The organism is Rahnella sp. GSA61A (assembly GCF_019969905.1).
GTDB lineage: Bacteria > Pseudomonadota > Gammaproteobacteria > Enterobacterales > Enterobacteriaceae > Rahnella > Rahnella aceris.
This window is the reverse complement of the sequence record NZ_JAHXYO010000010.1, coordinates 114666-170957: the sequence shown is the minus strand read 5'-3', so window position 1 is coordinate 170957 and position 56292 is coordinate 114666. Positions and strand designations below refer to the sequence as shown.

At 52.1% G+C, this 56292-nt stretch carries 61 protein-coding genes and 1 pseudogene (2 of these 62 running past the window's edge); 40 read left to right on the top strand and 22 right to left on the bottom strand.

The window, feature by feature from the left end; all coding sequences use genetic code 11:
• The 4 genes from LC431_RS14715 to LC431_RS14700 all read left to right on the top strand — a co-directional run.
• Nucleotides 1-717: the 3' portion of an MFS transporter gene (locus LC431_RS14715; protein WP_223510027.1), read on the top strand. 522 nt of this gene lie to the left of the window's left edge; 717 of the gene's 1239 nt are visible here — the last part of the coding sequence; its start codon lies off the left edge, out of view; the stop codon is at nt 715-717.
• A gap of 533 nt (nt 718-1250) precedes the next feature.
• Nucleotides 1251-2684: a cytochrome ubiquinol oxidase subunit I gene (locus LC431_RS14710; protein ID WP_112151520.1), complete on the top strand. Its 1434-nt coding sequence runs from the start codon at nt 1251-1253 to the stop codon at nt 2682-2684.
• Nucleotides 2677-3681 carry a cytochrome d ubiquinol oxidase subunit II gene (gene cydB / locus LC431_RS14705; RefSeq protein WP_112151519.1) on the top strand — a complete coding sequence of 335 codons (1005 nt, stop codon included), beginning with the start codon at nt 2677-2679 and terminating at the stop codon, nt 3679-3681. Before LC431_RS14710 ends, cydB begins: the two co-directional genes overlap by 8 nt.
• 58 nt (nt 3682-3739) lie before the next feature.
• Nucleotides 3740-3889, top strand: coding sequence for a DUF2474 domain-containing protein (locus LC431_RS14700; RefSeq protein ID WP_072012255.1), 150 nt, complete (start codon nt 3740-3742; stop codon nt 3887-3889).
• Nucleotides 3890-3918: 29 nt separating this feature from the next.
• Here LC431_RS14700 and LC431_RS14695 read toward each other — a convergent pair whose 3' ends face one another.
• Complete coding sequence (locus tag LC431_RS14695) at nt 3919-4680, bottom strand: FadR/GntR family transcriptional regulator (RefSeq protein ID WP_112151518.1); 762 nt, start codon at nt 4678-4680, stop codon at nt 3919-3921.
• 222 nt (nt 4681-4902) lie between these two features.
• On the opposite strand from LC431_RS14695, the gene LC431_RS14690 reads away from it, so the two are divergent.
• From LC431_RS14690 to LC431_RS14655, 8 genes are all read left to right on the top strand, one after another.
• On the top strand, nt 4903-5643 hold the full coding sequence (locus LC431_RS14690; RefSeq protein ID WP_013577873.1) for an SDR family oxidoreductase: 741 nt from the start codon (nt 4903-4905) through the stop codon (nt 5641-5643).
• Between the two features lie 63 nt (nt 5644-5706).
• Nucleotides 5707-6549, top strand: a complete 843-nt coding sequence (locus LC431_RS14685) for a fumarylacetoacetate hydrolase family protein (RefSeq protein ID WP_217244505.1) — start codon at nt 5707-5709, stop codon at nt 6547-6549.
• Between the two features lie 26 nt (nt 6550-6575).
• Nucleotides 6576-7853 (top strand): L-fuconate dehydratase, encoded by a 1278-nt coding sequence (locus tag LC431_RS14680; RefSeq protein WP_013577875.1) that lies wholly within the window; start codon nt 6576-6578, stop codon nt 7851-7853.
• A 34-nt stretch (nt 7854-7887) separates the two neighbouring features.
• The gene (locus LC431_RS14675) at nt 7888-8742 is read left to right on the top strand and encodes an amidohydrolase (protein ID WP_121019825.1); all 855 of its coding nucleotides are present in this window, start codon (nt 7888-7890) and stop codon (nt 8740-8742) included.
• Nucleotides 8742-9518, top strand: coding sequence for an SDR family oxidoreductase (locus tag LC431_RS14670; RefSeq protein WP_013577877.1), 777 nt, complete (start codon nt 8742-8744; stop codon nt 9516-9518). Before LC431_RS14675 ends, LC431_RS14670 begins: the two co-directional genes overlap by 1 nt.
• Complete coding sequence (locus LC431_RS14665; protein WP_013577878.1) at nt 9515-9859, top strand: L-rhamnose mutarotase; 345 nt, start codon at nt 9515-9517, stop codon at nt 9857-9859. Before LC431_RS14670 ends, LC431_RS14665 begins: the two co-directional genes overlap by 4 nt.
• Before the next feature lie 113 nt (nt 9860-9972).
• Entirely contained in the window at nt 9973-11211 is a 1239-nt protein-coding gene (fucP, locus tag LC431_RS14660; protein ID WP_013577879.1) for an L-fucose:H+ symporter permease, read from the top strand.
• A 197-nt stretch (nt 11212-11408) separates the two neighbouring features.
• Complete coding sequence (locus LC431_RS14655; RefSeq protein WP_223510026.1) at nt 11409-12614, top strand: MFS transporter; 1206 nt, start codon at nt 11409-11411, stop codon at nt 12612-12614.
• 47 nt (nt 12615-12661) lie between these two features.
• Here the strand turns inward: LC431_RS14655 and LC431_RS14650 are convergent, their stop codons facing one another.
• The 3 genes from LC431_RS14650 to LC431_RS14640 are packed head-to-tail and all read right to left on the bottom strand — an operon-like array spanning nt 12662 to nt 14089.
• On the bottom strand, nt 12662-13372 hold the full coding sequence (locus LC431_RS14650) for a helix-turn-helix transcriptional regulator (RefSeq protein ID WP_013577881.1): 711 nt from the start codon (nt 13370-13372) through the stop codon (nt 12662-12664).
• Nucleotides 13369-13761 (bottom strand): amino acid-binding protein, encoded by a 393-nt coding sequence (locus LC431_RS14645; protein ID WP_013577882.1) that lies wholly within the window; start codon nt 13759-13761, stop codon nt 13369-13371. Before LC431_RS14645 ends, LC431_RS14650 begins: the two co-directional genes overlap by 4 nt.
• Nucleotides 13754-14089 (bottom strand): antibiotic biosynthesis monooxygenase, encoded by a 336-nt coding sequence (locus tag LC431_RS14640; RefSeq protein WP_013577883.1) that lies wholly within the window; start codon nt 14087-14089, stop codon nt 13754-13756. The genes LC431_RS14645 and LC431_RS14640 overlap by 8 nt, the downstream gene beginning before the upstream one ends.
• 264 nt (nt 14090-14353) lie before the next feature.
• Between LC431_RS14640 and LC431_RS14635 the strand changes: the two genes are divergently transcribed.
• The gene (locus LC431_RS14635) at nt 14354-15337 is read left to right on the top strand and encodes a DUF1852 domain-containing protein (protein ID WP_223510025.1); all 984 of its coding nucleotides are present in this window, start codon (nt 14354-14356) and stop codon (nt 15335-15337) included.
• 31 nt (nt 15338-15368) lie between these two features.
• Complete coding sequence (locus LC431_RS14630) at nt 15369-16400, top strand: methionine synthase (RefSeq protein ID WP_013577885.1); 1032 nt, start codon at nt 15369-15371, stop codon at nt 16398-16400.
• A 185-nt stretch (nt 16401-16585) separates the two neighbouring features.
• On the opposite strand, the gene LC431_RS14625 is transcribed toward LC431_RS14630, so the two are convergent.
• Nucleotides 16586-17146: a YceI family protein gene (locus LC431_RS14625; protein WP_121019827.1), complete on the bottom strand. Its 561-nt coding sequence runs from the start codon at nt 17144-17146 to the stop codon at nt 16586-16588.
• 69 nt (nt 17147-17215) lie between these two features.
• On the bottom strand, nt 17216-18346 hold the full coding sequence (locus LC431_RS14620) for an HD-GYP domain-containing protein (RefSeq protein WP_013577887.1): 1131 nt from the start codon (nt 18344-18346) through the stop codon (nt 17216-17218).
• A 275-nt stretch (nt 18347-18621) separates the two neighbouring features.
• Here LC431_RS14620 and LC431_RS14615 point away from each other — a divergent pair, with 275 nt between their 5' ends.
• The 3 genes from LC431_RS14615 to LC431_RS14605 all read left to right on the top strand — a co-directional run bounded on the left by LC431_RS14615 (nt 18622) and on the right by LC431_RS14605 (nt 20658).
• Nucleotides 18622-19404 carry a helix-turn-helix domain-containing protein gene (locus LC431_RS14615; RefSeq protein WP_112151512.1) on the top strand — a complete coding sequence of 261 codons (783 nt, stop codon included), beginning with the start codon at nt 18622-18624 and terminating at the stop codon, nt 19402-19404.
• Nucleotides 19401-19892 (top strand): FidL-like protein, encoded by a 492-nt coding sequence (locus LC431_RS14610; RefSeq protein ID WP_013577889.1) that lies wholly within the window; start codon nt 19401-19403, stop codon nt 19890-19892. Before LC431_RS14615 ends, LC431_RS14610 begins: the two co-directional genes overlap by 4 nt.
• A gap of 199 nt (nt 19893-20091) precedes the next feature.
• Nucleotides 20092-20658 carry a YfaZ family outer membrane protein gene (locus tag LC431_RS14605; protein WP_013577890.1) on the top strand — a complete coding sequence of 189 codons (567 nt, stop codon included), beginning with the start codon at nt 20092-20094 and terminating at the stop codon, nt 20656-20658.
• A gap of 92 nt (nt 20659-20750) precedes the next feature.
• On the opposite strand, the gene msrA is transcribed toward LC431_RS14605, so the two are convergent.
• From msrA to LC431_RS14580, 5 genes and pseudogenes are all read right to left on the bottom strand, one after another.
• Nucleotides 20751-21479, bottom strand: a complete 729-nt coding sequence (gene msrA / locus LC431_RS14600) for a peptide-methionine (S)-S-oxide reductase MsrA (protein ID WP_013577891.1) — start codon at nt 21477-21479, stop codon at nt 20751-20753.
• An 18-nt stretch (nt 21480-21497) separates the two neighbouring features.
• Complete coding sequence (gene msrB / locus LC431_RS14595) at nt 21498-22004, bottom strand: peptide-methionine (R)-S-oxide reductase MsrB (RefSeq protein WP_037033124.1); 507 nt, start codon at nt 22002-22004, stop codon at nt 21498-21500.
• A 736-nt stretch (nt 22005-22740) separates the two neighbouring features.
• The gene (locus LC431_RS14590; protein ID WP_223510024.1) at nt 22741-24780 is read right to left on the bottom strand and encodes a TIM-barrel domain-containing protein; all 2040 of its coding nucleotides are present in this window, start codon (nt 24778-24780) and stop codon (nt 22741-22743) included.
• Nucleotides 24777-26156, bottom strand: a complete 1380-nt coding sequence (locus LC431_RS14585; protein WP_014416564.1) for a glycoside-pentoside-hexuronide (GPH):cation symporter — start codon at nt 26154-26156, stop codon at nt 24777-24779. Before LC431_RS14585 ends, LC431_RS14590 begins: the two co-directional genes overlap by 4 nt.
• A gap of 726 nt (nt 26157-26882) precedes the next feature.
• Nucleotides 26883-26980, bottom strand: a pseudogene (locus tag LC431_RS14580) (hypothetical protein); the annotation flags it as partial.
• Nucleotides 26981-27031: 51 nt separating this feature from the next.
• On the opposite strand from LC431_RS14580, the gene LC431_RS14575 reads away from it, so the two are divergent.
• The 4 genes from LC431_RS14575 to idi all read left to right on the top strand — a co-directional run bounded on the left by LC431_RS14575 (nt 27032) and on the right by idi (nt 29728).
• Entirely contained in the window at nt 27032-27451 is a 420-nt protein-coding gene (locus tag LC431_RS14575) for a MarR family winged helix-turn-helix transcriptional regulator (RefSeq protein ID WP_013577895.1), read from the top strand.
• A 206-nt stretch (nt 27452-27657) separates the two neighbouring features.
• Nucleotides 27658-28140, top strand: a complete 483-nt coding sequence (locus LC431_RS14570; protein WP_013577896.1) for an Hcp family type VI secretion system effector — start codon at nt 27658-27660, stop codon at nt 28138-28140.
• Nucleotides 28137-28613: a DUF2778 domain-containing protein gene (locus LC431_RS14565; RefSeq protein WP_013577897.1), complete on the top strand. Its 477-nt coding sequence runs from the start codon at nt 28137-28139 to the stop codon at nt 28611-28613. Before LC431_RS14570 ends, LC431_RS14565 begins: the two co-directional genes overlap by 4 nt.
• Before the next feature lie 581 nt (nt 28614-29194).
• Nucleotides 29195-29728 (top strand): isopentenyl-diphosphate Delta-isomerase, encoded by a 534-nt coding sequence (gene idi, locus LC431_RS14560; protein WP_013577899.1) that lies wholly within the window; start codon nt 29195-29197, stop codon nt 29726-29728.
• Here idi and LC431_RS14555 read toward each other — a convergent pair.
• A complete protein-coding gene (locus LC431_RS14555) occupies nt 29681-30217 on the bottom strand; it encodes an adenylate kinase (protein WP_121019975.1) in 537 nt (178 codons plus the stop codon). The genes idi and LC431_RS14555 overlap by 48 nt on opposite strands.
• A gap of 502 nt (nt 30218-30719) precedes the next feature.
• On the opposite strand from LC431_RS14555, the gene LC431_RS14550 reads away from it, so the two are divergent.
• On the top strand, nt 30720-30977 hold the full coding sequence (locus tag LC431_RS14550; protein ID WP_014416568.1) for a biofilm/acid-resistance regulator YmgB/AriR: 258 nt from the start codon (nt 30720-30722) through the stop codon (nt 30975-30977).
• Between the two features lie 59 nt (nt 30978-31036).
• On the opposite strand, the gene LC431_RS14545 is transcribed toward LC431_RS14550, so the two are convergent.
• A complete protein-coding gene (locus tag LC431_RS14545; protein WP_013577902.1) occupies nt 31037-31894 on the bottom strand; it encodes an SDR family oxidoreductase in 858 nt (285 codons plus the stop codon).
• Between the two features lie 120 nt (nt 31895-32014).
• On the opposite strand from LC431_RS14545, the gene LC431_RS14540 reads away from it, so the two are divergent.
• The 6 genes from LC431_RS14540 (at nt 32015) to LC431_RS14515 (ending at nt 37852) form a co-directional block, all read left to right on the top strand.
• Nucleotides 32015-32431, top strand: coding sequence for a helix-turn-helix domain-containing protein (locus tag LC431_RS14540; protein ID WP_013577903.1), 417 nt, complete (start codon nt 32015-32017; stop codon nt 32429-32431).
• A gap of 118 nt (nt 32432-32549) precedes the next feature.
• Nucleotides 32550-33116, top strand: coding sequence for an antibiotic biosynthesis monooxygenase (locus LC431_RS14535; RefSeq protein WP_037033130.1), 567 nt, complete (start codon nt 32550-32552; stop codon nt 33114-33116).
• 14 nt (nt 33117-33130) lie between these two features.
• A complete protein-coding gene (locus LC431_RS14530; protein WP_119262397.1) occupies nt 33131-35011 on the top strand; it encodes an amidohydrolase in 1881 nt (626 codons plus the stop codon).
• 121 nt (nt 35012-35132) lie between these two features.
• A complete protein-coding gene (gcvA, locus tag LC431_RS14525) occupies nt 35133-36038 on the top strand; it encodes a transcriptional regulator GcvA (protein WP_013577906.1) in 906 nt (301 codons plus the stop codon).
• 75 nt (nt 36039-36113) lie between these two features.
• Complete coding sequence (locus tag LC431_RS14520; RefSeq protein WP_013577907.1) at nt 36114-36941, top strand: DMT family transporter; 828 nt, start codon at nt 36114-36116, stop codon at nt 36939-36941.
• Between the two features lie 20 nt (nt 36942-36961).
• On the top strand, nt 36962-37852 hold the full coding sequence (locus LC431_RS14515; RefSeq protein ID WP_014416573.1) for an oxidoreductase: 891 nt from the start codon (nt 36962-36964) through the stop codon (nt 37850-37852).
• A gap of 58 nt (nt 37853-37910) precedes the next feature.
• On the opposite strand, the gene chbG is transcribed toward LC431_RS14515, so the two are convergent.
• The 6 genes from chbG to LC431_RS14485 form a co-directional block, all read right to left on the bottom strand.
• Nucleotides 37911-38669 carry a chitin disaccharide deacetylase gene (chbG, locus tag LC431_RS14510; RefSeq protein WP_014416574.1) on the bottom strand — a complete coding sequence of 253 codons (759 nt, stop codon included), beginning with the start codon at nt 38667-38669 and terminating at the stop codon, nt 37911-37913.
• 46 nt (nt 38670-38715) lie between these two features.
• Nucleotides 38716-40059: a 6-phospho-beta-glucosidase gene (locus tag LC431_RS14505; protein ID WP_014416575.1), complete on the bottom strand. Its 1344-nt coding sequence runs from the start codon at nt 40057-40059 to the stop codon at nt 38716-38718.
• A 60-nt stretch (nt 40060-40119) separates the two neighbouring features.
• Entirely contained in the window at nt 40120-40956 is an 837-nt protein-coding gene (gene chbR / locus LC431_RS14500) for a transcriptional regulator ChbR (RefSeq protein ID WP_013577911.1), read from the bottom strand.
• 14 nt (nt 40957-40970) lie between these two features.
• Nucleotides 40971-41318 (bottom strand): PTS N,N'-diacetylchitobiose transporter subunit IIA, encoded by a 348-nt coding sequence (gene chbA / locus LC431_RS14495; RefSeq protein WP_037033137.1) that lies wholly within the window; start codon nt 41316-41318, stop codon nt 40971-40973.
• 65 nt (nt 41319-41383) lie between these two features.
• Complete coding sequence (gene chbC, locus LC431_RS14490; protein ID WP_223510023.1) at nt 41384-42742, bottom strand: PTS N,N'-diacetylchitobiose transporter subunit IIC; 1359 nt, start codon at nt 42740-42742, stop codon at nt 41384-41386.
• 127 nt (nt 42743-42869) lie between these two features.
• Complete coding sequence (locus LC431_RS14485; protein WP_013577914.1) at nt 42870-43190, bottom strand: PTS sugar transporter subunit IIB; 321 nt, start codon at nt 43188-43190, stop codon at nt 42870-42872.
• A gap of 359 nt (nt 43191-43549) precedes the next feature.
• Here LC431_RS14485 and LC431_RS14480 point away from each other — a divergent pair, with 359 nt between their 5' ends.
• The 4 genes from LC431_RS14480 to LC431_RS14465 all read left to right on the top strand — a co-directional run bounded on the left by LC431_RS14480 (nt 43550) and on the right by LC431_RS14465 (nt 48890).
• Entirely contained in the window at nt 43550-44572 is a 1023-nt protein-coding gene (locus tag LC431_RS14480) for a LacI family DNA-binding transcriptional regulator (protein WP_049804370.1), read from the top strand.
• Between the two features lie 490 nt (nt 44573-45062).
• Complete coding sequence (locus LC431_RS14475) at nt 45063-45788, top strand: gluconate 2-dehydrogenase subunit 3 family protein (protein WP_013577916.1); 726 nt, start codon at nt 45063-45065, stop codon at nt 45786-45788.
• A gap of 45 nt (nt 45789-45833) precedes the next feature.
• Nucleotides 45834-47603 carry a GMC family oxidoreductase gene (locus LC431_RS14470; RefSeq protein ID WP_013577917.1) on the top strand — a complete coding sequence of 590 codons (1770 nt, stop codon included), beginning with the start codon at nt 45834-45836 and terminating at the stop codon, nt 47601-47603.
• Nucleotides 47604-47618: 15 nt separating this feature from the next.
• On the top strand, nt 47619-48890 hold the full coding sequence (locus tag LC431_RS14465) for a cytochrome c (RefSeq protein ID WP_370633847.1): 1272 nt from the start codon (nt 47619-47621) through the stop codon (nt 48888-48890).
• Between the two features lie 56 nt (nt 48891-48946).
• Here LC431_RS14465 and LC431_RS14460 read toward each other — a convergent pair whose 3' ends face one another.
• The gene (locus LC431_RS14460; RefSeq protein ID WP_013577919.1) at nt 48947-49336 is read right to left on the bottom strand and encodes a hypothetical protein; all 390 of its coding nucleotides are present in this window, start codon (nt 49334-49336) and stop codon (nt 48947-48949) included.
• Nucleotides 49333-50721, bottom strand: a complete 1389-nt coding sequence (locus LC431_RS14455) for an MFS transporter (protein ID WP_121019834.1) — start codon at nt 50719-50721, stop codon at nt 49333-49335. The genes LC431_RS14460 and LC431_RS14455 overlap by 4 nt, the downstream gene beginning before the upstream one ends.
• A 114-nt stretch (nt 50722-50835) precedes the next feature.
• Here LC431_RS14455 and LC431_RS14450 point away from each other — a divergent pair, with 114 nt between their 5' ends.
• The 6 genes from LC431_RS14450 to LC431_RS14425 all read left to right on the top strand — a co-directional run bounded on the left by LC431_RS14450 (nt 50836) and on the right by LC431_RS14425 (nt 53882).
• Nucleotides 50836-51750: a LysR family transcriptional regulator gene (locus tag LC431_RS14450; protein WP_013577921.1), complete on the top strand. Its 915-nt coding sequence runs from the start codon at nt 50836-50838 to the stop codon at nt 51748-51750.
• A gap of 27 nt (nt 51751-51777) precedes the next feature.
• Nucleotides 51778-52320 carry a GNAT family N-acetyltransferase gene (locus LC431_RS14445; RefSeq protein WP_013577922.1) on the top strand — a complete coding sequence of 181 codons (543 nt, stop codon included), beginning with the start codon at nt 51778-51780 and terminating at the stop codon, nt 52318-52320.
• Nucleotides 52321-52492: 172 nt separating this feature from the next.
• Nucleotides 52493-52732 (top strand): regulatory protein YcgZ, encoded by a 240-nt coding sequence (gene ycgZ / locus LC431_RS14440; protein ID WP_013577923.1) that lies wholly within the window; start codon nt 52493-52495, stop codon nt 52730-52732.
• 183 nt (nt 52733-52915) lie between these two features.
• A complete protein-coding gene (locus LC431_RS14435) occupies nt 52916-53209 on the top strand; it encodes a hypothetical protein (protein WP_013577924.1) in 294 nt (97 codons plus the stop codon).
• On the top strand, nt 53190-53525 hold the full coding sequence (locus LC431_RS14430) for a biofilm/acid-resistance regulator YmgB/AriR (protein WP_223510022.1): 336 nt from the start codon (nt 53190-53192) through the stop codon (nt 53523-53525). The genes LC431_RS14435 and LC431_RS14430 overlap by 20 nt, the downstream gene beginning before the upstream one ends.
• Nucleotides 53526-53624: 99 nt before the next feature.
• A complete protein-coding gene (locus tag LC431_RS14425) occupies nt 53625-53882 on the top strand; it encodes a biofilm development regulator YmgB/AriR family protein (RefSeq protein WP_014416580.1) in 258 nt (85 codons plus the stop codon).
• Between the two features lie 110 nt (nt 53883-53992).
• Here the strand turns inward: LC431_RS14425 and LC431_RS14420 are convergent, their stop codons facing one another.
• The gene (locus LC431_RS14420) at nt 53993-55234 is read right to left on the bottom strand and encodes a diguanylate phosphodiesterase (RefSeq protein ID WP_153376345.1); all 1242 of its coding nucleotides are present in this window, start codon (nt 55232-55234) and stop codon (nt 53993-53995) included.
• A 205-nt stretch (nt 55235-55439) separates the two neighbouring features.
• Between LC431_RS14420 and tehB the strand changes: the two genes are divergently transcribed.
• Together tehB and LC431_RS14410 are read left to right on the top strand one after the other, a co-directional pair.
• Nucleotides 55440-56039, top strand: coding sequence for a tellurite resistance methyltransferase TehB (gene tehB, locus LC431_RS14415; RefSeq protein ID WP_223510021.1), 600 nt, complete (start codon nt 55440-55442; stop codon nt 56037-56039).
• Nucleotides 56040-56121: 82 nt separating this feature from the next.
• Nucleotides 56122-56292: the 5' portion of a YqjD family protein gene (locus LC431_RS14410; RefSeq protein WP_013577929.1), read on the top strand. The gene runs 102 nt beyond the window's last position; the window shows 171 of its 273 coding nt (coding positions 1-171); its start codon is at nt 56122-56124; its stop codon lies beyond the right edge, outside the window.

Genomic DNA, 56292 nt, shown 5'->3' with positions numbered 1-56292 from the left:
TATGGCTGGCGCAGCGCGTTCATTGCCGCGGCTCTGGTGGGAGGAGTCACTCTTGCTTTTCAGTGGTTCACATTACCGCGCATGGCGCCCCGTCAGGTTACACATATAGCATCAGTCTTAACATTGCTGCGCCGTCCCGGCATTGCCACGGGGATGTCCGGCTGCGTGCTGGCACATACCGGCCAGTATGCCCTGTTTACGTATATTCGCCCTTCTCTGGAAAGCGTGAGTCATGTAGATGCGGGCGGACTGGCCCTGCTATTGCTCGGATTCGGAGTGGCAAATTTTGCGGGTACATTGCTGGCCGGATGGATAATGACTTACAGCCTTCGCCTGACGCTGATTGTGATGCCTTGTTTAGTCGGTATCGCAGCGCTGGGGATGATATTACTGCCCGTTCAGATCACCGGACTCACGCTGCTGGTTTTGCTGTGGGGGCTGGCATTCGGCGGTGTCCCCGTCGCCTGGTCAAACTGGGTAACCCGCTCGGTGCCCGATCAGGCTGAGAGCGCAGGAGGCATGGTGGTGGCTGCCGTGCAATCTTCTATCGCGGCCGGTGCGGCACTGGGAGGCGTCATGTTCGGACTGGGTGGGATCTCCGGGGTATTTATCACGGCAGGTATTGTGATGTTAAGTGCTGCGCTGATCATTGCCTTGTGCGTCAGGGTTGGCCTGTCCGGTGACGGCGCAGAAACCCCGTCCCTCCAGCACGAATAGCGTCAGGGAAATACGCTGATGAACATTCAGTAAATTCCTAAAAACAGCTAAAATTAATTCCACATAAACATTGTTACCATCATATCCGAATACTCAATTTATCATCATGTTAAAACTATTTCCGGTTCATTTCCCTGAACCGGATTGAGCTATAACAGTTTTATTAAAATTGAATATACGTTTTAGGGATAAAATTTACTCCCGGCGGAGTAAAAAATACAGATTAAATATAAATCCTTAAAAATCAATGAACTACACCATGCTGGCGACAATGTTTTTAATTTCTATCATGCGCAGGCGGGAAATAAAATCAATTTCGCTTCACGAAAAAAACAACAATTAACCCATTGAATTTTAATGATAAAAATGAAAATAACCTGAACTGTTATAGTGTATTTTCACCAAACTGTATCTACCCCGCAAAATAATATCAGTGCACAATCCTTTCATCTTAATCACGTATAAATCACAAGTGTACTCTGTATGTTAATTTTAATTAACGTGTCCCACTTTCTCCACAGGGGATGTCAGCAATGTTTGGATTAGATGCTTTTCACCTGGCAAGAATACAATTCGCATTCACCGTGTCTTTTCACATCATATTTCCTGCCATTACGATCGGGCTGGCCAGTTTTCTTGCGGTGCTTGAAGGGATGTGGCTGAAAACCGGCAACCGCAGTTACCGGGATCTGTATCATTTCTGGTCCAAAATTTTTGCTGTTAACTTTGGCATGGGGGTCGTGTCAGGTCTGGTGATGGCCTATCAGTTCGGCACCAACTGGAGCGGATTCTCGCAATTTGCCGGTAGCATTACCGGCCCTTTACTGACCTATGAAGTGCTGACCGCATTTTTCCTCGAAGCCGGTTTTCTGGGCGTGATGTTGTTCGGCTGGAACCGGGTGGGGCCTGGCCTGCATTTCTTTGCGACCTGTATGGTGGCGCTGGGCACGCTTATCTCCACCTTTTGGATCCTGGCATCGAACAGCTGGATGCATACTCCGCAGGGCTATGAAATTGTCAATGGCGTCGTGGTGCCGACGGACTGGTTTAAGGTCATTTTTAACCCGTCATTTCCTTATCGTCTGTTCCATATGTCCATCGCGGCTTTCCTCGCCAGTGCGTTCTTTGTGGGGGCTTCCGGTGCCTGGCACCTGCTTCGCGGCAATGATACGCCAGCGGTTCGGAAAATGTTTTCCATGGCATTGTGGATGGCGCTGATCGTCGCCCCCATTCAGGCAATGGTCGGTGACGCCCACGGACTGAATACGCTGGAATATCAGCCCGCCAAAATTGCGGCCATTGAAGGGCACTGGGAAAATCCGCCCGGGGAAGCCACACCGTTAATTCTTTTTGGCATCCCGGATATGGAGCAGGAACGCACGAAATATGCCCTGGAGATCCCTTATCTGGGCAGTCTGATCCTGACACATAGCCTGCAAAAACAGGTGCCCGCGCTGAAGGATTTTCCGAAAGAAGATCGTCCCTATTCGCCGGTAGTTTTCTGGTCTTTCCGCATCATGGTCGCGCTCGGTCTGCTGATGATCACGGCAGGCGTGCTGGGTGTGTGGCTGCGTTATAAAAAGCGGCTTTATCAGTCCCGCCCGTTCCTTTGGTTCACGCTGCTGATGGGACCTTCCGGTCTGATTGCCCTGCTTGCGGGCTGGTTTACCACTGAAATTGGCCGTCAGCCGTGGGTGGTTTATGGCGTTCAGCGCACCCGCGATGCCGTCTCCGCACACGGTGAAATGCACATGAGCCTCAGCCTGTTAGCTTTCCTGCTGGTGTACTCGTCCGTTTTTGGTATTGGCTACGTTTACATGATGCGTCTTATCAAAAAAGGGCCGGTGACCGGTGAAGGTGATGAGGTTTCTCACGGTGGACCAGGTAAGCCAAACACACCGGCGCGTCCGCTGTCTGCGGCGCAGGAAGGGCTGAGCAATCCTGAGGGAAGTAAAAAATATGATTGATTACACTATTATATGGTTTGGAATTATCGTATTTGCGAACCTGATGTACATCGTAATGGATGGCTTTGATCTGGGTATCGGTATTTTATTCCCGTTCAATAAAGACAAAACCGAACGCGACATGATGGTCAACACCGTTGCACCGGTGTGGGACGGTAATGAAACCTGGCTGGTACTGGGCGGCGCGGCCTTATACGGCGCTTTCCCGCTGGCTTATTCAGTGATTACCGATGCACTCACCATTCCGTTAACCCTGATGCTTTTCGGTCTGATTTTTCGCGGCGTGGCGTTTGAATTTCGCTTCAAGGCGACCGAAAAGCACCGTCCGTTTTGGGACAAATCGTTCATTACCGGTTCCATCGTGGCCACCTTCAGTCAGGGCGTTGCGGTCGGCGCAGTGCTTAATGGCTTTGAGGTGACAGGCAGAACGTATAGCGGCTCAGCGTTAAGCTGGCTGGCCCCCTTCCCTATTTTTTGTGGTATCGGGCTGGTGGTCGCCTACGCGCTGCTGGGCTGTACATGGTTAATCATGAAAACGGAAAATGCCCTGCATCAGAAGATGTGCCGTCTGGCTAAACCCTTGGTGATAACGCTGCTGGCGATCACCGGTGTGATCAGCATCTGGACGCCGCTGACCCATGCCGATATTGCTCATCGCTGGTTCAGCATGCCGAATCTGATCGCCTTTCTGCCGGTGCCGGTACTGGTCTTAGCCTGTACCTGGGGAATTTTGCGGGCGATAAAAAGTCACGCGCACTATATGCCGTTTCTGCTGACTCTCGCGCTGATTTTCCTCGGATTTTCGGGGCTTGGGATCAGCATCTGGCCGAATATTATTCCGCCGGCCATCTCGATTTGGGATGCGGCATCGTCAGAGAAAAGCCTGGCATTTATGCTGGTTGGCGCGGTGTTCATCATCCCCGTGATCCTGATTTATACCTTCTGGAGCTATTACGTCTTCCGGGGGAAAATCAGGGAAAACGAAGGCTACCATTGATCGCAACAGTATCGGGCGAAATGACCGCATTTCGCCCGGTTATCACCGGAGGTTCCTGATGCAGGATATGACCGTTAATCGTAAGAAGCCCTTCTGGAAACGCGTCGTCTGGCTGATCGTCATTTATTCATTGAGTGTTTTATCACTGGCCGTGGTGGCATTCTTATTCAGAATGATGATGACGGCAGCCGGAATGAAGTCGCATTAAAAATACGGTGTCAGATGCAGCGACCGTTGTCACCCTTGCCCGAAAATCTTAATCACCGCATCCAGATGTTCCTTCATTGCCTTCTTCGCTGCACGACTGTCACGGGCCTCCAGCGCGGTCAGGATCTCGAGGTGCTCAATCTCAGAACGGTGCGGCATGTCCTGCGGCGTGTAGTGTAATTGCAGGCTGCGGAACATGGTGCCATAACGGTGGCCGAGCAGGTGGGCGATGATGAAGGCATAAGCCGGATTTCCGCTGGCCTGCGCAATACGGATATGGAACAACCGGTCGCCGGGATGCGTTGCCGAGCCATTGCGGTTATCGCGACAGTTTTGTTCATATGCCTGCCTGATCGCCGCAAGTTCGGCGTCAGTGGCATTTCTTGCCGCCAGCGCGGCGGTTTCCGGCTCTATCAGACGACGGGTTTGCAACAGCGAAAACGGTGGCAGTTCAGCCGTAAAATCCAGCTCAATATTCAGCTCATCATCCACATCCGCCCACTGATTACGCCCCGCCTGCGACATCACCGGCTCCTGCGAAGGCGTGGCCGGAACGGCAGGTTGCTGACGGACAATGACGCCGTTTCCCACCCGCACATCCACCAGCCCGATCACTTCCAGCGCAATCAGCGCCTCACGCACCGACGCGCGGCTGACCTGTAACTGACTCGCCAGTTCACGCTCGGCCGGAAGACGGCTGCCGGGCGGAAATTCTTTGTTATCAATTAACGTTTTAAGCTGGTCAGCTATCTGCCTGTATATTCTGGGATTTTCTAATTTTTTTATCGGCATCGGACACCTGAGGTCAATTCTCATTAAGTGATTCAGCTAGCATTTTCCGGACAAAAATCTTGCTGATTTGTTTTATGCATGTAAAAAATTGGTTAACCGAAATGGCGTTTTAAGCAGAAGCTTGCCGAACATCTTAACAAAAAGCACTGCGTTTAACGCGTTTTTTTCACCTCCAATGGCCTGACCATTAGGCCTTTAAAGCACCTTTTAGGGAGAATTGTTATGAACCTGGCCGGGAAAAAAGTTCTGATCACCGCCGCCGGACAAGGCATCGGTTTCAACACCGCCACGCTGTTTGCCCGTGAAGGCGCAGAGGTGATTGCCACCGACATCAACATCGACGCATTACACAATATTCCCGGCATCACCCCGCGCCTGCTTGATGTGACCGACCCGCAGGCGATTGCTGCGCTGGCAGAAGAAACCGGCGCGCTCGATGTGCTGTTCAACTGCGCTGGCGTGGTGCACAGCGGCGATATCCTGACCTGCACCGAACGCGAATGGCAGTTTGCGCTCGATCTTAACGTCACCGCGATGTTCCGCATGATCCGCGCTTTTCTGCCCGCCATGCTTGAGCGCAACCACGGTTCAGTGATCAACATGTCTTCCGTCGCCTCCAGCATCAAAGGTGTGCCGAACCGCTTTGCTTACAGCGCTTCAAAAGCGGCCGTGATTGGCCTGACCCGTTCTGTTGCAGCGGATTACGTCACCCGCGGCATTCGCTGTAACGCGATTTGTCCGGGCACGGTGGAATCGCCGTCCCTGCGCCAGCGCATCGCGGCACAGGCAAAGGCCGAAGGCCGCAGCGAAGCCGAGGTGTATGCGGCGTTTGTTTCCCGCCAGCCGATCGGGCGCATCGGTAAAACCGAAGAAATCGCCCAGCTTGCGCTGTATCTGGCTTCCGACGCCAGTTCATACACCACCGGCACGGTTCAAATTATTGACGGCGGCTGGAGCAACTGACACGCCAGCGGCTTTAAACATTTGATTTTCACCGATCTGACTTTCACAGAAGGACACTGACCCATGAAATTATTACGTTACGGCAACGCAGGTTCTGAGCGCCCCGGCCTGCTGGATGACAACGGCACGTTGCGGGATCTCAGCGCACATATTGCCGACATCAGCGGCGAATTTCTGCAGCCTGAAACGCTGGATAAACTGCGCCAGCTCGATCCGCACACGCTGCCACTGGTCGGCGGTGAACCACGTCTGGGTGCCTGTGTCGGCAAGGTGGGGAAATTTATCTGTATCGGCCTCAATTACGCCGACCACGCCGCCGAAACTGGCGCGGAGATCCCGAAAGAACCGGTGGTTTTCAGCAAATGGACCAGCGCGATGGTCGGGCCAAATGACGACGTGGAGATCCCGCGTGATTCTGTCAAAACCGACTGGGAAGTGGAACTCGGTGTGGTGATCGGCACCGGCGGGCGCTATATCAGCGAAGCCGATGCGATGTCGCACGTCGCCGGTTACTGCGTGATCAACGATGTCTCTGAGCGCGAATTCCAGATTGAACGCGGCGGCACCTGGGACAAAGGTAAAGGCTGCGACACATTCGGCCCGACCGGTCCGTGGCTGGTGACAGCGGATGAAATCCCTGACCCGCACCAGTTGAATCTGTGGCTGGAAGTTGACGGCAAGCGCTATCAGAACGGCAATACGCGCACCATGATTTTCCAGATCCCCGAAATCATCAGTTATCTCAGCCGCTTCATGAGCCTGCAACCCGGTGACATCATTTCTACCGGCACACCGCCGGGCGTCGGACTGGGGCAAAAACCGCCGGTGTACCTGAAAGCCGGTCAGGTGATGCGGCTTGGGATTGAAGGTTTGGGTGAGCAGCGCCAGAAGACAGTGCAGGCATAACCCTTTACAGCTAAAGGAATTTTGCGATGACAACGATTACCGCTTTACGTGTTGAAGATGTGCGTTTCCCGACCTCGCTGGCGCTGGACGGCTCGGATGCCATGAACCCGGATCCGGATTATTCCGCTGCGTATGTGATTTTAGACACTGACACTCCGGCGCTGAAAGGCCACGGCCTGACCTTCACCATCGGGCGCGGCAATGAAATCTGCTGTGCGGCGATTAAAGCGCTGGAACATCTGATCGTGGGCCGCGAACTGGCGGACATTACCGCCGATATGGGCCAGTTCTGGCGCGATTTCACCAGCGACAGCCAGTTGCGCTGGATTGGTCCTGACAAAGGCGCAATCCACCTGGCGACCGGCGCGGTGGTTAACGCGGTGTGGGATTTATGGAGCAAAGCCGCCGGTAAACCGCTGTGGAAACTGGTGGCGGATATGTCACCGGAAGAGCTGGTGCGCTGCATCGATTTTCGTTACATCACCGACTGCATCACGCCGCAGGAAGCGCTGGCCTTATTGCAGCAACGTGCCGACAACAAACCCCGGCGCACGGAGAAACTGCTGGCGGAAGGCTACCCGTGCTACACCACGTCAGCGGGCTGGCTCGGCTATCCCGACGATAAACTTCGCCGTTTATGTCAGGAAGCGGTCGACGCCGGTTTCGATTATCTGAAACTAAAAGTCGGGCGCGACCTGGAAGACGACATCCGCCGTGTGCGCATCGCCCGCGAAGTGATCGGCCCGGACCGCAAACTGATGATCGACGCCAATCAGGTATGGGAAACCAACGACGCCATCCCCTGGGTGAACGCCCTCGCCTTTGCCAACCCCTGGTTTATCGAAGAACCGACTAGCCCGGACGACATCGAAGGCCACCGCAAAATCCGTCAGGGCGTTGCACCGGTTAAAGTCGCCACCGGCGAAATGTGCCAGAACCGCATCATGTTCAAGCAGTTCATTATGCGCGAAGCCATCGACGTGGTGCAGATTGATGCCTGCCGCATGGGCGGCGTCAACGAAGTGCTGGCGGTGATGCTGATGGCGGCCAAATACAATCTGCCGGTGTGTCCGCACGCGGGCGGCGTCGGGTTATGCGAATACGTGCAGCATCTGTCGATGATTGATTATCTGTGCATCGCAGGTACGCACGAAGGCCGCGTCATCGAATACGTTGACCATCTTCACGAGCATTTTGTGCATCCGTGCGACGTCCGGGGCGCGGCCTATATGCCGCCGCAGGCACCGGGATTCTCCATTGAGATGCATCAGGCGTCGATCGAAAGATACCGCCATCACGCCTGACCTTAATGATCGAAAAGCAGCAAGGAGAACGCCGATGATGCGAATCGACAGCCACCAGCATTTCTGGCGCTACATCCCGCAGGATTATCGCTGGATAGGCGATGACATGGCGGTGCTGAAACAGGATTTATTGCCGGAGATATTGCGGCCTGCGTTACAACGTCACGATATTCAGGGCACGGTTCTGGTTCAGGCCTGTTCCTCTGTGCAGGAAACCCGCTGGCTGCTGGAGATCGCAGAGCAAACCGACTTTGTGCATGCCGTGACCGGCTGGGTGGATCTGTCATCACCCGCACTGCAACGGGATCTGGAGGCGATTTCACACCCGCTGCTGCGCGGCTTTCGTCATCAGGTTCAGGACGAGTCTTCACCTGCGCAGTGGCTGGAAAATCCGACCATCAATGCGGGTATTCGCCAGATTCAGCGGCAGGACTATGTCTATGAAATTCTGGTGACGCATCGCCATCTGCGCGATGCCGTGCAGTTCGCGGCAAAGCATGACGGGCATTTTCTGGTGCTCGATCACTTCGGCAAGCCGGATCTCAGCCGGGGTGCAGCGTACTGGAAGCAGCAGATTGCACCGCTGGCGGGGTTAAAACACGTCAGTTGCAAGCTCTCGGGGTTGCTGACCGAGCCGCGTCCGGCAGGTATGCCAGCCCGCGATCTGTTGCCGTATTTCGATGCCGCACTGGACGTTTTCGGTGCCGGACGCCTGATGTTTGGTTCCGACTGGCCGGTGTGTTTACTGGCAGACGGGGATGAAAATCCGTGGGATTTATGTGAACAGGCCACGGCCGCACTCAGTTCTGACGAGCAGGCAGCCATTTATGGCGGCAATGCCTGCACGATTTATCGATTACAGCCTTTACCGATTACAGGAAATGACTGATGAATCTGCATCTGCAAAATAAAGTGGTGATGGTCACCGGTGGCGGTTCCGGTATCGGCGCGGCGATTTCGCTGACGCTGGCGGAAGAAGGCGCGGTTCCGGTGATCATCAGCAATACCGAACCGGCCAATGAACTGATGCATAAACTGCAACAGCTTTCGCCACAGGCCAGCTTTGTACTGACTGAACTGCGCGACGAAGCCAGTTGCAAGGCAGCGGTGAATGAGGTGCTTACCCGCTACGGCAGCATCGACGGGCTGGTGAACAATGCCGGTGCCAACGACAGCGTCGGGCTGGATGCCGGTCGCGAAGCCTTTGTGCAATCGCTCGAGCAGAATCTGATCCACTATTACCTGATGGCGCACCTGAGCCTGAACGCCCTGCGCGCCAGCCGGGGAGCTATCGTCAATATCAGCTCAAAAACGGCACTCACCGGACAAGGCAACACCAGCGGTTACGCTTCGGCCAAAGGCGGCATTCTGGCGCTGACCCGCGAATGGGCAGCGGCGCTGCTCGGCGACGGTATCCGCGTGAACGCGGTGATCCCGGCGGAAGTCATGACGCCGCTGTACGAACGCTGGATCAAAAGCTTCGACCATCCCGAAGAAAAGCTGCAACAAATCACTTCGCATATTCCGCTGGGACAGCGTATGACCACGCCGCAGGAAATCGCCAACACCGTGGTGTTCCTGCTCTCTTCCCGCGCCTCGCACACCACCGGCCAGTGGCTGACCGTGGACGGCGGTTATATGCATCTCGACCGGGCCTTAACATGAAACGCCGCTATTGTCAGGCGCTGGATCTGGCGGACGATCCGGTGCTTATCGAAGAATATCAGCGTTATCACCGCGAAATCTGGCCGGAAATTACCGCGCACCTGCGCCGCTATGGCATCGCAGACATGGAAATTTACCGGCTGGGCAACCGCCTGATGATGGTGATGGAAACCACGGAAGATTTTGACAGCGGACTGTTCGAACGCCGCAGTCTGGAGGATCCGAAAGTCTGCGAATGGGAAGCCCTGATGTGGAAGTATCAGCGCCCTACGCCGTGGACGCCCGCCGGTGAAAAGTGGGTGGAAATGGAGAAGATTTTTTCGCTGGCTGATCAGAAATAGCTATACATCTCCCTGCTATGAGGGAGTTAACCGTTTTTCACGTTATCTGACATAAAAAATCAGCCACCTGAGCTGACCCCCTACATGCGTCACCAGATACTGAGGAATACAACATGCTCGCCGATAAAACTGCCGCGCCCGCTTATGCGCAGCGCAAAACGACGTCCGGTTTCCGACTGGCGTTCATACTGGTCACCACGCTGTTTTTCCTGTGGGGTTTATCCTACGGGCTGCTGGATGTCCTGAATAAGCATTTCCAGGACGTGTTGCACGTCAATAAAGCCCAGTCCGGTCTGCTACAGGCCGCCTATTTCGGGGCGTATTTTATCATCGCCCTGCCCGCCGGTTTCTTCATGGACAGGTTCGGTTATAAAGCCGGGATCCTGGTGGGTCTGTGTCTGTATGCCCTGGGCGCACTGTTGTTCGTGCCCGCCGCCTCCGCAGGCAGCTTCGGCATGTTCCTGTTCGCATTGTTCGTGATCGCCCTCGGTCTGGGCTGTCTCGAAACCGCCGCTAACCCGTTCGCTACCGTTCTCGGCGATCCGGCCGGAGCCGAACGCCGCCTGAACCTTTCTCAGTCCTTCAACGGTTTAGGTCAGTTCATCGGCCCGATCATCGGTGGTTCACTGTTCTTCTCCGCCACACAAGGCACCACGACGGACGGATTGTCCTCGGTGAAAACCACTTACGTCGCCATCGCCGTGTTAGTGCTGCTGATTGCCTTCCTGTTCGGACGCACAAAATTGCCGGACATCCGCGAGCAAAGCGCTCCGGAAGATCACGGTATCGAGAAAGGATTGTGGCAGCACGGCCATTTCACCGGCGGCGTCATCGCACAATTCTTCTACGTCGCGGCACAGGTTGGCGTCGGTGCCTTCTTCATTAACTACACCACCGAACACTGGCACACGCTGTCGAACCAGAACGCGTCGTATCTGCTGTCTGTCGGCATGATCAGCTTTATGGTCGGGCGTTTCTTCAGCACCTGGCTGATGGGCTTTGTCCGCCCGGCCACGCTGCTGGTGGTCTACGCCATCATCAATATTGTGCTGTGCGGCGTGGTGGTGGCCGGTATTGATAATGTGTCGGTGATTGCGCTGGTGGCGATTTTCTTCTTCATGTCGATCATGTTCCCGACCATTTTCGCGATGGGCGTCAAGAACATGGGCAAACAAACCAAACGCGCCAGCTCGGTGATGATCATGGCGATTGTCGGTGGCGCGGTGATGCCGTATCTGATGGGCGCGATTGCCGACCACTACAACACCGCCGTTTCTTACGCCCTGCCGATGGTATGTTTCGCTGTGGTGCTGATTTATGCCGTGAAACAACGGGCGAAAGCGGCGATCTGAGAACGTTGTCATACAAAACAATCTGACTGCTCCCCCTCACCACACAGCCCCTCCTTAATACCCTTCGGGTGTCGGGGAGGGGTTGCAACCCTGCAAACCACGTCATGAGTTTTAACATTCCTGTCATCCCTGATAGAAAAATCCTGTTTATACTTCATCGCGTATAAAGCTGGTTAATAACGCTGAAGGGTAAAAAAATGTCGATTCGTTCATTGCAGGCACTGTGTTTAACCAGTTTTTTTATTGCGGATGTTCGTGACGGGCTTGGGCCCTTTCTGGGGATCTTTCTGACACAACGCCACTGGCAGCCCGATGATATCGGCTTGCTGATGACCGCTGGCGGCGTGGCAGGGTTGCTGGCAACACTCCCTGCGGGCTTCATGACTGATGCATCGAAAAACAAGCGGCTGATTCTGGCGCTGCTGTGCGTGCTGATCACCGGCACGACGCTGCTGCTCTGGCTCAGTCAGGCAAATGCCGTAGTGGCGTTTTCGCAGATCGTGAGCGGAATATGTGCTGCGTTTGTCGGTCCGCTGATCACCGGGATCACGCTGGGTCTGACCGGGCAAAAAGGCTTTAGCGGGCAGATGGGTAAAAATGAGGCGTTTAACCATGCCGGGAATTTTATCACCGCGCTGATTGCCGGAGGGATCGCCTGGTACTGGGGCATCGGCGGTATTTTCATTCTCATGACCTGCACGATGTTATTAACGCTCATCGCACTGACGGGCATCCGCCGCAGCGATATAGACGATGATGCCGCGCGAGGGCTGGAGTCTGGCGCATCCGCTCAGGTCCCCGATTTCTCGGTGCTGGCCCAAAATAAACCGCTGCTGATCACCGGTCTGACACTGTTGCTGTTTCATCTGGCCAATGCGGCGCTGTTGCCGATGCTCAGCATGAGAATCGCGGCAGCGCCCGGCTCCGTCAATCCCGGCCTGTACGCTGCCGCAACCGTGATTATTTCTCAGATGGTGATGATCCCGGTAGCAATCTGGACCGCCGGGCGCATCGACAGAGTCGGCTACTGGCGCCTGATTATGCTGGCGCTGCTGATCATGCCCGTCCGGGCGGCGCTGGCGGCGAGTTCTGCCGCCCCTTTAATGATGGTGCCGGTGCAAATACTTGATGGTTTCGCGGCTGGCGTACTGGGCGTGGTAGTGCCGAGCTTTATTGTGGTGCTGCTGCGCGGAAACGGTCATGTCAACGCGGGCCAAAGCGTGGTGATGCTGATGCAGGGCGTCGGCGCGGCCATGAGCCCGGCCCTGACGGGTATGATTGCAGGGCATTATTCGTTCGCTACGGCGTTCAGCGTTCTGAGCGTTATCGCCCTGACGGGGCTGCTGATCTGGTGGCGATATGCCCCGTTACTTTCAACACAGTCTTGTATGGAGACAAGCTAAGTCGTCGGTCACGCGGGGCGAAGCAAGCGTAAACATAGCCTGCAGAATCAGGCCAGATTCAAACCGAACAGGCGGCTCAGGGCAATTCTGCCGCTGTCGGTGACGCTCACTTCACGATAACCCTGCGTGCGGGATATCCACGTTTTTTGCAGAAAAAGCGTCATTAATGCCTGCCCCGCATCGCCTCCCAGATGGAAGCGTCTTTCGCTCCAGTCAAGGCAAGGGCAGCAAGCCTTGCGGCGCGGGCGCGGATTGAGCACCGCGCCCAGACGTTGAAAATGGGCTTTCCCGGCCGGAGTCAGCGCGTTACCGTCCGCTTCAAGCCAGTTTTCCTGCAGCAGAAAATCGTAGATTTTTACCGCCAGCTCTCCGGCCAGATGGTCATAACAAGTTCGTGCATAACGCAGAACGACCGGCGTCCGCGACGCAAAAGTTTTGTGGTTATGCATGGAAACCCCCATCAGGTTTTCCAGCAATCCGGCGATATGGTGGCCAGCCAGGCTGTAATACCGGTGGCGCCCCTGCGTCAGGCAAATCACCAGCCCGTTGCTGAGCAGCCGGGTAAGATGACCGCTGGTTGTGGAGGCGGCGATGCCCGCCACCGCACTGAGTTCAGTCGCGGTCCACGCGCGTCCGTCCATCAGGGCACACAAAATACTGACCCTTGACGGGTCAGATATTGCTGAAGCCACCAGTGACATGGATTTTTCAAGAGACTCATCCGGCTCACTGTCGTATTCGGTTTGAAGAAAATTCATGCAGAAGGTATCGCCCATTGTTGAGTGACTTCAGCCGCGCGGATATCGTCATCCGTCAGCAGAATAAGCCGGTTATCGTGGTCGCTGTACTGTACCAGAATGTTAATGCCATTCCGGGCGAGTGTCTGGGCGATTTCGCCCAGCTCGCCCGGCTGTTTCTGGGGTAGTTTTCTTATCAGCGGGCGTGACAGCTTTCTCACGTCAAAGCCAGCATCAGTCAGAACCTGACGGGCTTTTTCACCGTCTTCTATCAGGAAATGCGCATGCCCCGCTTCTGCCGTGGAAAATACGCCGCCGCCCTCCAGCCCCACACCGTTCATGCCCAGAATACGGCCAAGGGAGGCCAGCGAACCGGGTGAATGGTCGAGGATCACGTGAATGTCATACATGCTGATGCGCTCCTTTACCGGAAGACTTGTCGGAAGAATAGTCACGAAATACACGGGCAACGCGTATTCTGTAGAATGAAAAAATCGACTGTTTACCCTCTTTCTGCGCGGCCAGATGCATCAGATTCTGTTTCCACCCTGCCACCGACTCTTCATCTTCCCACCATGATAATGAAAGGATTTTTCCGGGCGTGGTCAGGCTCTGGAATCTCTCAATGGAAATAAATCCCGGCGTGTCCGATAACAATGGTTTCAGTTCTGCCGCCAGTTCAAGGTACCGCTCACGCGCTTCGGGTACTGCATCTGCCTCAAAAAGTACTGCGATCATCGTTCTGCTCCCTCATGAATTTCGTTCAGCTTATTACCGGCAAAAATCAGATGCTTCGGTCAACACCGAAGTGTGTCTGTTCCCTGCGGGCAGGAACGGCATCCGGGGAGGCATGATCATGAATTTGTCTCATGTTCAGTGAATTTAAATCACTTTTTTTCACTCAATGACTCAGGCATAAAAGAGTCATCGCGATTCACTCTTAAAAATACGAAAACGACTGAAATAACGTAGATTTTTCAGCAGCCGGGACACCTGATAACAATGAATAAAAAACTGACATTTACCCTTAAAAGCATCCGTTTCGACGAGAATTATAACCCCTCGGAAAATACGCGTATTACCACCAATTTTGCCAATCTGGCAAGGGGTGAAAAACGCCAGGAAAACCTGCGCAACACCTTAGTGATGATCGATAATCGCTTCAATTCTCTGGCGCACTGGGATAATCCTAATAAAGACCGGTATTGTGTCGAACTCGATATTATTACTGCTCAGTTGAATATTGATGCTGAAGGCAAGGCCGACAGCTTCCCGGTGATTGAAATACTGAAAACAACTATCGTTGATAAAAAAACCCACCAACGCATTGCAGGCATTTTAGGAAATAACTTTTCCTCCTATGTGCGTGATTATGACTTTAGCGTTTTACTGCCAGAGCATAATAAGGATCAACCTGAATTTAGCCTGCCGGATAATTTTGGCGAATTACATGGGAATATATTCAAACAATTTTTAAAATCAGAGACTTACAAAGATAACTTCACTAAAACACCGGTTATCTGCCTGAGTGTTTCCAGCAAAAACACTTACTATCGCACGGGAAATAAACACCCTGTATTAGGCGTTGAATATCAGCAGGATGAACTCTCCCTGACTGATGAATATTTCGCAAAAATGGGATTACGGGCGCGGTATTTTATGCCTGAAAACAGCGTTGCGCCTCTGGCATTTTATTTTTCTGGCGATTTGCTCAGTGATTACACTAATCTTGAGCTTATCAGCACCATCAGCACGATGGAGACTTTTCAGAAGATTTATCGCCCTGAGATTTACAATGCTAATTCTGCGGCAGGATTACAGTATCAACCCAGCCTGAATTACCAGGATTATTCTTTAACCCGTATTGTTTATGACCGGGAAGAACGTGGCCATCTGGCTATTGAGCAGGGGAAGTTTACTGAAGAATGCTTCATCAAACCTTACCAAACTGTTCTTGAACAATGGTCTGCCCATTCCGCTCTCTGATTAACCATAAAAAATATAAGGTCACCTGTGTATGAAAAAATTATTACCGACATCGACTGCGGGCAGTTTGCCTAAACCTTCGTGGCTGGCACAACCTGAGGTGCTCTGGTCCCCGTGGAAATTGCAAGATCAGGAATTAATTGACGGCAAAAAAGATGCCCTGCGTTTGTGTCTGGAAGATCAACAGCAGGCTGGTATCGATATTGTCAGTGACGGCGAGCAAACGCGTCAGCATTTTGTCACGACCTTTATTGAGCATCTCGAGGGCGTTGATTTCGAGAAACGTGAGACGGTTAAGATCCGTAATCGCTATGAAGCGAGTGTGCCGACAGTTGTTGGCCCGGTGAGTCGCAAAAAGGCCGTTTTTGTTGAAGATGCGAAGTTTTTGCGCCAGCAAACCACACAACCGATCAAATGGGCTCTTCCTGGGCCGATGACGATGATCGATACGCTTTATGACAACCACTATAAAAGTCGCGAGAAACTCGCCTGGGAATTTGCCAAAATTCTCAATGAAGAAGCCAAAGAATTAGAGGCTGCTGGCGTCGATATCATCCAGTTTGACGAACCGGCCTTTAACGTGTTCTTTGATGAAGTGAATGACTGGGGCATTGCCACGTTAGAAAGAGCCATCGAAGGGCTGAAATGTGAAACGGCTGTGCACATTTGCTACGGCTATGGCATCAAAGCCAATACCGACTGGAAAAAAACGCTGGGCACAGAGTGGAGACAATACGAAGAGATTTTCCCCAAACTGCAAAAATCTAATATCGATATCATTTCACTGGAATGTCATCACTCGCATGTTCCGATGGAACTGATGGAGCTTATCCGCGGTAAAAAGGTGATGGTGGGTGCCATAGACGTGGCGACCAATACCATTGAAACCCCGGAAGAAGTCGCCGCAACGCTGCGGAAAGCCCTGCAGTTTGTAGACGCCGATAAACTCTATCCTTGCACCAACTGCGGCATGATTCCTTTACCCCGTGGCGTCGCCAGAGGCAAGCTGGATGCATTAAGTGCAGGCGCAGAAATTGTCCGCAAAGAACTGCTGGCTAAATAACGTCGCCAAATAGCCGATCACTTAAAAAGAATTTTGTCTGGGTTGCGCGATCATTTCGATCGCCAACTATCCGGAAACCCGCCTGAGGTGTAAGCAGCCCCGTTTTACGCCTGTTTGTTGTTTTGCCCGTGCGCTTTTTTACCCCTGTCACGGACGAAACTATTCCGATAAAGCGCGTAGCCGCGTTATGCCTTATAAGGCTGCGCGGCAATATCAATATCGATGTTAATCGTGTCACCGACCAACGACAGCAGACTGTCCATCGCGAAAGCAGAGCGGGAAATCGCCGTGTGTGCGTGCAGAATCAGGGACTTCGCGCTGGCGTCATTCATAACAGCATCCAGCACAACCGGTCTTTGGATATTTTTGATAGTCAGCATGCCAAAAATCTTAAATTGCCCATTTCCCGACTGCGTGACTTTTTGACTGGTGAACGTGACCCAGGGATAACGGTTTTCATCAAAGAACATACTGCTCTTTAACTGATGCGTCAGCAGCAGGTTCGAAGCCTCCAGCGAGGAAACCGGAATTCTGACATCTATATGATTCTGCATGTTTTGCTGATGATCTAAAAAAGCATCGCCGGATACCTGCGATAAATTCGCCTGCGAGGGATGTGTGCTGAGCATGACCCACGACAACGTAATGGTTGTGCGATCTGCGTTGATAACATAATGCTCCGGGGTACCGGAGAAAGATAAAGATGCATAACCCATTGATAAAATAAATAAAAACGCTCGCAGCATGAGGGGTTCTCCAGAGGTTGACTCTGAGTAAACGTTTCAGCTGTTGTTTCTATTCGGTTGAAATCAGTATTAAGGCAAAAGCAGTGATGCACTGAGCATATCCTGCCCCGCCCCCATCAAATCCGAACGGAGCGCTTCCACCACTTCAGGGTCGAGCCCACCGCGCGCTGCGGTCTCCTGCATTATGATGAGGCTTTTTTCCGGCGAATATGCCGGTTTGTAACAACGGGCTTCACGCAGCGCGGCATAGCAGTCGGCGACCGAAATAATGCGCGGCCCGAGATCGAGCTGTGCACCGCGCAGATGGAAGGGATATCCCTTGCCGTCCGGCCGTTCATGATGAAAGCTGGCCATCCGGGCGATGTCCTGCATGCCGGCAATCCGCGAAAGAATTTTCCAGGTGAACTGCGGGTGTATATGGATCTGGCGGCGTTCGAAATCCGTCAGAGGCTGCGCTTTGGTGAGCAAGGCGGCGGGGACAACCAGTTTACCTAAATCATGCAGCAAACCGGCGACGCGGATCCGCGCGACACCTTTTTTAGAAAACCCGTACATTTGCGCAAGCCTGGCGGCGATACCTGCCACCACAACAGAATGTTGTGCGGCTGAACGGCAATGCAGGTCAATGACGACAGCCAGCAGGGCAGACAGTTGCGTCATTTCCTTGTCACTTAACACACGGTCAGCAAAGGGTGAAAAGGACGCGGCTGTACTGATAAGCGTGGCGGAGGCGAATTCCGTCCAGAATTCCTTTTCCAGTCCAAGCTCGCGTAACGCCAGCATGTCGTCGAGCAGGTAACGGGATCCGATGGAATCACACAGGGTTTCGACCGCGCGCACCGGATAATGACCGCGTGGAAATTCATGCAATGCCAGTAAATCCAGATTATCGGCCAGATCCAGCAGGCGGTTTTCTGAATGCTGCCGGCCTCTTGCGACGATCAGACCCGCGCTGTCAGCCAGTAACGGGATATCCGCAAGTTGGCTGGCGCAATCGTGCGGAGCATGTGTCCCCCTGCTGATATCACGTAAAAGTGCAGCAATGAACAACCGCTGTTGTGCCAACAGACTGAACTGGCGCTGACGGGCAATATTCATCACGATATAAGCACGCCGCACACCACGATGTCCGTTTTCAGGGCTTAACAAGTCCAGCGCAGAAGAAAATCCGATAAGAAAATCCGTAAAGGTAACGTCCACGTAACCACTCCCACTCATTCAACAATGCGAGAAGGAAACCGGATTTCGGGATGACAGACAATTTAATTGCCCAAAGTGGGTATATATAGGTTTTTATTCCTTAATGGTATCTTTAACAGATATAATAATTGGCTTTTTTCCCTATGCTGGCTGAAGTTTTTACCTATACCTTTCACAGATTCTGATCGCGGAATGTAGACTGTATAATATTAATCTTAGCGGTGTGTAAATCCGAACGGGTTTGATGTGGCTTTACTTATTACTGTCAGGATCAGATGAAGTATCTCATTGATAAAGAAATAGAATTCAACTCAGACGATGGTACATTGCACTATCCTGCCAGCCAGGACGTGATCAAACTGACACTCCCGGCCGCACGGTTGCTGGAAGAATTTCTTTCATCTGAAGGGCGTGATCTGACGCGGGAATATCTGCTGGAAACAGTCTGGGACAAGCACGGCCTGCATGCTTCCGGCAATAATCTTAACCAGTACGTCAGTATTGTCCGCCGCAATCTGGCGCTGTTTGAATGCCACGAACTCATTATTACCCTCCCCAAAGTCGGTTTTAAACTGAATCCGGCGGTCAGTGTGCAACGCCTTGATGCGCCACCGCCTGCCGGGCAGGCACCGGCCTCCCCGCCTCCGCTCAGGGTGCAAACACCCGATTCAGTTTCTGCTCCGGTTAAACCTGCACGGCGTGCTCTTTTTATTCTGCTCTGCCTGCTGGTTCTGGTTAGCCTGTCTTTCGGCGCGTGGAAATACGACGACGCCACCAACGGAATGACCGAAATAAAACAGCCCGACACCGGCTGCGATATTATTTTCCTTAAAGATATTTCGGACGATGCCAAAACTGCGGTGCTGGAACGGGTCAGTCACACACTAAAAACCAATAATCTGACGTGCAACAAAACCAACGTGCTCATTTATAACAGTGAATTATCCTATTCATCTCAAAACAACGCCCGAACACTGCTGTCCTTATGCACTCTTGGTAATAATAATGAGATTATTTCGTGTGATAACTTCTATCACTATAAGTGGATCAAACCATGATCATGATTAAAAAGAAGTGGTTCTATGCCACCGTCGCAACTGTTTGCGTCATCGCAGCAACCGTTCTTTATTTATGGCCATCCAAAGATATTCCTACCTTAAAATGTAAAGCCTTCGGTAAAGTGAATATGGATATTGAGCAGGGGCAACTGGTTTTTTCTATTGTTGAAAGCCTGCAATTTTACGATAAAGACAAAGGTATTATTCAGTACGAAGGCTATGTAAAGTCGGCCAAAGCCAGTACCTATCTTGAGCGTACCGTCTATCTCAGTCATGGTGTCAAAGTGGATAATAAAACCTATCATTTCACCATTGACAAAGTGACGCCGTCACCTTTGGATAACACGCCAGATGCTGATTTCGACCAGATGTGGCTGGAAAACACGGGCGATAATGCCTCACTCAACATTGGTGTTAAGAAGATACGGGACCAGGCGTATGTAGTAAGCAGTACCTATTCCCCGCAATTTGTTTGTGTCGCGTACTGAACACGCCCGCATTCTTCAGGTTATTCATCTTTAATAAAAGTAAAATTAAGAATAAAAACCTATTTATGTTGCAATCTGACATATAAATTGATGACGATGGCCGGAAGAGTGTTTTATAGCCACTCACTGACGGGTATCCGTCTGGCGGCAGAGTGGCAAAGACTGCTCAGCGCCGATCACTTAAAAAATAGGTAAACAAATGCGTACTAACACAATCAAACTGACTGTCGCTGGCAGTGCCATTGCGGTATTTATGGCTTTCTCTGGCCAGACTCAGGCTGTTGAACTGGGTGCAAAAGCGGGCACAAATTTCACTGAACTGAACGCCGGTATGGGCCGTCAGACATCCGGTCTTTATGTCGAGGGTAACTGGGCGAAGAATACTCAAAATGGCCGCCAGATTGGTGGCGTGAGCACCGGTTTTAATATTCCGGCAGGCCCGGCAATGATTAATCTGGGCGCGAAAGCGCTTTATATGCAGGGTTCTACTTCTGATAATGAAGGCGTGGCATTTCCCGTCGGCGGCGGTATTACCGTCCCCTTCACCGACAGTCTGGCATTTTATGCAGAGGGTTATGCAGCACCTGATGCATTAAGCAATCGTGTAAAATCTTATTCCGAAGCCGATGCCGGATTTAGCTGGATCCCGGTCGCACCATTAAAAGTAAAAGCCGGTTACCGCTATGTTGGCCTTGACGGCACTGCGGGAAATCCTAATGAACGCATTATTGATGGTGCGTATTTAGGCGCAGAGATGGATTTCTGATTTAACGTTTAATGTGCTGCAAAGAGTGCACATTGCATTGACCCGGAATGTGCACTCTCCTGTTATTTTTCAGGGCTGAAAAAATAAATCCGTTATTGTTTCACCAGTACCGGCTGTTCACGATATTCCGCCGGGAAATACTGCTTCAAATCTTTAATCTTCGGCAGATCGTTCACCACAATATACGGATAGTCCGGGTTATCGTTTAAAAAGTTCTGGTGATAAGCCTCAGCCGGATAAAAGTGCGCATTGCTTTCAACTTTGGTGACCAGCGGTTCGCTGTAACTGTGGCTGGCATTAAGCTGGGCGATGTACGCGTTCGCCACTTCCGCCTGCGCAGCGTTCATAGGAAAGACTGCTGACCGGTACTGACTGCCGGTATCCGGCCCCTGACGGTTTAACTCTGTCGGGTTATGCCCTACCGAGAAGAAGATGTGCAACAGTTCGCCATACGTTACTTGTGTCGGGTCGAAGGTCACTTTCACCGATTCCGCATGACCGGTCTCGCCGGTACTGACCTGCTCGTAACTGGCCGTTTGCGCCACACCGCCAGCATAACCGGACACCGCGCTGGTCACCCCTTTTACATGCTGAAACACCCCCTGAATCCCCCAGAAACAGCCACCGGCAAACAGCGCGGTTTCGCTGTGTGCAGTGCCTGCTGGCTCATCTTTTGCCGGTGCCGGGATCACGACCGCCGGTTCAGCGCCTCCGCCCCATGACCAGGCATTATTTTCGAACACGAACGCAGACGCCAGCATCAGCCCGGCGATCAGGCTGTAGTGGCGAAAGTTACGCCTGTTTTTCGATGCAATTTTCATAGTCAATTTCCTGCCAGATTAAGCTTTAGGGGTGAACGTCATCGCCAGCCCGTTCATGCAATAACGCAGACCGGTCGGCTGCGGACCGTCATCAAACACATGTCCCAGATGGCCGCCACACCGGCGGCAATGCACTTCATCGCGCACCATACCCAGCGAGGTGTCCCGGCTGGTTTGCGCCGCATCGGCAAGAGGTTGCCAGAAACTCGGCCAGCCGGTATGGCTGTCGAATTTGGTCGCTGAGGAGAAAAGAGCAAGGTTGCAGCCTGCGCAGGCAAACTCGCCTGCACGATGTTCGTTGTTTAACGGACTGGAATAAGGACGTTCGGTGCCTGCCTCGCGCAAAATACGGTACTGATCATCGCTGAGGCGCTGATGCCACTGGGCATCCGTCAGCATGATTTCGAATTTCGCAGGTTTTACCTGCGCGCCGGCATTGCGGGAAAACAGTGACGGGACCAGCCCCATCATGGCCGCGGCAGATACCGCGCCACTGCCCAGCAGGAAATTACGTCTGTTAATCATTTTTGCCACCGATCCGGTTGCTGTCGATGGCATCAGATTACAAGGGGAGGGATTACGGAATCCTCGCCGAGAGTTAACGGTTTTGTGATAACTGGATTTGCAGTTGCACTGCGGGGCTGGAGTAAAGGCTGGAATGAGGAAGTTTCGGTTTCTCACGTGCGGTGACTGCTCAGCAATTGCCGCCGAAACCGACCAAAGAGGGCTATGACGAGCCCTCTTTGGAATCTCCACGTCTTAAACTGCGCGCTTCGCTCGCAGGCTATGTTCCAGCAACCACAGCGACAGGCTGGAAATCTTGCCGCGTTGCGATGCCCTCTCTCGGTGTTCGAGCCTCTGGTCTCGAACCCGCTCCGTTCGGCAAGATTTCTGAATCGCCCGTGGGATTTTAAAAAATCAAAAATAAAACAAGCAAGGTTGTGAAGTATAAATCTGAGGCCGGTTCCAAAATCACGCCGGAGGAGAGGTGGAAAACCGCGCGGTAGTTTGCGCGGGTTGTAACCCGAACGGAGGGCACCGCGCAGCGGCGGGATTTTGCGGCTATCACTGTGTTGCCTGAAACATAGCCAGCGAGCGGTAGCGCGCAGTAAAAAAGCGAGGGGAGTGCAGAGGGGAAAAGCTTTTCCCCTCTGCTCGGTTTCGGCGGCAACCGCTGAGCGATCACAGCTATTGAGAAACCGAAACTGTCACCTTTCTGTTCTAAACAGCCGCCCCGTTGCAGCGGCTATCTGCAACCCGATTACAAGATCGCCCGTGCAGCCGGGTCTGCACCTTCCCGCACAAACACAGGAATTTCACTCATTGGTGCAGCAACCGTGATCACCCTCCCCCCTTCATAGCGTTCGCCATTCAATGCCACCCACGTTTCTCCCGCCGGTAACCACACTTCCCGCTCGCGCTGACCGGCATACAACACCGGCGCGACCAGAATATCTGCGCCAAGCATGTACTGATCTTCCACCTGCCAGCTTTCAGCCTGACCCGGATACTGATAGAACAGGGTGCGCATCGCCGGATCGCCATTTTCATGCGCTTCCTGCATCACGCGGCTGATGTAAGGGCGCAGTTTTTCGCGCAGGAATAACCCGCTTTTCATCAGCTGGTAATTCTCTTCGCCGTAACTCCAGACTTCATTGGGTGCGCCGCTGTTGCATTGCGCAATGCCGTCACGCCACGGTTCTGACGGCTGGATTTGCGGTTCGCGGTAGCCATGTAAACGCATCACCGGACAGAATACGCCCCACTGGAACCAGCGGATCAGCAACTCATGAAACGCCGGATCATTCACATTCCCCCCCTGGAAACCGCCGATATCCGTCGTCCACCAGGGAATGCCCGCCAGCCCCATATTCAGACCGGCGGCAATCTGATTACGCAGCGCGTGGAAGGAAGAATGGATGTCGCCCGACCACGCCAGCACGCCGTAACGCTGGCTGCCTGCCCAGGCGCAACGCACCAGATTCACGATCTCGTGCTCACCTTCCTGCTGTAAACCGTCGTGAAAACCTTGCGCGAATTTTTGCGGATAGATGTTGCCCACTTCCAGCACCGGCCCGAGATGATAGCGATAGTTATCAAAATCATAAGCGCGGTATTCCGGCTCGGCTTCGTCCAGCCAGAAGGTGCGGATGCCCAGATCGTAATAGTTCTGCTTCACCTTATCCCAGACAAACTGACGCGCGCCGGGATGTGTGGCATCAAAGAAGGTACAGTTGCCGAGAAAATCCAGATTCACCGACACACCGCGATCGGTATTGACCAGATAACCTTTGGATTTCATTTCCTTATAATTGTCGGTGCGGCTGTCTACCGTCGGCCAGACCGACACCATAGTTTCGATGCCCAGCGATTTAAGCTCCGCGACCATGGCTTTCGGATCCGGCCAGTCCACGGGGTCAAAACACCAGGTGCCCTGATTCGGCCAGTGGAAGAAGTCGATGACAATCACCGAAACCGGCAAATTGCGCCGCCTGTATTCACGCGCCACCTCCAGCACTTCCTGCTGCGTACGGTAGCGCAGTTTGCACTGCCAGAAACCAGTCGCGTATTCCGGCATTTGCGGCGCAGTGCCGGTCGCGCGGCCATACTGATGCAGGATGTCAGCGGGCGTGTCTCCGGCGGTGATCCAGTAATCCATCTGCTCCGTGACCTGCGCTTCCCAGCGGGTAATGTTTTTGCCGAATGTCGCTTCGCCAATCGCCGGATTGTTCCACAACATGCCGTAACCCAGGCTTGAAAGCATAAAGGGTACGCTGGCCTGCGAGTTACGCTGCGCCAGTTCCAGCGTGCAGCCTTTCAGATCCAGACAGCTCTGCTGGTACTGCCCCATGCCATAAATTTTCTCGTCCGGACGCGATTCAAAACGCACGGTTAATTGATGCTTGCCACCGGGAATGGCTTTAAATTCGCGGGCATCCATCTTCAGTGCACTGATGTATTTATCCTGACTCTTTTCCGTTGCGCCAATGCCCACAGTCGAACGCTGACGCCAGTACTCTTCGAGGATCAGTTCACCACGCAGGTTATAAAACGCCAGTTGCCCTTTGATATTCACCGTCGCGGTGATGTTACCGTTGCGCAGCGTCAGGGTTTCTGTGCTGTGACTGATTTCTGCTTGTGGCTGAGTGTCCGCGGGCAGCAGCGCCCACAACGAATCATTGAGTTCAGGACGGCAGGTGGCGCGCACGCGCAGGCTGTTCTCGCCCCAGGGTTCAATCACCAGCGTTTGCTGATCAAAATGCCAGAGGATACGGTTCTTTTCGGCGATTAATTCGCTCATGCGGACTCCTGTGTATGCAAGGTGGCCTGAGGTTCAGGCTCATGTTCCCGGGAAATTTTTGACTGATTGATTTGTTTCATGGTGGCGTCATTAAGCTTGTACCAGCGCATCGACAGCGCGCTGAACATTGACAGCACGCCCGGCACCAGCGAGAACAGCGCGATAATCGACAGCATCGCGACAGTATTCTGCTGTGCGGCATGCGGCACGTAACCGCTCATGCCCAGCGTCCAGCCGACCACTGCCCCGCTCACCGCCATCCCCATTTTGAGGATCGCCAGCAAGGTGGAAAACACGGTGCCATCCATGCGTTTGCCCTGTTTGTATTCGCCGTAATCCACCACATCAGACATCATCACCCACATCAGCGTGGTGGTGACCTGATAGAAGGTGGAGACCAGCAAGGTCATGCCCACCAGCAGGGAAATCCACGCCGGAACGAAGAAAATCGCCGCGCTCAGCGCACCGGTCAGAATGGCGCACAGTGTGAAGGCCGCGAGTTTGCTGCGGTTGCGGGTCAGCGGTTTAACCAGCAGACTGCCGAGACTTTTGCCGACAATGTGTGCCGCCAGCAGCCACATAAAGTAGCTGGCATTGCCGAGATAATAAGTGACGTAATACATCATTGCGCCGAGACGCACCACGCCGAAGGAGATGTTGAAGAAGATCAGCGCCGCCACCACCCGCCACTGATCGTTACGCACTAAGTCACGTAAATCGGAGAGAAAATTCTCATGTGTCGGCGGCGCGCTGATACGTTCTTTCGTATTGAGAAAACACAGCAGGAACATCACCACGGCAATCGACGCCATGATCGCCATCGCGCCAAAATAGCCGTCGAGTTTATTGCCACCGCCCATCATTTCCGCCAGCGGCATCATCAGGAATGTGGACATCGCGCCGCCCAGCGTAGCGAGGAAGAACCGATAGGATTGCAGGGAAATACGCTGGGTATTATCCGGCGTAATGATCGCGCCCATCGAGCAATAGGGAATGTTAATGGCGGTGTACATCAGCATCATCACGCAATAGGTGACGCTGGCGTACACCATTTTACCGCCCAGCGTCAGAGATTCCGGCACCGCATACACCAGTAAACAGCTTGCCCCGAAAGGTAACGCCAGCCAGAGAATATAAGGCCGGAATTTACCAAACCGGGTTTGTGTCCGGTCAGCGATCAGCCCCATCGCCGGATCCACAATCGCATCAGCGACGCGTGCAACAAGAAACATTGTCCCGACAAAGACTGCCGGTAATCCCACAACATCGGTGTAATAAAACGTCAAAAATATAATCACATTATCCAGACCAATATGGCTCGCCATATCCCCCAGACCGTAACTCACTTTTTCTTTTACGGATAACTTCGCAGTCATTTTTCGTCCTGCCTTTTGTAGGTTAAACACAAAAAAGTCAGTCCGTCCGTGGCCCGAGGACTTGTTATAGAATGGTTAAAAGCGAGTCACAATTACGAGATGTTATAAATTTCTTATGATTTTTGATTTGTGTGATACCGGTAACATGAGGAGGGGAAAGGATCTTGCAGTCCTTTGACCTGGCCTTTGAGTCAGGACCGTGGGTTGCCACCCACACAGGCTTCAAGGTCAAGGTCGTGGGCTAGCCGCCCACACTGGCCCAAAAGGTTTTAAACGAAACCCTTTGGAATCCTGCGTTTTTTAAACTGCGCGCTACCGCTGGACGCTATGTTTCAGGTACCGCAGTGACAGGCTGGAAATCTTGCCGCTGCGCGGTGCCTTCTCTCGGTCCCGGAGCCTTTGGTCTCCGGGACGCTCCGTTCAGCAAGATTTCTGAATCGCCTTTAGCTTTTTTAAAACCACAAGCAGTAAGGTTGCGCAGTAGAATCCGGAGGCCGGTTCCAAAATCACGCCGGACGAGAGGTGGAAAACCGCGTGTCTTTATACGCGGGTTGTAACCCGATGGGAGGGCACCGCGCAGCGGCGGGATTTTGCGGCTATCACATGGCTTTCTGAAACATAGTGTCCAGCGGTAGCGCGCAGTGAAAGAGCCCGGGATTCTCAAGGGGTGCGGCGATAGGCGCCCCTTGAGGCCAGTGTGGGTGGCAACCCACGGTTTTGACTTTAAAGGGTATTGAGCGCAATGCGCGCATCAGTAAATCCTTCCACATTATCGAAATACAGCGCGGGGCGCCTTCGCCGATACGGCCGGTGGCGTTCGCGCTTCAGAGATTGCTAAGATAGAGGCAGACCAATAAGAAATTCGGGAAGTGATGATGAGCACAGAATTGAGACAGGAAGCCTTTCACTTAATGCGCAAGGTTTTCCAGCAACACACCGCGAGATGGCAGCAGTGCATCCCGGAACTGACCAAACCGCAATATGCGGTGTTGCGCTCTGTCGCTGAAAATCCCGGCATTGAGCAGGTGCTGCTCACGGATGTCGCCGTCAGCAGCAAAGCGACACTGGCGGAAATGCTGGCGCGCCTTGAAACGCGCGGGTTGCTGGTCCGTGAAGCCGATCCGGCAGATAAACGCCGGCGTTTTATTACGCTGACGGCGGAGGGGAAAACGGTTCTCGCGAAAACCCAGCCCGTCGGTCAGCAGGTAGATACTGAATTTCTGGCAAGACTTTCTCCAGACGATCAACAGCATCTGGTGCGCCTGCTGAAGTCTATGACAGAGGATTCAGTATAACTTTGCCGTAAAGCCTTGCGGCTTGATGAGGTGAAGGCCCACTTCGTTCCATAATTCCAGTCATTAATCGATATTCAGCGCCTTGCCCAGGTGAACGCTCACTGATAATAAACCTCTGAAAATCAACTTATTACGATATTCGCTAATTGTTTTCGGCGATTGATGGGCATAACTTATACCCTCAATCTCAAAAGGGACTTATCAAAATGGCAATACCCGCTTACCTATGGCTTAAAGATGACGGCGGCGCTGACATCAAAGGATCTGTCGATGTGAATGGGCGTGAGGGGAGTATCGAGGTTCAAGGATTTGGGCACGGCTTGTTTTTACCTACTGACAACAACACAGGCAAGATCACCGGTACTCGTGTACATTCCGCGCTGACTTTTGAAAAAGAATTCGATAGCTCATCGCCCTACCTTTACAAGGCCGTCGCAAAAGGCCAAACCTTAAAATCTGCGGAGATAAGGTGGTACAGGATCAACGATGCTGGTCAGGAAGCTGAATATTTCAATATGCTGATGGAAAATGTAAAGGTCGTTTCTGTTTGCCCGCTAATGCATGATTGCAAAAACCCTGCCACTGATAAACATAACCATCTTGAGTCAATTTCACTGCGTTACGAGCGGATCACGTGGAAACATTGCGATGGGAATATCATTTTTTCAGATGCGTGGAATGACAGATGATCAAGTGCACGTTTCGGTTAAACGGAGCGGGTATATCAACGCTAAGTTGCCCGGGAATTGGTTTTTTCCCTGCATACTCAGGCAATCCCGCACAGCGCAACGATCCTGAACAGACAGCGGTCAAAAACATAGGACCACTACCACCAGGCAGGTACTACATCGTATCCCGCCCTGTGGGGGGTTTAATGTACAAGCAGCGTGATTGGCTTAAGTCAATTGTCAGCGGTTCAGATCATGCAGCGTGGTTTGCATTATTTCGCGATGATAGCTTGATTGATGACACGACTTTCATTGAGGATGTCGAACGTGGAAATTTCAGATTACATCCGGCTGGATATCAGGGGACAAGTAACGGCTGCATAACATTTACCAGTAAGTCACACTTCGATATCCTTCGAGAAGCATTACTCAAGACACCAACCACGATGGTTAGCCCAACAATGAAAGCGTTTGGCACAGTGCAGGTGTACTAATGAAACCATACCAATATATTCTGATCTGGATGGCTGGCTCGGCGTCTTTTGTCGTAATACTCGTCACCATTTTCGCCTTAATACCCGAAAATATCGCGTACTCACTTTTGACAGAAAAAACAGGTTTTATAACAGAACAATCATGGGCAAATATCTTTATGACCTTTATCCATCTGACTTCATTCCTGTTGAACATTTCACTGATCTGGCTTGTCGCCTTTTTACTGAGAAAGAAAGAGTAATCAAAGCCCGGCGGCAAGCCGGGCTGGTATTCAATACAGTGATGCATGGAAGGACCGCTTATGGTGAATAACCAGGATGTATAGATTGGTATAACTCAGGATGGAATAAGACGGCTAAATGCCGGGTTTTTTACATGCACGGAAGATCATCAAACTCATCCGTAGTGGCATCGTTGAAGCTATGCGTAACAACACCGAAAATTATTGTCGTCCCTCGAAACCACCGCCATCGATCAGGATGTCTGACTCAGGCCGCATCAGGGGATGGATGTCAACGGAGAGTGAACGGTTGGAAGGAGGTTATACAGGGTCTATGATGGAGGACTAACGGGAGTTTTTATGATTGAAGAAGTCGTATTACTTGATGGTAAAAATCAACCGGCGGGCACCATGGACAAAGCGCTGGTGCATACCGGCCAGACACCCTTACATCTTGCTTTTTCCTGCTATATTCACAACGATCGCGGCGAAATCCTGCTGACACGACGCGCCCTGAGCAAAGTGGCCTGGCCCGGCGTCTGGACCAATTCTGTCTGCGGACACCCGCTGCCGGGTGAATCCCTGCGGGCGGCAGTTTGCCGTCGCTGTCAGTACGAACTGGGTTTATCCGTGGAGCAAATCACGTCGCTGGTTGACGAATTTCAGTATCGTGCCACCGATGCATCCGGGATTGTCGAAAACGAGTTTTGCCCGATATTTGCCGCTTTCACCCGCCAGCTCCCCGTGCCGCGTGCTTCTGAAGTCATGGATTATCAGTGGGTTAAGCCGGAAGATTTGCTGAACAGCGTTCGGGCAACGCCCTGGGCATTCAGCCCGTGGATGGTGTTACAACTGGGCCAGATCACGCAGGAAAACCTCAGTCTGCTGGGGTGATGTGAGGCGCACAAAGCGGACATGCTGCCAGTCAGGATCGTTAAACAAAGCCTGATACTGGCGACGATTTTTCGCGTAAGTTTTCAGCGTCCACAGAATAATTGAATCCCGGCTGAAGAAGCTTTTACGAAACGATTCGCGATTCCCCGTTCCCGCCCAGATTTCCTTTTGTCCCCATGCCCGCGTGGCGGCGCGTTTCACCGCCTGATATAACGTGCGCCCGAACGAATAATCCACCCACACGATCATATCGATTTCGCGCCATTTTACGGCCTGAGTACGTTTGTAATTTCCGTCAATCACCCAGCCGTCACTGGCCGCCAGTTTTTCTGTCAGACGGGCAAAAAATTCTTCATCCGGTGTGCCCTGCCAGTCCGGCTTCCAGAACAGCGCATCCAGTTCAATATAAGGAATATTCAGTTTCTGAGAAATGTTGCGCGCAAGCGTTGATTTCCCGCTTCCGCTGGTACCAATAACATTGATTTTCACCACATGATCCTTATCCGCTGCCGGATGTTGCATCTGGCCTGAAAAAAGGGCGCATATTATGCCGCAACATATTTCACTTGTACAAGCACATGAATTAACGCCCGCAACCATTACGCACAGAACTTAGTTGTCGTGTGAATGTATTGCCGCTGCGAATGGATGAACTATTTGTGCTTTTTTTCGATTGCTAGCAACAAAATCTAAAATATCTTGCAGCCATACCTGTACAGATTGGCAATCTTTGTATAACTTTCTGTTACCCCTGCTTCATCATTAGTCCGTCTTTTACGGGCGTATTCAGCCTGACCTTTGGAAGAAAAATTGGATTTCCCTTCTTCCAAAGGTTTTTTTCATGGCTGGGGTTTTCGTGATGCACAACACAACGATCAGATGAGTCAGGGCCGGAAATTGTGAAGAAAAACTTCACAATACTCTCTTTTCTGACTGGCAATAGGCACTTTTCACGTGAGACGAATCCGCTGAAAAGTTTAAGGAGGTCTACATGCAAATCGAAGCAGAACAAACAGTTACAGAAATCAGTGATTATTTAAATGTGCGGGAAACGCCGACATTAAGCGAAGTTGAGATCCTCGGGACTATTGTTTCAGGACTTCTCTCCAGCCACTATCCGGTGAGTAATAAGGCCATCATTGAAGGTCTGGTGCGCCATCTGGAACAGGAGACCAACATCAGTAATCAGCAAGGTTGCCGTAACTTACTGGAACTGGTGTTACTTTCCACGCAGGACGATGTGATTTAAAAAATATTACCGGCCTGTTAAAGATGATGTTAACAGGCCGGAGCGCAATAACTGTTTTGTTAAAGCGATTTCAGTGTCGCGGCGATCACATCTTTAGCCGGCGTGGTCGGACGACCAATCAGTTTGCTCAATGTATGAGAATCATCAAACAAGCCCCCTTTCTCTGCACCTGCATCAGAATCTGCCAGCATATTCGCCAGACCTTCCGGTAAACCGGCACCAAGCAGCGCTTTGGCAAATTCCGCCTCCGGCAGGTTGATATAATCAACTTTTTTACCGGACTGACGGGCAATTTCGGCAGTGAATTCCGCCAGCGTGTAGGCTTCATCCCCGGCCAGTTCGTAGATTTTACCAGCCTGATTTTCCTGTGTCAGTACTGCCGCCGCGGCCTCAGCATAATCCTGGCGCGCAGCGGAAGAGATTTTCCCTTCACCGACTGAACCAATAAACGCGTTATGCGCCAGCGCCGGGGCGATACTCGCCGCATAGTTTTCGGTGTACCAGCCGTTACGCAACAGCACGAATGGAATGGCGGATTCGCTTAATGCTTTTTCGGTCGCACGGTGTTCAACACCCAGTCCCAGCGGACTTTTGTCTGCATGAAGCAGACTGGTGTAGGCCAGCAGTTTCACGCCTGCACGTTTTGCTGCGTCGATGACCGCGTTATGTTGTGCTTCGCGCTGACCGACTTCACTGGAAGAAATCAGCAGCAGTTTTTCGACGCCTTTAAACGCAGAATCCAGTGTGGCGGGCTGGCTGTAATCGGCCTGACGCACGTCAATACCCAGATCTGCCAGATCCTGAGCTTTTTGCGGATTACGCACCGCGGCAATAATCTGATCAGCAGGCACTTTTTTCAGAAGTGCAGCAATAACGAGGCGGCCTAACTGGCCGGTAGCACCGGTAATTGCGATCATAATGGTTTCTCCAAAAAGTATTCGACAGATGATTTATGCTTTCAAGGCGCTAAAAATGTCGCCGTAAACACATCCTATGCGATACACTAACTTTTCGTAAGTACGTACCCTAAGGTTAGTATGAAAATAATTTCCTCTGAGCAACCCGCTGAACGTTTGCCACTGTCAGAACAAATCCGCCGGGGCGAAGTCCTGAATCCCAACTGCCCGTCGCGCGAAATCCTGCGTCACATCACCAGCCGCTGGGGATTACTGATCCTGATCGCGCTCAGCGATAACACATTGCGCTTTAGCGAACTGCGCCGCAAAGTCGGCGGTGTCAGCGAAAAAATGCTGGCGCAGACTTTACAGTCCCTCGAAGAAGACGGTTTCATCGACCGCCGTTCTTATCCGGTGGTGCCGCCGCATGTGGAATATTCTCTGACCCCCCTCGGCATCGAAGTAAAAGATCAGGTTGCCGGACTTGCAGACTGGCTGGAGTCGAATCTGCATCGCGTTATGAAACAGCGTAGCCTGCGTATCGTAGGTGCAGAGTAATTAACAAAAAAACTTAACAAGTCCCCAAAAATTCTCACCTATCATTGACTCTATCCACCGACTAACATCATTTCATTGATTCGATAAAACCTTTTATTTTAATCAGCTGAGGTGATGTATGTCCCCGTCCCAGACCCACAAGCAACATGTCACGCTCGTCATTACCCATAAGATTGCGCCAGCCAGCGAAGCGCAATATGAAGCCTGGCTGAATAAAATTATGCCACAGGCCAGTACCTTCCCGGGGCATCTTGGCGTCAACGTCATCCGCCCGAGCCGCAGCGGCGATGCTTATACCATTCTGGTGCGTTTCGACACGCTGGAAAATCTTAATGCATGGCACAACTCGGATCTGCGTAAACAACTGGTGGCGGAAGTCAGCCCGCTGTTGTTGCAAAACGACAGCACCGAGGTGCGTCCCGGTGCCGAATTCTGGTTCACCCCGCCAAGTGCGAATGTCCGCCCGCCCGCCCGCTGGAAACAGTATCTGCTGACATTGGGGGTAATTTATCCATCGACCCATATTGTGCCCTGGTTTTGGGGGCAGTTTTTGCCACAGCTTAAAGGCACCGAAGGCGGTCATTTACTCAATGACGCCACGGTCGTAGGGCTGGTGGTTTTCCTCTGGATGCCAATCGTTACACGAGTGTTCCATTCATGGCTGACGCGCGCTTCCGCGCAATAACAGGAGATTTTCCAATGAATTCAATAAATAATGTTGCTTCACTGATCCTGCTTAACGGCAAATTCCACACCGTTGACAGAGAAAAACCGCTGGCAAATGCTGTCGCAATCAAAGACGGTAAATTCCTGGCTGTCGGTACCGAAAATGAAGTGATGCAGTTTGCTGATGCGCAGACGCAGGTAGTGGATTTGCACGGACACACCGCCATTCCGGGCCTGAACGACTCGCACCTGCATCTGATCCGTGGCGGTCTGAATTACAATCTGGAATTGCGCTGGGAAGGCGTGCCTTCGCTGGCCGATGCCCTGCGGATGCTGAAAGAACAGGCGCTGCGGACACCAAGCCCGCAGTGGGTGCGCGTGGTAGGAGGCTGGACTGAATTTCAGTTTGCCGAACGCCGCATGCCGACGCTGGATGAAATTAATCAGGCCGCGCCCGATACGCCAGTGTTTATCCTGCATTTATATGACCGCGCACTGCTCAACCGCGCCGCGCTCAAAGTGGTCGGCTACACCAAAGACACCCCCAATCCGCCAGGCGGTGAAATTCAGCGTGACAGCAATGGTAATCCGACCGGTATGCTGATCGCCAAGCCAAACGCGATGATCTTATATTCTACGCTGGCGAAAGGACCGAAACTGCCGCTGGAACAGCAGGTGAACTCCACCCGCCAGTTTATGCGTGAACTGAACCGTCTCGGCCTCACCAGCGCGATTGATGCAGGCGGCGGCTTCCAGAATTACCCTGAGGATTATCAGATCATCGATGAGCTTCATCAGAAAAATCAACTGACGATACGTATTGCTTACAACCTGTTTACCCAGCGTCCGCAACATGAACTGGAAGATTTCGAGCTGTGGACCGACATGCTCAAACCTGGCCAGGGCACTGATTTCTACCGTCATAACGGCGCAGGCGAAATGCTGGTATTTTCAGCCGCAGACTTTGAAGATTTCCTGCAACCGCGTCCGGATTTACCGCCGGGAACGGAGGTCGAACTTGAACGCGTGGTGCGTCATCTGGTGGAGCACCGCTGGCCGTTCCGCCTGCATGCCACGTATGACGAGTCGATCAGCCGGATGCTGGATGTCTTTGAGAAAGTGAACAGCGATATCCCGTTCAACGGGCTGCACTGGTTCTTTGACCATGCGGAAACCATCACCGAACGCAACATCGAGCGCGTCAAAGCGCTGGGCGGCGGCATTGCGGTACAGCACCGTATGGCGTTCCAGGGAGAATACTTCGCTGAACGCTACGGTATCGAGGCCACCAAACATACGCCGCCGGTGGCGAAAATGTTGTCCGCAGGCGTGCCGGTCGGGTTGGGCACCGACGCGACCCGTGTTGCCAGTTATAACCCATGGACGGCACTGTACTGGCTGGTTTCCGGTCGCACCGTCGGCGGCATGGCGATGTATGACGACGCCGCCCGTATTGACCGCGAAACCGCGCTGATGCTGTGGACGCAGGGCAGTTCCTGGTTCTCCAGCGAACAGGGCAAGAAAGGTCAGATCAAAGTCGGGCAACTGGCCGATCTGGCCGTTCTTTCCGAAGATTTCTTCAGCGTGCAGGAAGAACGTATCAAGGGCATCGAATCGGTGATGACCGTGGTCGATGGCAAAGTGGTTTACGCGGCAGGCAGTTTCTCGCCGCTCGCGCCGCCAGCCATCCCGGTGCTGCCGGACTGGTCGCCGGTCACCACAGTGCCTGGGCATTACCGCTCTGCGCCGCCACAAGGTGCAGCGCGCGTCGGGCTGGTTCGTCAGGGGCATCAGTGCGTCGGCCCGTGTGGCGTGCATAAACACAGCCATGATATTGCCCGTGGTTCTGATGTCCCGGTGTCCGATGACAACGCTTTCTGGGGTGCGTTAGGATGTTCGTGCTTCTCGTTCTGACCCGTTGAGAACGACATGAAAATGGCCTGCATTGCAGGCCATTTTTTTCTGTCACCGTATCTTTTGCACACGCTCCGGCATACCCTGTTATGAGCATTAGCTCATTAACAGGAACTGAATGATGCGTGACCTTCCCCCTACAGCCACACTTCGCGCCTTTGAAGTCGCCACCCGCCACACGACGTTTACCTCAGCCGCAGAGGAGTTGTTTATTACACAAAGTGCCGTCAGCCATCAGTTGAAAAAACTGGAAGATAGCTGGGGCCTGCAGCTTTTTCAGCGTGGTAAAACACTGAGCCTGACGCCTGCCGGTGCAGCGCTTGCCCCTCTGGTACGGGAATTCTTTAGTAAGCTTGAAACGACACTTGCCGATCTGCGTGAACAAAAAGGACGGGTGCGACTGCGTGTCAGCACCACCTATTCTTTCGCGTTAAAGTGGCTGTTACCGCGCCTGCCGGAATTAGCACGTTTGCATCCGGAAATTCTGGTCTCGCTGGAAAGTACGGATAAAGCCATTAACTTCGCCAGTGCAGATTCCGATGTAGCGATCCGTTTCGGACACGGTAATTATGCGGCGCTGCATACAGAGTTTATGTTTCGCGAACAATTATTTCCCGTTGCCAGCCCCGCGTTCTTAGCCGGTTTTGGTATACCCGCTGAACCTGCTGAACTGCTGCGTTTTCCGCTGCTGACGCGTGACGGGGCTGATCTGGTACCGAAATGGGATGCCTGGTTTAAGCAGGTCGGCGTGAATACTGATGTACTGCATGAAAGCGTGCGCTTCGCCGACACAAATATGACGATCGAAGCCGCGTTACTGGGTCAGGGCATTGCATTAGCGCGCAGCGGCCACGTTGAAAAAGAAATCCATGATGGCAGTCTGGTCAGGCTCTTTGACGTCGTTTTCCCCTCTCCGGCCGCCTATTACTTTGTCTGTCCGGAAGGCATCGAGACACAGCCGCACATCCTGAAATTCCGTAACTGGCTGCTGGCCGAATCACAGCAGGCGCAGCACAGTTACCGTTGAAGTATGAGTTATTACTCATACCACGATGACAACACTTCACTGTTAATCCGGGCACAGGCTGTTTAGCATCAGTACATGCCCGCTCATATTATTTTTCTGACCTTATTCGCCGCCCTGCTGCATGCCAGCTGGAACGCCTTATTACGCAGCGGAACTGACCGGTTGTGGTCGATGACCATCATGTGCGTGACGATTGCCGTTACCTGCGGGGTTATCGCGCTGTTTCTGCCACTTCCTGACTTCGCGAGCGCGAAGTATGCGGTGTTATCGGCCCTGCTGCATGTCGGTTACAACCTGTGTTTAATACGCAGTTATCAAAGCGGTGATCTCGGGCAAACCTACCCGATTGCGCGCGGTTCTTCGCCGCTGATGGTGACCTGTGGCGCGGCCCTGTTCGCCGGGGAAAAGATCGCCTTCAACACCCTTGTCGGCATCGCGCTAATTTCTGGCGGTATTCTGATGCTTGCCATGAGAAGCCGTAAACTGGCGATACCGGGCCTGAAATATCCCCTGGCCACCGGCGCTTTTATCGCGGCATACAGCGTAGTGGATGGTATTGGCGTGCGTGTCTCCGGCAATTCGTTTTCCTATACCGTGTGGATGAGCATGTTATGGGGAGTACTGATGCCAGCGCTTTATATTGCCCTGCGCGACACGAAAAGTTTACTGCGCTGGCGGCCCGGTTTACTCAGTGCGGCGGCAGGGGGTGTGGTGTCGCTGCTGGCTTACGGCATGATCATTTATGCCATGGTGGCCGCACCCATGGGCGCCGTCTCCGCGCTGCGCGAAACCAGTGTGCTGTTTGCCGCCGTTCTGGGTTATCTGTTTCTTGGTGAAACACTGACACTGAGAAAAATGCTGGCGTGTGCGGTAATTGCTACCGGCACACTGTTGATAGGTTAATCAAATCAGGAGAACTCGAGATGTCTGACCGCCCTGCTATTGCTCTGATAGGTCCCGGTGCGATTGGTACGACCATCGCTGCAGCACTGCATGAAGTTAACCGCACGCCGCTGCTTTGCGGGCGCACTGCGCATCCGCAATTAATTCTGCGTCATGATGACGGCGAGGTGGTGGTGCCAGGCCCGGTATTAATCAATCCGTCGAAGGTCCACTCTCCGTGTGATCTGGTTTTTGTTGCGGTGAAAACCACACAGGTGGCTGACAGCGCCGGCTGGCTTACCGCATTGTGCGATAAAAATACCGTTGTCTGTGCACTGCAAAACGGCGTCGAACAGAAAACCTCGCTGGAACCCTACGTCAACGGAGCAACAGTACTGCCTTCCGTTGTTTGGTTTCCAGCACAACGTGAGCCGGATGCCTCTGTCCGGCTGCGCGCAAAACCGCGTCTTACGCTGCCGGATGTGCCGCAGGCAAAACGGATCGCTGATGCGCTCAGCGGCACACGTTGTACGGTTGAATTGTCATCCGATTTCCTCACGATCGCATGGCGCAAATTGCTGCAAAATGCGGTCGCGGGTCTGATGGTTCTCTCTAACCGCCGTGCCGGAATGTTCTCACGCGGGGATATCACGCAACTGGCACTGGCTTATCTGCGTGAGTGTCTGACTGTCGCGCGTGCGGAAGGTGCGGTACTCAGCGATAACGTTCCGCAAGAGATCGTTGACGGTTTTCATCGTGCGCCCGCGGACCTGGGCACTTCTATTCTCGCCGACCGCCAGGCTAACCGCCCGCTGGAATGGGATATACGCAACGGTGTCATACAGCGTTACGGTCTCGCGCGGGGTATTCCTACGCCCGTTAGCGACATTCTGGTACCGCTGCTGGCGGCAGGAAGTGAGGGGCCGGGCTGACGCCAATAAAAAGCCCGCCGCAGGCGTCATGCCAGCGGCGGGCTTTACGTATTACAGCTTATAAATCCTTAAACGATCCCAGCCGGAATCCGCGTTCAGTTATCGCAGTTTTGAGCGAGGCCGACGTCAGTACATCCAGCTCCGCCAGGCGCGGATAGCAATATTTGCTCGCCAGAAGGGTGTTATCGATAAACGCCGGATGGGTCATGATTTCCACCGAGCGGTCACCGCGCTGCGTGGCGTTGTCCAGCGTTTGCACAAACAGGGCTTCTGAAACCGTCTCTCCGTAGAAACTGCTGTCGAAACCGTCGGTACTCTTCGCGCCACACAGCGCAATGTTGCCCCGGCGGATCTCGTCACGATCGATGCGTACAGGAATGCCCTGATCTTTCGCGAACGCTTCCACGATCGGGAAAATCTGCGGGAACATATGCACATGATGATGACTGTCGAGATGTGTCGGCAAACGGCCAAACAGAGACACAAAACGCCCGAACTGGCATTGCAGTTCCTGCGCGATTTCATCAAGCGGTAACGTGCCCTGCTCTGCCATTTCCCAAATCCATTTTCCCAGTTCACCGTCGCGGGCCAGCCCCGGCATGGATGACAAGGGACGTCCGAGCGTCAGCACGAAATGCATGCCGACGGCAAGATCAGGATTTTCTTTGCTGAGCACCGCGGCATGTTCTGCAGCGGCCATATTCACCATCGCCGTCGTCGACCGCACCACACCGTGGTTGAATGCGTCAATGATCCCGTAGTTTTGCGCTTTACAAAGCCCGAAATCATCGGCGTTCACTATCAGTAATTTATCCATAAATGTCCCGGTTGAACGCCTTCCCTTTTCAGGGAAGGCCGTGGGTTTATTTCAGCGCAGCAATGGTGTTAGCAAAATTTGGCAGTAGTTTTTCATGTGCCAGCAACATTTCGCGCGCCAGTATCTCAGCATCTTTATCGGAATGGATCAGCGGGCTGAGGTTCATCGCCAGCAGAACATCATTGAATTCACCGCTCAGTGCGGCATTGCTGGCGGCAATCTCAAAGCCTTTGATGGTGTATATCAGGCCAAGCACTTTTTCGTCGAAATGCGTGATACGCGGGTGTGGTTTTGCGCCGTCACGCCCGATGGTGCACGTCATTTCCACCGCCCAGTCAGACGGGATGTTATCAATATGGCCGTTATGCGGGAAATTGACGTACTGCTCGGTTTGTTTGTCGTTGTAAATTGCGCTGATCACTTCGCAGGCGGCATCGGAATAATAGGCCCCGCCGCGCAATTCCAGTTCTTTCGGTTTGACGTTCAGATCAGGGTTTTTGTACAGATCGAACAGCTGCTTTTCAACCTTCTGTACCACCGTGGCGCGTGCACCGCCTTTGTAGAATTCCCCCATCTCAATCGCCAGCATCTCTTTCTGCTTAAAGTAATACAGCAGATAAGAACACGGCAGCAAATTCAGGGAGCGGATCAGGCCTTCGCTGAACGGTAAATCAAAGATGTTTTTCACCGAACCGGCGGTCAGCGTGCCGGACGCGACGCCGTCGAGCAGTTCGGCGAAACGTGATTCGCCGTTGACCAGAACATCTTTAATGAACACCATGTGGTTCAGGCCAAACAGGTCGATGGATAAATCGTCCTGCGGGGTCAGTTGCAGCACATCCTGAATGAACATTTTCATGCCAACCGGGATGTTACACACGCCGATGAATTTCTTGAATCTGGTGTGCCGGAATACCGCTTCCGTTACCATTCCGGCCGGGTTGGTGAAGTTAATCACCCAGGCGTCCGGGCAGATCTCTTCGACATCTTTAATGATGTCAAAAATCACCGGAATGGTACGCAAGCCTTTGAACAAGCCACCAGCGCCGTTGGTTTCCTGCCCGAGATAACCGTGGCTGAGCGGAATACGTTCGTCCAGTTCGCGTGCTTTGAGCTGGCCAACACGCAGTTGCGTGGTGACAAAATCGGCATCCACCAAGGCTTCGCGGCGATCCAGCGTTTTATGCATTACAATCGGCACACCTGCACGTTCCACCATACGCTGGCAAAGATTGAAAATAATATCCTGTTTCTCTTTTCCGGCTTCCACATCGACCAGCCATAACTCGGTAATAGGCAATTCATCGTAGCGTTTAATAAAGCCTTCCAGTAATTCCGGGGTATAACTACTTCCGCCACCAATTGTGACGACTTTCAGTTTTTTACGCATAGGAACTCCCGTGCAATAATAATGCACTGCAAATTTAAACAGAGAAATAAATGATTCGGTTTAATTAATACTGCATAACTTCTTTCGGTAATGATTGGGGGTAAAAGAAGTTAGCTTTTTAAAGTTTTTAATAAACATACTCGGGCTGCTGTAACCGGATTCAAACGCGATGTCCGTGACCGAATAATTGGTGATCTCCAGCTGTTTTTTGGCAAAATCAATACGGATTTCATTAATAATCTGCATCGGTGTTTTGCCATAATGTCGCTGCGTGGCACGGCTGAGATATTCCTGTGATTTGCCGGAAAGGGCCACCATATTCGTTAATGCTTTGTCACTAAACTGTGCTTTGTCGTGCATCTTTTCGATGGTATTTTTAAGCCAGCCTGGCGCATCTGTCGTGATTTCTGATTCTCTGTGATGGCGTAAACGGTTCACAATATAAAACGTCACCATTTCCAGAAACTCATTAAATTCCCCGTTCCTGAAATTAAGAGAAGCGATCACAGATTCTATATAAGCCAGAAATTCAGTCTTGATCTGATAAACCTGTGACGCCACAAAACGGGATGGCAGTAAAGATAAATAGTGTTGCTCGAAGAACGCTTTGCTGATCCCGACATTTAATATCCGCGTCGCACCGAATTCATAGAAACTTTGGTGATGGGAACCCAGAGGGATAAAGACAAAATCGCCGCGTTCTAACAACACCCGTTTACCATTGACGTTCTGGTAATACCGGCCGGTCAGCACCACTGTAAATTCGTAGTAATCATGTTCATGCAGTCCGGAAATGCTTTCTACTTTGTTGTAGATGAACATGTGGAAATTCTGACCGTCGAAGAGTTGATTTTCGCGCGCTGTCTTGATTTCCATGCTCAGTACCGGTGGCTGCATTATGGCTCCCTACGTTATTTTATTTTTTCATGAAGCTCAATGAGTTCCGCAATCAGTTCGCGGGCCAACATTGACGTCATCAGGTGATCTTGTGCATGCACCAGCACCAGGCTGACTTTGGTTTTTCCTTCGCCCTGATCGCCTTCAATCAGTTTAGTCTGCACCAGATGCGCTTCATTCAGCGCCATTTTTGACTGCGCCATCACCGAACGCGCCTGCTCAAAATCACCTTCTTTGGCTTTTTTGAGCGCCGCGTAAGCCAGGCTGCGTGCTTGTCCGGAGTTGATGATCAACCCCATCACCACTTCTTCGAGATCCTGCATTTCGCTTTCAGTTTCAACAATGCTGTCTAAATCCATCATCTCTGTCTCTCCATGATTGGCCGGATAACGGCGGGAAGATGGCCTCTGCCCGCCCTCCGTTCAGATTAAAATTTCAGTGAAGCGGCAATGTCTTCTTCGCTTTCTTCTTCTTCAATAATCGCCTGCGCCTTGTTAGACAAGATCACGAATGGCATGTACACCAGCGTGGCAATACCGAGATTGAACAATGCGACGAGCAGTGCCGCGATGCTGCCGTTACTGTTAAAGAAAGCGCCAAGCCCGGTCGGCATGGTCCACGGCGCCAGGTTAGTGACCGGAGGAATGATACCCATGCTGTACGCGGCGATCGTGATGGCGGCCAGAATCGGCTGAACCAGCACGAAGGGGATAAACATCACCGGGTTCATGATAATCGGCAGACCAAACAGGATGGGCTCGTTAATCTGGAAGATACCTGACGGCAGTGCCAGCTTTGCCACCTGACGATGATCGGCACGGCGTGAGGCGATAAAGATGGCGATGATAAGCCCGAGGGTTGCACCGGAACCGCCCAGCATGATGTAGGAATCCAGCATCGGTTTGGCCCAGAAGTGGAAGGTTTTCCCTGCATCAATCGCGGCACTCACGGAACCGTATTCGGTGTACAGCGCGATATTTTCAAGCGCCCACGGGGTCATGATGCCGTTGTCGAGCGCGGTCAGCGCCAGAGATCCGTGTACACCAAAGAACCACAGCAGTGAGTTGAAAATCACGTACGCCCAGCCAACCACGCTGCCCATTGCCGCCAGAGGTTTGGAAATTGAATCCATAATAATCTGGTGGAAGTTGTGGCCATATAATCCGAGTAACCAGGAAATAACCCCGAAGATAAACAGAATAATAAAGCCCGGAATTAACGCGGAGAAGGATCGGGAAACCGAAGACGGCACACTCACCGGCAAGGTAATGACCCAATTGCGGCGAATCACAAAGGTGAACATTTCTGCGACAACCAGACCTATTACCATACCGGAAATAATATTCGCGCCACCTAACCAGTTTGCGCCCACCGCATAAGCTTCACCGACGCTGTATGGCGTCACGGTCATAAAGGCTGCAACGGCTAATAAACCGGCGGAGAGGGAATCAACTTTACGTTCTTCCGCTAATGCCATGCCAATAAAGAATGGCGCCATCAGCGACATAATACCGAGCGTACCGTTATAAACATTAATACCGATGGTTTTCAGACCGGCCAGCGTATCGATAGTTGACGGGTCTAAGCGCACGCCTAAAGAATAAAAGAAAGAACCCGCACCAAAGTTCAGGAATACGTTATTAATTAAAACGAACATGGCACCCGCGAGGGTCAGCGGCATGAGTTTTATGAAGCCATTTTTAATGGCATTAATATGCGGTTGTTTACCTATTTTAACGGCAAAAGGAAGAAGTATCTTTTCAAGTGAATCAATGGCTTTGCTCATTGGTATTTTCCTTTAATGCCGCCATCTGGCGGCCAGGGGAAGAAATTCGCTCTTTGACTGGAGTTCTCTTTGACTTAAAAATTTCAATATAAAGACGTTCAATTTTAAAATAAGGAAAAACGTAAGATCACTGCGCTGCTGCTTTTTTGATCGCAGCAACGGCTGCTTTCAGAACACCTAACCCGTCAATTTTGCCGTACAGGCCAGAATCGATCACTTCAACTGGTTTACCCGGCAAGACTTTTTTAATTTCATCCAGCATATAGGCAATTTGCGGCCCAAGCAGAACGACATCGGCTGCCGCACCTTTCTCTGCAGCCAGTGTTTCAGGAAATGCTTCGATAATGACCGGGACCTCATACTTCTCAGCCTGAACCTTCATTTTAGAAACCAGTAACGAGGTTGACATTCCGGCGGAGCAAAACAAATAAATGACTTTCTTTTCCATGATAAAACCCTCATATCCCGATAAATTGCAGCTCAGGCAACGGTTTTTCCTTCACCTGCGAGAATGTATTCAGAGCAAATAAATTGAAGATAACGAATCGTCTCTGCCTGAAAGCAGTATACGGCATCACTTCAGGGCGCGATAATTCGGAACTTATAGAAATTGTCTCTCCTTGACCATCCCTTATGACTCCCTTCACGTTTTGGGTAAATAACTCGCGAGGATAAATAAGATAAAGACGCACGGCCACGCAACAAGAAGTTAACATTTACACTTACCCAAGCAGGGGACAATATGAGAAACTGGCAATGATTGCGCAAACATTACTATTTTGACGCCATAATTCAGTGGTCAACGCTTTGAATAATAAAATAAATGCTCAGAAAGGCCGTTCCCGTACGGCTACGCTCGAAGATGTTGCTCAGGCCGCCAGCCTTTCACCCATGACGGTCAGCCGCGCCTTAAACAATCCCAAAGTCGTGCGCCCGGCGACCATTGCCCGCGTGATGGAAGCCGTGAGAAGTACCGGTTACATCCCCAATATGCTGGCCGGTGGTCTGGCGACCAGCCGCACGAAACTCATTGCCGTCGTCGTGCCGCAGATTAACAACAATATGTTTGTTGATACCGTGCAGGCCATCAGCGACCAACTGGCGGCACGGGGTTATCACATGCTGTTGTGTATTGTCGGCTATGAGCCGGAAGATGAAACCGATATTGTCGCCACCCTGCTTTCGCGTCGACCGGACGGGATTGTGCTGACCGGCATTCATCACACGTCGGAACTGAAAAGAATCATTCTTAACGCCAATATCCCGGTAGTAGAAATCTGGGATTTAACGCCCACACCGATTGACATGCTGATTGGCTTCTCGCACGAAAAAGTCGGCAATGCCATCGGTGACTATTTCCTCGGCAAAGGCTTCAGGCGTTTTGGCTTTATCTGTGCTTCCGATCGCCGCGCAATGGTGCGTAAAAACGGGGCAATCAGCGTGTTGCGGGCCATTCCTGAGCACGACATTAAAGAAGTGATTGTTTCCCGTCCGGCTAATATGGAAGTCGGACGCCAGGCATTGCGCCAACTGCTCGCCAGCGATCACCGCTTTGACGCCATCATTTGCAGCTCCGACACCCTGGCGCAGGGCGCAATCATGGAAGCCGAATCGCAGGGTTTACGCGTGCCGGATGATTTCTCGGTGATCGGTTTCGCGGACCTGAATTTTGCCGCCCATAACCGCCCTGCCATTACCACCGTCAGCGTCGAAAAATGGGATTTAGGCATCCGCGCGGCAGATATGCTGGCGGATAAAATTGAAGGCATCGCGGTTGAGGAACCTATTGTTGATATGGGTTACAAACTGGTTATTCGGGAATCAGCTTAGCGCCTTGCACACTTCAGCTTTTGTTTTAAACATAATACTCCACCCCCAACCCTCCCCTTCGCAGGGGAGTGAGTTGTCCGCGTAATTAATTCAACTTTATATTTTTCCCGGTTATAAATAACCCAGACAATTGAAACTCATTCTTATTTGTTAAAAATGTTAGCTAACATTCATAACAACAAATAACAGAAACTTTCCGTGCGGAATTATATTGATCTAAATTCAACCCACAAAATCATGAAGAATACTTTGATAAACAATGCTATTTCCCCCTTAGCCATTCACAATAAAAACAATCAATATCTCATTGATTTAATGATACTTTAAATCAAATTAAACCCGTGGAACTCCTTAATGCATTTCCCGCCTTATAGTTCATGGGGAATTTATTCATTTATTTTAGATGTAGCGGTGATATTATCGATTTGTACCCAAAAAATAATAATAATTAACCCAAACTTAACATCAGGCATGTGAGAGTCGTAATTCTATGCTCCTTCAAAAAAAAACAACCCGTCGCAAGTTTTTACTTGGGTCGCTGATGGCTTTGCCTGTCGGGACCATCATGATGAAAGGGCTGTCAGCGGCACAAGCTGCAGAAATGGCTGCCCCGGATTTACTCGAATATAAGCCGATATTTTTCAGCGCCGATGAGTGGCAGTTTATTATGGCCGCCGCTGACCGCCTGATCCCTGCGGGTGGCAAAGGCAAAGCACCGGGCGCACTCGAAACCAATGTGCCGATTTTTATCGATCAGCAAATGCACGGCGATTTCGGCGAAGAAATCTATATGCAGGGCCCGTTCAACGTGCATGCTCCGGCGACAATGGGGTATCAGATCCCGTTCCGTCCGCAGCAAATCTACAAAACCGGCATTCGTATTGCGAACGCCTGGTGTCAGCAAAATCATCAGAAAGCCTTCCATGAACTGGCCGATCAGGACAAAGACAATGTGCTGACGCAGTTGCAGAAAAACGGCATCAAATTTGCCGATGCGGGCGAAGAAAATCTTGTCGCCTCGCAATTCTTCAGCGAACTGCTTTCAGACACCAAACACGGCTATCTGGCAGACCCGATCTACGGCGGGAACAAAGGGATGAAGGCGTGGATTGCCATCGGCTTCCCCGGCGCACGCGCCAGTTTCACTGAGTGGGTTAAGCAGCACAATGTCCCGTATCCGCTGGGGCCTGTGAGCCTGCAGGGCGCGCGTGCCTGAGTGCCTCGCCCTATTACCGTTTTCTGATAACTGACAGGATTAAAGATGGCAAAAGTAACTAAACCAGAAGTCGACGTCGTTGTTGTCGGCCTCGGCTGGGCTGGCTCGCTGATGAGTATCGAGCTGGCGATGGCGGGCCTGACCGTTCGTGCGCTCGAACGTGGCGGCGATCGCGGCTACGAAGAATTTGCTTACCCGAAACCGGCGGACGAATATGCCTACGCGGTACGCAATAAAGTCATGGCGACGCCGGCTGAAGCCGCTGTCACCGTGCGTTACAACATGAGTGAAACCGCCCTGCCAACCCGTAAATGGGGTGCATTCGCGCCGGGTACCGGCGTGGGGGGTTCCGGTCTGCACTGGACGGCGGTATTGATTCGCCCGACGCCGACCGATTTAAAACTCAAAACTTACGCTGACGAAGCCTACAAACCAGGCATCCTGCAGGAAGACATGCGGATCATGGATTTCCCTTTCTCCTGGGATGAAATTGAGCCGTATTACACTAAGTTTGAGCATATCTGCGGTCAGTCCGGCAAAACCGGTAACCTGCGCGGTCAGATTATGGAAGGCGGGGATCCGTTCGAAGGGCCACGTTCCGAGCCGTATCCGCTGCCTGCGCTGGAAGACACGCTCAACAGCAGCATGTTTGCTGAAGTCACCAAAAAAATGGGCTACCACCCGTTCCCGAACCCGTCAGCCTGCGTGTCCCGCGCCTGGACTAACCCGTACGGTAACCAGATCGCGCCGTGTAACTACTGCGGTTATTGCAGTAAATACCCGTGCCTGAACTACTCGAAAGCGTCGCCGCAAACGGCGGTGATGGACGCGCTGAAACGCATGGATAACTTCTCTTATGAAGTGCATGCCAATGTGCTGAAAGTCGAACTGCATGATGATAAGAAAACCGCCAAAGGCGTGATCTACATGGATGCAGACGGCAACGAGTGCTTCCAGCCAGCGAAAATCGTGGTACTGAGCAGCTTCCAGTTCTGCAACGTGCGGCTGATGCTGCTGTCCGGGATCGGCAAGCCTTACAATCCGATCACCGAAGAAGGCGTGATTGGCCGCAACTATGCGTTCCTCAGTAACGGCGGTTCGACGCTGTTCTTCAAAGACAAAAACTTCAATCCGTTTGCCACCGCAGGCGCCACCGGCCAGATGTTCAACGATATCTCTCCGGGCAACTTCGACGGCCCTTCCCTTGGCTTTATCGGCGGTGCGAAAATTCACAGTTCGCAGGCCACCGGCACGCCAATCAGCACCTCGCTGCCAAAAGGCACGCCTGCGTGGGGCACCGGCTGGAAAGAAGGCATGGAAGAATGGTACGGCCATTCGATGAAAATCAGCATCACCACCACCTGCCAGTCTTACCGCGATATTTATCTGGATCTGGATCCGAATTACAAAGATGAATATGGCTATCCGCTGCTGCGCATGACTTTCGACTGGAAACAGAACGAACTCAAATTGCAGCAATACCTGAAAGGCATCGTGGGCAATATCACCAAAGAGCTGAACCCGGACAGTTACAGCGAAAGCTTCCTGCCGATGGACGCGCACTTTGACCTGACCAAATACGTCTCTACCCACAACGTGGGCGGCGCGGTGATGGGCGATAACCCGAAAACCTCGGCGCTGAACAAGTTCCTGCAAAGCTGGGATGTGCATAACGTATTTGTGCCGGGCGGTAACGCTTTCCCGCAAAACTTCCAGGCTAACCCGACGGACACCATCGGCGCGATCACCCTGATGGCGGCGCAGGCGATTAAAGATCAGTACCTGAAAAACCCTGGTCCACTGGTTCAGGCATAAGCGGAGATGAACAGGATGAAACTCAAAAGTTTATTTATCGCTAACGCCTTGCTGCTGGGTGCGGGTTTTATGGCGAATGCGCAGGCTGCAACTTCCCCGCAACCCGATAACGCAGCGCTGATCAAACAGGGCGAATATGTGGCGCGTCTGGGCGACTGCGGCGCCTGTCATACGGTGGCGGGGAAACCGGCGTTTTCCGGCGGGCTGGCGATCAACTCCAATCTGGGCACCATTTATTCCACCAACATTACACCGGATAAAGACCACGGTATTGGCGGTTATAGCGAAGCACAATTCTCGGATGCGGTGCGCAAAGGCGTTCTGCCGGACGGCACCCGTTTGTATCCGGCGATGCCTTATCCGGATTACGCTAAAATCAACGATCAGGACATGCACGCGCTCTACGTTTACTTTATGCAGGGCGTAAAACCGAGCGCAGAACAACCGCCTGAAACCGATCTGAGTTTCCCGTTCAGCCAGCGCTGGGGCATGCGTTTCTGGAACTGGGCATTCGCGTCTGACAAACCTTTCCAGCCAATCGGCGGCGCTTCTGAGCAGGTAAACCGGGGTGCGTATCTGGTGGAAAGTCTCGGGCACTGCGGCAGTTGCCATACTCCCCGCGGTTTCGGCATGAATGAAAAGGCGCTGGACAGCAGCGACTCTGATTTCCTGGCGGGCGGTAGCCTGAATAACTGGGACGTCCCTTCCCTGCGCGGCGTGGCGCACTGGAACGAGCAGGAAATTGCCGATTATCTGGGCAAAGGGCGTAATGACAAAGCAGCAGTTGGCGGCGAAATGACGTCTGTGGTGGAAAACAGTACCGCACACATGACCGATGACGACCTCAAAGCCATCGCGGCCTACATCAAATTCCTGGGCGGTAACCCGCCGGTTCCGGCAGAGAACACGCAAAAAGCCAGCGCGACCGAAGCCAGACTGACGGCGGCGAAAAACCTCAGCGAAGGCGAGCGTTTGTATCTGGATAACTGCGGCGCCTGTCACTTTGTCACCGGCAAAGGCGCACCGGGCGTTTTCCCGCAACTGGATCAGGCAACGATTGTGAACGCGAAAGATCCGACCGGGCTGATCCACACCATTCTGGCGGGCGCGCAGCAACCGTCAACGGCACGGGCGCCGTCAACGCTGGTGATGCCGGGCTTTGCCAGCCGTCTGACGGACGAAGAAGCGGCGCAATTGTCGACCTTTATCCGTCAGGGTTGGGGCAACAACGCACCGGCAGTGACGGCGAAAGACGTCAGCGAAGTCAGAAAAACCCTGACGAAGTAATCACTTTTGCAGACTCAAACGGCTTTCCTCACGGAAGGCCGTTTTTTTATAGGCGATCAGGCAGCGGGCGTTTCATGCAAATGACGCCACAGAATTTTCCCTTCTGCATCTACCACAAATAACACCGTCGAATAACGCAGTGTTTCCGGCTGGCCGGGCAACTGCTGGCGTTCCTGATACGCGACTACCGCGCCTTTTTCACTTTCAGCAATCACCACCGGCTTTTCGACCTCAATCTTCAGCCCGCTTTTCGCGCCCCGCTGTGCCCTGAAAAAAGCACACAATGCCGGATGATCCAGCCGGTGGCCGGTGATCGTTACCATCGAATAAGCCGGACTAAACCGCGCCAGCAGTTCATCACAAACCTGCCCAGGTGCAGCGGAGTCTGAGAACCAGCGCTGAATTAACCCATGCGCATCAAACACTTCTTTCACAAAACGATTCATAACTTTTCCTGTTGGTGTTCCTGTAGAAGCCGTTCCTGAATAATGGCGTGCCCCGGTAACCGCAGACACAACATGATGGGAATAATGACGCTGGACGCCGCAACGGTGAAACTCAGCGGATAGGCGAATGCCGGAACAGAAAGCTGCCAGGCACTCAGCATCACGCTGACCAGCGTCACGCCAAGACAAAAACTCAGCTGGCGGTTGATGTTCCACAGGGCGCTGGCGTCAGCCAGTTGTTCAGTACGGATATGTAAAAACGCAGCGCTTTGCGCCGTACTGCTGCACAGACTGCTGCCAGCCCCCATCAAAGTGAACGCCGCGATTGCCAGCCACGGCGCTGCGGGAAACACACTGAGCAGCGCCAGCAAACCAATACCCGCGCCCTGAATCAGACAGCCCGGAATAAATAACGCCCGCGGCCCGAGCCGGTTAAACATTTTGCCGGTAAAACTGATGGCAGCAAATGACGCCAGCGACCACGGCAACATCAGCCCGCCCGACTGCGCCGCCGAGAAGTGGTGTTCATTCTGCAGATACAGCATGGCAATCAGGCTGACGCCGGTAAACACACCGGGAATACACTGATAAATCAGCATGCCGGTGCGCAATAACGGATCTTTTATCAGCGTCAGATCCAGCAGCGGCTCAGGGTGTTTTCGCGATCCCCGTACAAACATCGTCATCAGCCCTGCACCAGCCACGAATAATGCGCTGCCGCTCAGCCATTCATTGTTTTCGCCCAGAGATGTCAGCCCCCATAGCACCAGCGCCAGCCCGCCATTCAGCAGCGCAAATCCTTTCAGATCGAACCTCCCTGCCGGTTCACGTGGCGTTTGCGGCAGCCAGCACAGTGCCAGAACCCAGGCCAGAGACGACAGCGGCAGGCTGGCAATAAACACCCAGCGCCAGCTAAAACTGTCCACGATAATGCCGCCGAGAGCCGGAGACAGCGCCGGTGCCAGCAGCCCGACCAGCATGATCACCGCAGACAGCCGGGCGCGTTCATGGCTGCGGTACAGTGCATAAGTCAGCGTCTGCCCGAGCGGGATCAGCAATCCGCCGCCAAGCCCCTGCAAAACCCGCCAGCCAATCAGCGTGGTCAGGCTTGCGGCGCCCGCTGCAGCGAGTGAGGCAAGCATAAAAATCGTCAGCGAGAGGATAAACACCCGCCGCGCACCGAAACGCCCCGCCAGCCAGCGGCTGAGCGGAATAACCAGTGTCAGCCCCAGAATATATCCGGTACTGACCCACGCCAGCGCGCTGACCGGTGCCTGAAATTCCCGTGCAATGCCGGGATACGCCACATTGGCGATAAACATGTTGATCAGATCAACGAAAAAACCGAGCAAATACACTGCGGCAACCCGCGCCCTGTGACTCATTCTTACGTATCCACAATGGGTAAAGGCGGGCAATGTAACGGAGAAGTTCTTACGGATAAACGGACGCGGTGCAGTTACACTGTCAAAATTATTTTGACAGTAAGGACGCACAGGATGCTGAATTTACAGCGGCTGGAGATTTTCGTCGCGGTGGTTAACGCAGGCAGTTTTACCGGCGGAGCAGTCTCCCTCGGGCTGACCAAAGCGGTAGTGAGTTTTAATGTGAAGCAACTGGAAAGTGAAACTGGCGTCGCACTGCTGACCCGAAGTACCCGGCGGCTGGCACTGACGGAATCAGGCGAACGCTTTTATCAACGCTGTCAGGATTTATTGCAGGAAGCCGAAGCGGTGCTCGACGACGTGCGTCGTGATCACGCTGGCCTGAGCGGTCAGTTGCGGATCACCAGTACCCCGGAATACGGCGCGCGCGTGGTGGTTCCGGCGCTGGCGGCGTTTTCTGCACTGCATCCGCAACTGCGCATTCAGCACGTCGCCTCTTCACATCACGACGACCTGATCGCCGGACGTTTTGATCTGGCGATCCGTCTCGGCCAGTTGACTGATTCTAGTCATCACGCCGCCGCACTCGGGCGTTTCGGTATACTGCCGGTGGCATCTCCGGCCTTTTTGCGCGAACACGGAAACATCACTACGCCGGACCAGTTGGCCGCAAGCCGGTGGATCGCTCACAGCCGTCTGCCGTTACCTATGAGCTGGCCGGTCACTGATGCTCAGGGAAAGCAAAACCCGTTTCGCGTGACGACGCCGCCCGCCATTGTGGCCGACAGCGCCTCGGCGTTGTTAGCCTTTGCGCTGGCAGGTGCAGGCGTCGTGCTGTTGCCGGACTGGCTGGTGCAGCCGGAAATCGACGCACAGCGTTTATGCCATGTGCTGCCCGGTCACCGTTTTCCGCCACAGGGCATTTTCGCGCTGTATCCTAACACCCGTCACGTGCCTGAAAAGGTGCGAAGCTTTATTGATTTTCTGCAAAGCCGGCTGGCGGAGTTCCCCGCCCAAGCTAAGATTTAACTCAGCTCACGGGAGGAAACATTCATTATGATCATCGAGACATCACGGTTGCTGCTCCGGCCTGTTACGGCTGAGGATATTCCCACGTTTTTTGCTATTTACGGCGATCCGCAAACCAATCTTTTTAACCCGCGCGGGCCATTGCCGGACATCGCGGCAGCACAGGAAAAACTGAACAGCTGGCTGAGGGAATGGCCGGATAATGGTTACGGGCACTGGGCCATTGCGCACAATCATCAACCGGATCAGATTATCGGTTTCGGCGGGCTGGGTATCCGTGAAGGCTACGAAAATCACCGTGTGTTTCTTGGCTATCGCTTTGCGACAACAGCGTGGGGAAAAGGACTGGCAACGGAGTTTGCCAGCACAGCGCTCAGCACCGGTTTTGAGAAACTGGGCATACCGCGGATTTCGGCTACCGTACGTGAAAATCATCTGGCTTCACAGCGCGTTCTGGAAAAAATCGGCATGCAGAAAGTGGGTTTTGAGGGCGATCCGCTCCATGGCACGGGCAGTTACCTTTACCGGCAGACCAACCCGCGCACAGTCAGCGGCCCATCGTTCAGCTGACATAAAACCACCTTGGGCGATCGTCCCCCGCCTGAGATCGGAAAATTCTGAGTCTCAGGCATTGCTAGCTTTTTTTTTTCTAAAAATACCTGTACAACTTTCTATATCTTGTATAACTTTATAGTCACACAGGCAATCATTACTCACACATCTATTAACATAAGGGTTAATTATGCGTCAGAACAGACACAACGGAATGGCCCCGGACACGTCTCATTCCTTATACAGTCAGGTCTTTTCTGAAGAGGAAACAATGGGGCGCGTTGTTGTTGAAATTCTTGAGGCGGGAAAGAACCTCAATCGCAAAGCTTTATGTTCAAAACTTTTAAATCGTGTTGAAGCGGCTGGAAGTGAAGAAGAGGAAAAGCATTATATGAAGCTTATCCGTCTGGTACTTGAACGAGATTCATGATCCACCCTGATTAAGATCATAGTGCAAAGATTGGCTTCATAGCATTTCAGTTCGACATATTATGCGGGCTTGATTAATTCACAGCCTACCAAATTTTATGCCCTCAGGCGTAAAGTACCAACTCTGAACCTGAAGCTAATCTGCCCGAGAACTTTGGCCGGCATATATTCAGAGGCTGCTAATATGTACAGAAGTAATGAAGAAAGACTGACTGATAAGCTGATAGGTGAGGCCGTAATTTCCTTGCTTAAATCGAAGAACCCGATATCGACTGACAGACTCATCGCACAATTACAGTTTATGGCTGCAAGTGCTGACAACATAAATCGAAAAAGTGCCTGCGAGCGGATTATTAATGAGATCCGCCATGATCTGGCTGATAAACGTGCGCGAATTACCTACGAAGTGCGGGATGTCGATAATGTACGACACTTTTTCAATGCTGAAGGGCCGTCCGATGACAAGAAAAGACATTGATTCATCAAAGAATCATTCGCTAAATCAGGGCGATGCGATGAATTCAAACCCATCCCAGACGATGACAGATTCTGTTTATCACTCAGATGTTTATAACTATTTCAACAATGCGGGCGAACTGTTTTTGAGTGAAACCGAAGTGTTGGGTGCCGCTATTCGCGTCATTCTGGCCGAACAAGGCAAAGTGACAAATAAAGCCATTATATTGCACCTGATTACACAGCTTGAATGCACATCCGATGTGGTGCAGTTGGATATTCTGCGTAGTGCACTGGAAATGGTTGTGGGTATGACACCCGAAAATTCCGGCGTCTGATCCCGGCTGATTAGATTTATTATATTTAATAATTTCACGTTCATTTTTGAAAACCGAACGTGACTTCACTCATAAACAGCAAGTGCGGAGGGTATCAAAATGCAAGATGTGTCTTATACTCATGTCAAATTAGCTGATTATATTCTGACAGAAGACCCGGAACTTCTGGTCGGAAATGAAACTGTCATCCGTATTTATAATAATTTAAAAAATCGGAAAGAACGGGTAACCCATAAAGATATTATTCTTTACCTGATTCAAAAAATTGAGCAGGAAAGTGATTCGGGTAAACAGGATGTATACTTAGAGGCACTTGAATACGTCGTATACCGCACTCCTGATGATGATGTCGTATAATATATCACCTGCGTAGCGTTAAGACTTTGCGAATCAGCCGGATAAATATTTTATATTTGTCCGGCTGATTCATTTAATCTTACTGAAATCTTTTATCGGACTTTTGATATTTAAAGATTTCGGTTTGTTAACAGATATTCCTGCTTAACTTCCGGCCACGCGACAACCGGTGCTCCATTTAGCCTTGGTGAAGCAAACAGCGAGCCCTGGAAATTACACACCCCTGCCGCATCGAGCCACATCCATTCTTCTGCTTTTTCAACACCCGTCGCGATAACCGATATTTCCAAAGAAGAGCAAAACCTGATAATGGCCTGAACAATGGCCTGTTTGGGTCCGCTGGTATGAATGTCACAAATCATATTGCGGTCAATCATAATCTTTTCCGGCTGGCATTGAGTCAGCAACAACAATCCCGCTGATCCTGCGCCGAAATCATCAATCGCCAGTCGCATTCCTGAGGCTTTAAGCTGTTGCAACGCTGTAACGAAATTATCTTCGCGTGTCACGACGCCGTTCTCGGTGATTGCCACGACAATCTGCTCCGGAACCAGACCATGAGCAGTAATCTCATGAACTAAAAATCCGATAGCATCAGGTACCCGGACTAACGTCATAGGCAAAAGTTTGATTGTCAGCGTTTTGTCGCTGATCCCCATCTTCTGTGCCAGTGCAAAAGCCAGCTTTTTGGTTTTCAGGTCAGCTTCATAAATGGTTGTTCTGGAAAGCGCAGAAAAGTACTCCATCGGAGAACCGCCACCTGGACCGCACAGACGGGCTTCGTAAGAGGTAATCTCGCGACTCAGTGGATCAACAATGGGCTGATACGTAAAGCTGTAATCCTTCATCTCGGGAAAGATAAATCCTGCTTCAGGTTTCAGTGACTCATCGGCGATAAAAGACCAGGAATCCGCCGGAAGAATTTCGAGATAATTTTCCTTTTCACGAGCCTGTACAAAGGTGCACAAAAATTGAAGCGCGCGGTCTTCATAGGTCAGCCGGTATTTGGACGTCCCCTTATCCAGCACGGCCTGAAGGACAACATCTTCGTGATGGTGCCTGAGGTCAAAAAGTTCCATCCCCACATTACCGAAGCGGCGCGACGGCGCGTAATCACGCATGAGAACAACGACATTATTATGCCGCTGATCGCTGCAAATCGTATTATAAATAGCATCGACGGCCTCTTCCGGCCCTTCCAGCAACTGGAAAAAGTGCATTCCGTCAAAAAGCAGAATACCGGTAATACTGTTGCGTTCATTCCCGATGTTGGCTCGCGACACCATCTCTTCCAGAGAAGCAGGCAGGACAGAGTCACTGATGTGGCTGCGGTAGACGAGGGTTAAAAGCATTAAGAAATTCCAGGGCAGGCTTCAGTTATGAACCCCACGATAACAGAAATTTTATTTACGGAAAAATCTCAATTGATTATCTTCGCTAACATATTGTGGTGAAAAAATGCCGTGATGCTCAGGCCTGTGACCATTAAGAGTAATGGCGCGGTTGCCATTTTGGAGGATAATCGCTGACATTCTATTCATTTACAGGAAACAGGGCATGACTCAACAACCCGCACCAGAAGATTTTTACAGCGAAAAATACGGCCTGACCCGTACCCACTCAGAAATCATCAACGCCGCACAGCATGTCCGGCCGTGTAAAGCACTGGATTTAGGCTGTGGCAGCGGGCGTAACTCGCTGTATCTGAACCTGAAAGGGTTTGAGGTGACGGGCTGGGATAACAACGCCATAAGCGTCGCAAAAGTGAATGATATTATCGCGGCGGAATCACTGAATAACATCAATATCAGCGAAGCTGATCTGAACACGCACCGTTTCAGCGGTGAATATGATTTTATCTTTTCCACCGTGGTCATGATGTTTCTGCAACGCGACAGCATCCCGCGCATTATTGAAGACATGCATGCGGCCACCAACACGGGCGGTTATAACCTGATTGTGGCTGCCATGGACAGCCCGGATTATCCGTGCCCGCTGCCCTTCCCGTTCACGTTCAAGCCGTCAGAACTGCGTGATTATTATCGCGGCTGGGAAATCGTGAAATACAACGAAGATGTCGGCGAACTGCATAAACGCGACGAAAACGGAGACCGTTACAAGTTGCGGTTTGCGATGCTGCTGGCAAGAAAAATCTGATATCCATCAGTCCTTCGCAGGCAAACCCTGCATAGCCTGGCTTTTCGACTAAACTTAAATTCCACCCAAAAAGGAGCACGATATGTCATCACAAGACTTTGATAAAGATCCTAGCCGTGTGGAAGATAAAGTAGAAAACACGGTTAACCAGTTTGCCGGTGAAGCGCAAAAGCAATTTGGAGATTTTGTTGACTCTCCGAAACATCAGCTTAAAGGTGCTGCACGCAAATACTCCGCGCAGGCGAGTGAAGCA

Bases quoted from the DNA above. Each gene is read 5' to 3' on its own strand.
- LC431_RS14450 (WP_013577921.1), top strand. From the start codon at position 50,836: ATGCTGAATTTACAGCGGCTGGAGATTTTCGTCGCGGTGGTTAACGCA.
- fucP (WP_013577879.1), top strand. From the start codon at position 9,973: ATGCTCGCCGATAAAACTGCCGCGCCCGCTTATGCGCAGCGCAAAACG.
- LC431_RS14430 (WP_223510022.1), top strand. From the start codon at position 53,190: ATGACAAGAAAAGACATTGATTCATCAAAGAATCATTCGCTAAATCAG.
- LC431_RS14425 (WP_014416580.1), top strand. From the start codon at position 53,625: ATGCAAGATGTGTCTTATACTCATGTCAAATTAGCTGATTATATTCTG.
- tehB (WP_223510021.1), top strand. From the start codon at position 55,440: ATGACTCAACAACCCGCACCAGAAGATTTTTACAGCGAAAAATACGGC.
- LC431_RS14635 (WP_223510025.1), top strand. From the start codon at position 14,354: ATGAATAAAAAACTGACATTTACCCTTAAAAGCATCCGTTTCGACGAG.
- LC431_RS14670 (WP_013577877.1), top strand. From the start codon at position 8,742: ATGAATCTGCATCTGCAAAATAAAGTGGTGATGGTCACCGGTGGCGGT.
- LC431_RS14645 (WP_013577882.1), bottom strand. From the start codon at position 13,761: ATGTATGACATTCACGTGATCCTCGACCATTCACCCGGTTCGCTGGCC.
- LC431_RS14680 (WP_013577875.1), top strand. From the start codon at position 6,576: ATGACAACGATTACCGCTTTACGTGTTGAAGATGTGCGTTTCCCGACC.
- LC431_RS14435 (WP_013577924.1), top strand. From the start codon at position 52,916: ATGTACAGAAGTAATGAAGAAAGACTGACTGATAAGCTGATAGGTGAG.
- LC431_RS14535 (WP_037033130.1), top strand. From the start codon at position 32,550: ATGTCCCCGTCCCAGACCCACAAGCAACATGTCACGCTCGTCATTACC.
- LC431_RS14605 (WP_013577890.1), top strand. From the start codon at position 20,092: ATGCGTACTAACACAATCAAACTGACTGTCGCTGGCAGTGCCATTGCG.
- LC431_RS14590 (WP_223510024.1), bottom strand. From the start codon at position 24,780: ATGAGCGAATTAATCGCCGAAAAGAACCGTATCCTCTGGCATTTTGAT.
- LC431_RS14585 (WP_014416564.1), bottom strand. From the start codon at position 26,156: ATGACTGCGAAGTTATCCGTAAAAGAAAAAGTGAGTTACGGTCTGGGG.
- LC431_RS14475 (WP_013577916.1), top strand. From the start codon at position 45,063: ATGCTCCTTCAAAAAAAAACAACCCGTCGCAAGTTTTTACTTGGGTCG.
- LC431_RS14550 (WP_014416568.1), top strand. From the start codon at position 30,720: ATGCAAATCGAAGCAGAACAAACAGTTACAGAAATCAGTGATTATTTA.
- LC431_RS14505 (WP_014416575.1), bottom strand. From the start codon at position 40,059: ATGCGTAAAAAACTGAAAGTCGTCACAATTGGTGGCGGAAGTAGTTAT.
- LC431_RS14610 (WP_013577889.1), top strand. From the start codon at position 19,401: ATGATCATGATTAAAAAGAAGTGGTTCTATGCCACCGTCGCAACTGTT.
- LC431_RS14545 (WP_013577902.1), bottom strand. From the start codon at position 31,894: ATGATCGCAATTACCGGTGCTACCGGCCAGTTAGGCCGCCTCGTTATT.
- LC431_RS14655 (WP_223510026.1), top strand. From the start codon at position 11,409: ATGTCGATTCGTTCATTGCAGGCACTGTGTTTAACCAGTTTTTTTATT.
- gcvA (WP_013577906.1), top strand. From the start codon at position 35,133: ATGCGTGACCTTCCCCCTACAGCCACACTTCGCGCCTTTGAAGTCGCC.
- LC431_RS14420 (WP_153376345.1), bottom strand. From the start codon at position 55,234: ATGCTTTTAACCCTCGTCTACCGCAGCCACATCAGTGACTCTGTCCTG.
- msrB (WP_037033124.1), bottom strand. From the start codon at position 22,004: ATGATTAACAGACGTAATTTCCTGCTGGGCAGTGGCGCGGTATCTGCC.
- LC431_RS14640 (WP_013577883.1), bottom strand. From the start codon at position 14,089: ATGATCGCAGTACTTTTTGAGGCAGATGCAGTACCCGAAGCGCGTGAG.
- LC431_RS14630 (WP_013577885.1), top strand. From the start codon at position 15,369: ATGAAAAAATTATTACCGACATCGACTGCGGGCAGTTTGCCTAAACCT.
- LC431_RS14700 (WP_072012255.1), top strand. From the start codon at position 3,740: ATGCAGGATATGACCGTTAATCGTAAGAAGCCCTTCTGGAAACGCGTC.
- LC431_RS14530 (WP_119262397.1), top strand. From the start codon at position 33,131: ATGAATTCAATAAATAATGTTGCTTCACTGATCCTGCTTAACGGCAAA.
- LC431_RS14465 (WP_370633847.1), top strand. From the start codon at position 47,619: ATGAAACTCAAAAGTTTATTTATCGCTAACGCCTTGCTGCTGGGTGCG.
- cydB (WP_112151519.1), top strand. From the start codon at position 2,677: ATGATTGATTACACTATTATATGGTTTGGAATTATCGTATTTGCGAAC.
- LC431_RS14710 (WP_112151520.1), top strand. From the start codon at position 1,251: ATGTTTGGATTAGATGCTTTTCACCTGGCAAGAATACAATTCGCATTC.
- LC431_RS14615 (WP_112151512.1), top strand. From the start codon at position 18,622: ATGAAGTATCTCATTGATAAAGAAATAGAATTCAACTCAGACGATGGT.
- LC431_RS14515 (WP_014416573.1), top strand. From the start codon at position 36,962: ATGTCTGACCGCCCTGCTATTGCTCTGATAGGTCCCGGTGCGATTGGT.
- LC431_RS14485 (WP_013577914.1), bottom strand. From the start codon at position 43,190: ATGGAAAAGAAAGTCATTTATTTGTTTTGCTCCGCCGGAATGTCAACC.
- chbR (WP_013577911.1), bottom strand. From the start codon at position 40,956: ATGCAGCCACCGGTACTGAGCATGGAAATCAAGACAGCGCGCGAAAAT.
- LC431_RS14455 (WP_121019834.1), bottom strand. From the start codon at position 50,721: ATGAGTCACAGGGCGCGGGTTGCCGCAGTGTATTTGCTCGGTTTTTTC.
- LC431_RS14685 (WP_217244505.1), top strand. From the start codon at position 5,707: ATGAAATTATTACGTTACGGCAACGCAGGTTCTGAGCGCCCCGGCCTG.
- LC431_RS14650 (WP_013577881.1), bottom strand. From the start codon at position 13,372: ATGAATTTTCTTCAAACCGAATACGACAGTGAGCCGGATGAGTCTCTT.
- LC431_RS14460 (WP_013577919.1), bottom strand. From the start codon at position 49,336: ATGAATCGTTTTGTGAAAGAAGTGTTTGATGCGCATGGGTTAATTCAG.
- chbG (WP_014416574.1), bottom strand. From the start codon at position 38,669: ATGGATAAATTACTGATAGTGAACGCCGATGATTTCGGGCTTTGTAAA.
- LC431_RS14665 (WP_013577878.1), top strand. From the start codon at position 9,515: ATGAAACGCCGCTATTGTCAGGCGCTGGATCTGGCGGACGATCCGGTG.
- LC431_RS14575 (WP_013577895.1), top strand. From the start codon at position 27,032: ATGAGCACAGAATTGAGACAGGAAGCCTTTCACTTAATGCGCAAGGTT.
- ycgZ (WP_013577923.1), top strand. From the start codon at position 52,493: ATGCGTCAGAACAGACACAACGGAATGGCCCCGGACACGTCTCATTCC.
- chbA (WP_037033137.1), bottom strand. From the start codon at position 41,318: ATGATGGATTTAGACAGCATTGTTGAAACTGAAAGCGAAATGCAGGAT.
- LC431_RS14520 (WP_013577907.1), top strand. From the start codon at position 36,114: ATGCCCGCTCATATTATTTTTCTGACCTTATTCGCCGCCCTGCTGCAT.
- chbC (WP_223510023.1), bottom strand. From the start codon at position 42,742: ATGAGCAAAGCCATTGATTCACTTGAAAAGATACTTCTTCCTTTTGCC.
- LC431_RS14470 (WP_013577917.1), top strand. From the start codon at position 45,834: ATGGCAAAAGTAACTAAACCAGAAGTCGACGTCGTTGTTGTCGGCCTC.
- LC431_RS14445 (WP_013577922.1), top strand. From the start codon at position 51,778: ATGATCATCGAGACATCACGGTTGCTGCTCCGGCCTGTTACGGCTGAG.
- idi (WP_013577899.1), top strand. From the start codon at position 29,195: ATGATTGAAGAAGTCGTATTACTTGATGGTAAAAATCAACCGGCGGGC.
- LC431_RS14690 (WP_013577873.1), top strand. From the start codon at position 4,903: ATGAACCTGGCCGGGAAAAAAGTTCTGATCACCGCCGCCGGACAAGGC.
- LC431_RS14565 (WP_013577897.1), top strand. From the start codon at position 28,137: ATGATCAAGTGCACGTTTCGGTTAAACGGAGCGGGTATATCAACGCTA.
- LC431_RS14695 (WP_112151518.1), bottom strand. From the start codon at position 4,680: ATGCCGATAAAAAAATTAGAAAATCCCAGAATATACAGGCAGATAGCT.
- LC431_RS14675 (WP_121019825.1), top strand. From the start codon at position 7,888: ATGATGCGAATCGACAGCCACCAGCATTTCTGGCGCTACATCCCGCAG.
- LC431_RS14540 (WP_013577903.1), top strand. From the start codon at position 32,015: ATGAAAATAATTTCCTCTGAGCAACCCGCTGAACGTTTGCCACTGTCA.
- msrA (WP_013577891.1), bottom strand. From the start codon at position 21,479: ATGAAAATTGCATCGAAAAACAGGCGTAACTTTCGCCACTACAGCCTG.
- LC431_RS14625 (WP_121019827.1), bottom strand. From the start codon at position 17,146: ATGCTGCGAGCGTTTTTATTTATTTTATCAATGGGTTATGCATCTTTA.
- LC431_RS14570 (WP_013577896.1), top strand. From the start codon at position 27,658: ATGGCAATACCCGCTTACCTATGGCTTAAAGATGACGGCGGCGCTGAC.